This is a genomic window from Mycobacterium sp. NGS61, assembly GCF_059812325.1.
Map to the genome: position 1 here is coordinate 1 of NZ_JCALCL010000006.1, position 57,671 is coordinate 57,671.

At 66.3% G+C, this 57,671-nt stretch carries 46 protein-coding genes, 3 tRNA genes and 1 pseudogene (1 of these 50 running past the window's edge); 21 read left to right on the forward strand and 29 right to left on the reverse strand.

The window, feature by feature from the left end:
* The 4 genes from AC5Y3Z_RS14220 to AC5Y3Z_RS14235 form a co-directional block, all read right to left on the reverse strand.
* On the reverse strand, positions 1-3,948 hold a 3,948-nt coding region (locus AC5Y3Z_RS14220; RefSeq protein WP_463825779.1), incomplete at its 3' end, for a DNA-directed RNA polymerase subunit beta'.
* Between the two features lie 38 nt (positions 3,949-3,986).
* Positions 3,987-7,478, reverse strand: coding sequence for a DNA-directed RNA polymerase subunit beta (gene rpoB, locus AC5Y3Z_RS14225; RefSeq protein WP_463825778.1), 3,492 nt, complete (start codon positions 7,476-7,478; stop codon positions 3,987-3,989).
* 503 nt (positions 7,479-7,981) lie between these two features.
* Positions 7,982-8,986, reverse strand: a complete 1,005-nt coding sequence (locus AC5Y3Z_RS14230; RefSeq protein WP_463825777.1) for an ABC transporter ATP-binding protein — start codon at positions 8,984-8,986, stop codon at positions 7,982-7,984.
* A 117-nt stretch (positions 8,987-9,103) separates the two neighbouring features.
* Positions 9,104-10,618, reverse strand: coding sequence for a carotenoid oxygenase family protein (locus tag AC5Y3Z_RS14235; RefSeq protein WP_499917893.1), 1,515 nt, complete (start codon positions 10,616-10,618; stop codon positions 9,104-9,106).
* A gap of 83 nt (positions 10,619-10,701) precedes the next feature.
* On the opposite strand from AC5Y3Z_RS14235, the gene AC5Y3Z_RS14240 reads away from it, so the two are divergent.
* On the forward strand, positions 10,702-11,370 hold the full coding sequence (locus AC5Y3Z_RS14240; RefSeq protein ID WP_463825775.1) for a TetR/AcrR family transcriptional regulator: 669 nt from the start codon (positions 10,702-10,704) through the stop codon (positions 11,368-11,370).
* 59 nt (positions 11,371-11,429) lie between these two features.
* Here AC5Y3Z_RS14240 and rplL read toward each other — a convergent pair whose 3' ends face one another.
* The 5 genes from rplL to AC5Y3Z_RS14265 all read right to left on the reverse strand — a co-directional run bounded on the left by rplL (position 11,430) and on the right by AC5Y3Z_RS14265 (position 18,391).
* On the reverse strand, positions 11,430-11,822 hold the full coding sequence (gene rplL, locus AC5Y3Z_RS14245; protein ID WP_463825774.1) for a 50S ribosomal protein L7/L12: 393 nt from the start codon (positions 11,820-11,822) through the stop codon (positions 11,430-11,432).
* 39 nt (positions 11,823-11,861) lie between these two features.
* Positions 11,862-12,449 (reverse strand): 50S ribosomal protein L10, encoded by a 588-nt coding sequence (rplJ, locus tag AC5Y3Z_RS14250; RefSeq protein WP_463825773.1) that lies wholly within the window; start codon positions 12,447-12,449, stop codon positions 11,862-11,864.
* 280 nt (positions 12,450-12,729) lie between these two features.
* Positions 12,730-13,635: an ROK family protein gene (locus AC5Y3Z_RS14255; protein ID WP_473139346.1), complete on the reverse strand. Its 906-nt coding sequence runs from the start codon at positions 13,633-13,635 to the stop codon at positions 12,730-12,732.
* On the reverse strand, positions 13,635-14,252 hold the full coding sequence (locus AC5Y3Z_RS14260; RefSeq protein ID WP_473139347.1) for a DUF7158 domain-containing protein: 618 nt from the start codon (positions 14,250-14,252) through the stop codon (positions 13,635-13,637). The genes AC5Y3Z_RS14255 and AC5Y3Z_RS14260 overlap by 1 nt, the downstream gene beginning before the upstream one ends.
* Positions 14,249-18,391 carry a glycoside hydrolase family 38 N-terminal domain-containing protein gene (locus AC5Y3Z_RS14265; protein WP_473139348.1) on the reverse strand — a complete coding sequence of 1,381 codons (4,143 nt, stop codon included), beginning with the start codon at positions 18,389-18,391 and terminating at the stop codon, positions 14,249-14,251. The genes AC5Y3Z_RS14260 and AC5Y3Z_RS14265 overlap by 4 nt, the downstream gene beginning before the upstream one ends.
* 52 nt (positions 18,392-18,443) lie before the next feature.
* Between AC5Y3Z_RS14265 and AC5Y3Z_RS14270 the strand changes: the two genes are divergently transcribed.
* The 8 genes from AC5Y3Z_RS14270 (at position 18,444) to mmaA4 (ending at position 25,867) form a co-directional block, all read left to right on the forward strand.
* Positions 18,444-18,959, forward strand: a complete 516-nt coding sequence (locus AC5Y3Z_RS14270; protein WP_473139349.1) for a DinB family protein — start codon at positions 18,444-18,446, stop codon at positions 18,957-18,959.
* A gap of 3 nt (positions 18,960-18,962) precedes the next feature.
* Positions 18,963-19,568 carry a DinB family protein gene (locus AC5Y3Z_RS14275; RefSeq protein WP_473139350.1) on the forward strand — a complete coding sequence of 202 codons (606 nt, stop codon included), beginning with the start codon at positions 18,963-18,965 and terminating at the stop codon, positions 19,566-19,568.
* A gap of 61 nt (positions 19,569-19,629) precedes the next feature.
* Positions 19,630-20,976 carry an ABC1 kinase family protein gene (locus tag AC5Y3Z_RS14280; RefSeq protein WP_463825767.1) on the forward strand — a complete coding sequence of 449 codons (1,347 nt, stop codon included), beginning with the start codon at positions 19,630-19,632 and terminating at the stop codon, positions 20,974-20,976.
* Between the two features lie 4 nt (positions 20,977-20,980).
* On the forward strand, positions 20,981-21,898 hold the full coding sequence (locus AC5Y3Z_RS14285) for an alpha/beta fold hydrolase (RefSeq protein WP_473139351.1): 918 nt from the start codon (positions 20,981-20,983) through the stop codon (positions 21,896-21,898).
* Positions 21,899-21,970: 72 nt separating this feature from the next.
* Positions 21,971-22,831 (forward strand): cyclopropane mycolic acid synthase family methyltransferase, encoded by an 861-nt coding sequence (locus AC5Y3Z_RS14290; protein ID WP_463825765.1) that lies wholly within the window; start codon positions 21,971-21,973, stop codon positions 22,829-22,831.
* Positions 22,832-22,977: 146 nt separating this feature from the next.
* Positions 22,978-23,841, forward strand: coding sequence for a cyclopropane mycolic acid synthase MmaA2 (gene mmaA2, locus AC5Y3Z_RS14295; protein ID WP_473139352.1), 864 nt, complete (start codon positions 22,978-22,980; stop codon positions 23,839-23,841).
* A gap of 153 nt (positions 23,842-23,994) precedes the next feature.
* The gene (locus AC5Y3Z_RS14300; protein WP_463825763.1) at positions 23,995-24,876 is read left to right on the forward strand and encodes a cyclopropane mycolic acid synthase family methyltransferase; all 882 of its coding nucleotides are present in this window, start codon (positions 23,995-23,997) and stop codon (positions 24,874-24,876) included.
* A 91-nt stretch (positions 24,877-24,967) separates the two neighbouring features.
* Positions 24,968-25,867: a hydroxymycolate synthase MmaA4 gene (gene mmaA4, locus AC5Y3Z_RS14305; protein WP_463825762.1), complete on the forward strand. Its 900-nt coding sequence runs from the start codon at positions 24,968-24,970 to the stop codon at positions 25,865-25,867.
* Positions 25,868-25,952: 85 nt separating this feature from the next.
* On the opposite strand, the gene rplA is transcribed toward mmaA4, so the two are convergent.
* From rplA to AC5Y3Z_RS14360, 11 genes are all read right to left on the reverse strand, one after another.
* Positions 25,953-26,663, reverse strand: coding sequence for a 50S ribosomal protein L1 (rplA, locus tag AC5Y3Z_RS14310; RefSeq protein ID WP_473139353.1), 711 nt, complete (start codon positions 26,661-26,663; stop codon positions 25,953-25,955).
* Between the two features lie 73 nt (positions 26,664-26,736).
* On the reverse strand, positions 26,737-27,168 hold the full coding sequence (gene rplK / locus AC5Y3Z_RS14315) for a 50S ribosomal protein L11 (protein ID WP_463825760.1): 432 nt from the start codon (positions 27,166-27,168) through the stop codon (positions 26,737-26,739).
* A 40-nt stretch (positions 27,169-27,208) separates the two neighbouring features.
* Positions 27,209-27,919 (reverse strand): transcription termination/antitermination protein NusG, encoded by a 711-nt coding sequence (nusG, locus tag AC5Y3Z_RS14320; RefSeq protein WP_463825759.1) that lies wholly within the window; start codon positions 27,917-27,919, stop codon positions 27,209-27,211.
* A gap of 25 nt (positions 27,920-27,944) precedes the next feature.
* Complete coding sequence (gene secE, locus AC5Y3Z_RS14325; protein WP_463825758.1) at positions 27,945-28,397, reverse strand: preprotein translocase subunit SecE; 453 nt, start codon at positions 28,395-28,397, stop codon at positions 27,945-27,947.
* Positions 28,398-28,522: 125 nt separating this feature from the next.
* Positions 28,523-28,595, reverse strand: a tRNA-Trp gene (locus AC5Y3Z_RS14330).
* Positions 28,596-28,712: 117 nt separating this feature from the next.
* Positions 28,713-29,213 carry a (3R)-hydroxyacyl-ACP dehydratase subunit HadC gene (gene hadC / locus AC5Y3Z_RS14335; RefSeq protein ID WP_473139354.1) on the reverse strand — a complete coding sequence of 167 codons (501 nt, stop codon included), beginning with the start codon at positions 29,211-29,213 and terminating at the stop codon, positions 28,713-28,715.
* A gap of 3 nt (positions 29,214-29,216) precedes the next feature.
* Positions 29,217-29,645 carry a (3R)-hydroxyacyl-ACP dehydratase subunit HadB gene (gene hadB, locus AC5Y3Z_RS14340; RefSeq protein ID WP_463825756.1) on the reverse strand — a complete coding sequence of 143 codons (429 nt, stop codon included), beginning with the start codon at positions 29,643-29,645 and terminating at the stop codon, positions 29,217-29,219.
* On the reverse strand, positions 29,632-30,111 hold the full coding sequence (hadA, locus tag AC5Y3Z_RS14345; RefSeq protein ID WP_463825755.1) for a (3R)-hydroxyacyl-ACP dehydratase subunit HadA: 480 nt from the start codon (positions 30,109-30,111) through the stop codon (positions 29,632-29,634). Before hadA ends, hadB begins: the two co-directional genes overlap by 14 nt.
* A 54-nt stretch (positions 30,112-30,165) precedes the next feature.
* A complete protein-coding gene (gene rpmG / locus AC5Y3Z_RS14350) occupies positions 30,166-30,333 on the reverse strand; it encodes a 50S ribosomal protein L33 (RefSeq protein WP_036352522.1) in 168 nt (55 codons plus the stop codon).
* Positions 30,334-30,378: 45 nt separating this feature from the next.
* Positions 30,379-30,452 (reverse strand) — tRNA-Met (locus AC5Y3Z_RS14355).
* 37 nt (positions 30,453-30,489) lie between these two features.
* Positions 30,490-30,562, reverse strand: a tRNA-Thr gene (locus tag AC5Y3Z_RS14360).
* 174 nt (positions 30,563-30,736) lie between these two features.
* Between AC5Y3Z_RS14360 and AC5Y3Z_RS14365 the strand changes: the two genes are divergently transcribed.
* The 3 genes and pseudogenes from AC5Y3Z_RS14365 to AC5Y3Z_RS14375 all read left to right on the forward strand — a co-directional run bounded on the left by AC5Y3Z_RS14365 (position 30,737) and on the right by AC5Y3Z_RS14375 (position 33,135).
* Positions 30,737-31,453: an MBL fold metallo-hydrolase gene (locus AC5Y3Z_RS14365; RefSeq protein ID WP_463825754.1), complete on the forward strand. Its 717-nt coding sequence runs from the start codon at positions 30,737-30,739 to the stop codon at positions 31,451-31,453.
* Positions 31,454-31,570: 117 nt separating this feature from the next.
* Positions 31,571-32,403: pseudogene (locus tag AC5Y3Z_RS14370) on the forward strand (DUF8453 domain-containing protein); the annotation flags it as partial.
* Positions 32,404-32,439: 36 nt separating this feature from the next.
* A complete protein-coding gene (locus tag AC5Y3Z_RS14375; RefSeq protein WP_473139500.1) occupies positions 32,440-33,135 on the forward strand; it encodes a crotonase/enoyl-CoA hydratase family protein in 696 nt (231 codons plus the stop codon).
* Positions 33,136-33,143: 8 nt separating this feature from the next.
* Here AC5Y3Z_RS14375 and AC5Y3Z_RS14380 read toward each other — a convergent pair whose 3' ends face one another.
* The 4 genes from AC5Y3Z_RS14380 to AC5Y3Z_RS14395 all read right to left on the reverse strand — a co-directional run bounded on the left by AC5Y3Z_RS14380 (position 33,144) and on the right by AC5Y3Z_RS14395 (position 35,553).
* Positions 33,144-34,193, reverse strand: coding sequence for a patatin-like phospholipase family protein (locus tag AC5Y3Z_RS14380; RefSeq protein ID WP_473139355.1), 1,050 nt, complete (start codon positions 34,191-34,193; stop codon positions 33,144-33,146).
* A gap of 1 nt (position 34,194) precedes the next feature.
* Positions 34,195-34,650: a cyanase gene (cynS, locus tag AC5Y3Z_RS14385; RefSeq protein ID WP_473139356.1), complete on the reverse strand. Its 456-nt coding sequence runs from the start codon at positions 34,648-34,650 to the stop codon at positions 34,195-34,197.
* Between the two features lie 41 nt (positions 34,651-34,691).
* Positions 34,692-34,958, reverse strand: coding sequence for a hypothetical protein (locus AC5Y3Z_RS14390; RefSeq protein WP_463825982.1), 267 nt, complete (start codon positions 34,956-34,958; stop codon positions 34,692-34,694).
* 79 nt (positions 34,959-35,037) lie between these two features.
* Complete coding sequence (locus AC5Y3Z_RS14395) at positions 35,038-35,553, reverse strand: nitroreductase family protein (RefSeq protein WP_473139357.1); 516 nt, start codon at positions 35,551-35,553, stop codon at positions 35,038-35,040.
* A 109-nt stretch (positions 35,554-35,662) separates the two neighbouring features.
* On the opposite strand from AC5Y3Z_RS14395, the gene recC reads away from it, so the two are divergent.
* From recC to AC5Y3Z_RS14415, 4 genes are read left to right on the forward strand one after another with little or no spacing between them, the layout of a single operon-like run.
* Positions 35,663-38,935 (forward strand): exodeoxyribonuclease V subunit gamma, encoded by a 3,273-nt coding sequence (gene recC / locus AC5Y3Z_RS14400; RefSeq protein ID WP_473139358.1) that lies wholly within the window; start codon positions 35,663-35,665, stop codon positions 38,933-38,935.
* Positions 38,935-42,240: an exodeoxyribonuclease V subunit beta gene (gene recB, locus AC5Y3Z_RS14405; protein ID WP_473139501.1), complete on the forward strand. Its 3,306-nt coding sequence runs from the start codon at positions 38,935-38,937 to the stop codon at positions 42,238-42,240. Before recC ends, recB begins: the two co-directional genes overlap by 1 nt.
* The gene (recD, locus tag AC5Y3Z_RS14410; RefSeq protein ID WP_473139359.1) at positions 42,237-43,982 is read left to right on the forward strand and encodes an exodeoxyribonuclease V subunit alpha; all 1,746 of its coding nucleotides are present in this window, start codon (positions 42,237-42,239) and stop codon (positions 43,980-43,982) included. The genes recB and recD overlap by 4 nt, the downstream gene beginning before the upstream one ends.
* Positions 43,983-43,998: 16 nt before the next feature.
* Positions 43,999-44,703, forward strand: coding sequence for a TVP38/TMEM64 family protein (locus AC5Y3Z_RS14415; protein ID WP_473139360.1), 705 nt, complete (start codon positions 43,999-44,001; stop codon positions 44,701-44,703).
* 146 nt (positions 44,704-44,849) lie between these two features.
* Here AC5Y3Z_RS14415 and AC5Y3Z_RS14420 read toward each other — a convergent pair whose 3' ends face one another.
* On the reverse strand, positions 44,850-45,941 hold the full coding sequence (locus AC5Y3Z_RS14420) for a galactokinase (RefSeq protein ID WP_473139361.1): 1,092 nt from the start codon (positions 45,939-45,941) through the stop codon (positions 44,850-44,852).
* Positions 45,938-46,957 carry a galactose-1-phosphate uridylyltransferase gene (gene galT / locus AC5Y3Z_RS14425; protein ID WP_473139502.1) on the reverse strand — a complete coding sequence of 340 codons (1,020 nt, stop codon included), beginning with the start codon at positions 46,955-46,957 and terminating at the stop codon, positions 45,938-45,940. The genes AC5Y3Z_RS14420 and galT overlap by 4 nt, the downstream gene beginning before the upstream one ends.
* A 234-nt stretch (positions 46,958-47,191) precedes the next feature.
* Between galT and AC5Y3Z_RS14430 the strand changes: the two genes are divergently transcribed.
* The 5 genes from AC5Y3Z_RS14430 (at position 47,192) to AC5Y3Z_RS14450 (ending at position 54,455) form a co-directional block, all read left to right on the forward strand.
* Positions 47,192-49,567 (forward strand): lysylphosphatidylglycerol synthase transmembrane domain-containing protein, encoded by a 2,376-nt coding sequence (locus tag AC5Y3Z_RS14430; RefSeq protein ID WP_463825980.1) that lies wholly within the window; start codon positions 47,192-47,194, stop codon positions 49,565-49,567.
* 91 nt (positions 49,568-49,658) lie between these two features.
* On the forward strand, positions 49,659-50,363 hold the full coding sequence (lpqN, locus tag AC5Y3Z_RS14435; protein WP_463825744.1) for an envelope biogenesis lipoprotein LpqN: 705 nt from the start codon (positions 49,659-49,661) through the stop codon (positions 50,361-50,363).
* A 102-nt stretch (positions 50,364-50,465) separates the two neighbouring features.
* A complete protein-coding gene (locus AC5Y3Z_RS14440; protein ID WP_473139362.1) occupies positions 50,466-50,951 on the forward strand; it encodes a PNPOx family protein in 486 nt (161 codons plus the stop codon).
* 10 nt (positions 50,952-50,961) lie between these two features.
* Entirely contained in the window at positions 50,962-53,154 is a 2,193-nt protein-coding gene (locus AC5Y3Z_RS14445; protein WP_473139363.1) for an FUSC family protein, read from the forward strand.
* Between the two features lie 68 nt (positions 53,155-53,222).
* Entirely contained in the window at positions 53,223-54,455 is a 1,233-nt protein-coding gene (locus AC5Y3Z_RS14450) for a cytochrome P450 (RefSeq protein WP_473139364.1), read from the forward strand.
* A 61-nt stretch (positions 54,456-54,516) separates the two neighbouring features.
* Here AC5Y3Z_RS14450 and fadD1 read toward each other — a convergent pair whose 3' ends face one another.
* The 3 genes in view from fadD1 to AC5Y3Z_RS14465 are tightly spaced (at most 1 nt apart) and all read right to left on the reverse strand, a layout consistent with a single transcriptional unit that may run on beyond the window.
* A complete protein-coding gene (gene fadD1, locus AC5Y3Z_RS14455) occupies positions 54,517-56,097 on the reverse strand; it encodes a fatty-acid--CoA ligase FadD1 (RefSeq protein WP_473139365.1) in 1,581 nt (526 codons plus the stop codon).
* A complete protein-coding gene (locus tag AC5Y3Z_RS14460; protein WP_473139366.1) occupies positions 56,090-56,497 on the reverse strand; it encodes a Zn-ribbon domain-containing OB-fold protein in 408 nt (135 codons plus the stop codon). Before AC5Y3Z_RS14460 ends, fadD1 begins: the two co-directional genes overlap by 8 nt.
* Position 56,498: 1 nt before the next feature.
* A protein-coding gene (locus AC5Y3Z_RS14465) for a thiolase family protein (protein WP_473139367.1) crosses the window boundary here: on the reverse strand, positions 56,499-57,671 show its 3' portion. It continues 30 nt past the right edge of the window; only the last 1,173 of its 1,203 coding nucleotides appear in the window; its start codon lies beyond the right edge, outside the window; its stop codon occupies positions 56,499-56,501.

Consider the following 57,671-nt stretch of genomic DNA (forward strand, 5'->3'; position numbering starts at 1 on the left):
CCGGTAATCGGAGTATCCGTAGTCGTCCAGCGGCACCGCGGCGCCGGTGGCCTGGCCGAAGTCCGGGCTGTAGTACTGATCCTCGTAGGACGGGATCGTGTACGCCGCAGCCCGGGCCTCCTCGGTGGGCTGCACCTGGATGTTGCGGTACCGGTTGATGCCGGTACCGGCCGGGATCAGCTTTCCGATGATCACGTTCTCCTTCAGACCCTGCAGCTTGTCGCTGCGGCAGTTGATCGCCGCATCGGTCAGCACGCGGGTGGTCTCCTGGAACGACGCCGCCGACAGCCACGAGTCGGTGGCCAGCGACGCCTTCGTGATACCCATCAGCACCGGACGCCCGGCGGCGGGCTCGCCGCCCTCGGCCACCACCCGGCGGTTGGACGCCTCGAACTCGGCACGATCGATCAGCGAACCCGGCAGGAACTCCGTCGAGCCCGAGTCGATGATGGTGACGCGGCGCAGCATCTGCCGCACGATCACCTCGATGTGCTTGTCGTGGATCGACACACCCTGCGCCCGGTAGACCTCCTGGGTCTCCCGGACGAGGTGGATCTGCACCTCACGCGGGCCCTGCACGCGCAGTACCTCGTGCGGGTCGGCCGAGCCTTCCATCAGCTGCTGGCCGACCTCGACGTGGTCGCCGTCGGACAACACGCGCTCGGAACCGTCCTCGTGCTTGAACACCCGCAGACGTTGCCGCTTGGAGAGCTTGTCGTAGACCACTTCCTCGCCGCCGTCGTCGGGCACGATGGTGATCTTGTAGAAGCGCTCACCCTCCTCGAGGCGCACCCGGCCGGTGACGTCGGCGATGGGCGCCTTACCGCGCGGGATGCGGGCCTCGAACAGCTCCTGGACCCGCGGCAGACCGCCGGTGATGTCCTCACCCACACCACCTTGGTGGAAGGTACGCATGGTCAGCTGCGTGCCCGGCTCACCGATGGACTGCGCAGCCACGATACCGACGGCTTCACCGATGTCGACCAGCTTGCCGGTCGCCATGGACCGTCCGTAGCAGGTCGCGCAGACGCCGGTGCCGGTGGTGCAGGTCAGCACCGAACGCACCTTGATCTGCGTGATCCCCGCGGCCAGCAGCGCGTCGATCGACGGGTCGCCCAGGTCCTCACCGCGCGCGACCACGACGTTGCCGGCCTCGTCCACCGCGTCGGCGCCCAGCGTCCGTGCGTACGCCGAGGTCTCGATGTACGGGTCGCGGATCAGGGTGCCGTCCGGCTGACGCTCGGCCAGCTCGACGAGGATGCCACGCTCGGTCTGGCAGTCGTGTTCGCGGACGATGACGTCCTGGCTCACGTCCACCAGACGACGGGTCAGGTAACCGGAGTCGGCGGTACGCAACGCGGTGTCCGCCAAGCCCTTTCGAGCACCGTGGGTGTTGATGAAGTACTCCAGCACGGTCAGGCCCTCGCGGAACGAGGACTTGATCGGACGCGGGATGAACTCACCCTTCGGGTTGGTCACCAGCCCCTTCATGCCGGCCAGCGTCCGGGTCTGGGTGAAGTTACCGGTGGCGCCGGACTCGACGATGGTGATGATCGGGTTGTCCGGCGGATAGTGCTCGCGGAGCGCCTGACCGACCTCGTCGGTGGCCTCCTTCCAGATCTCCACCAGTGCCTCGTTGCGCTCGTCGTGGTTCAGAGCGCCACGCTGGAACTGCTTTTCGACCTTCTCCGCACGTTCCTCGTAGTTGTCGAGGATCTCCTTCTTCCGCGGCGGCACCAGCACGTCGGCCATCGAGACCGTCACACCGCTGCGGGTCGCCCAGTAGAAACCGGCGTCCTTGAGCTTGTCGACGGTCTGCGCGACCACGATCATCGGGTAACGCTCGGCCAGATCGTTGATGATCGCCGCCTGCACCTTCTTGTGCATCTGCTTGTTCACGAACGAATAGCCCAACGGCAGCAACTCGTTGAACAGCACCCGACCCAGCGTGGTCTCGGCCACCCAGGCGTCGCCGGGGCGCCATCCGTTGGCCCCGAACCGCTCCGCCTCGATGTCGGCCGGCGGCCGCAGCTGGGTCAGCCGCACCTTGATCTTGGCCCGCACCGAGAGCACGCCGCGGTCGGCGGCCATGATCGCCTCGGCGGGCGAGGAGTAGACGCCCGACTCGGGGCTGTCGCCGTTGGCCGGCCGGTACTCGCCCTTGCCGCCCTCGACCTCGGTGGTCAGGTAGTACAACCCGGTCACCATGTCCAGTCGCGGCATCGCCAGCGGGCGGCCGGACGCCGGGGACAGGATGTTGTTCGACGACAGCATCAGGATGCGGGCCTCGGCCTGTGCCTCCGCCGAGAGCGGCAGGTGCACGGCCATCTGGTCACCGTCGAAGTCGGCGTTGAACGCCTCACACACCAACGGGTGCAGCTGAATTGCCTTGCCTTCCACCAACATCGGCTCGAAGGCCTGGATGCCCAACCGGTGCAGGGTGGGTGCGCGGTTCAGCAGCACCGGGTGCTCGGCGATGACCTCTTCCAGGACATCCCACACCTGCGGACGCTGCCGCTCCACCATCCGCTTGGCGCTCTTGATGTTCTGCGCGTGGTTGAGGTCGACCAGTCGCTTCATCACGAACGGCTTGAACAGCTCCAGCGCCATCAGCTTGGGCAGGCCGCACTGGTGCAGCTTGAGCTGCGGACCGACCACGATGACCGAACGGCCCGAGTAGTCGACGCGCTTGCCGAGCAGGTTTTGCCGGAACCGGCCCTGCTTGCCCTTGAGCAGATCGCTCAACGACTTCAGCGGGCGGTTGCCCGGCCCGGTGACCGGACGGCCACGACGGCCGTTGTCGAACAACGCGTCGACGGACTCCTGCAGCATCCGCTTCTCGTTGTTGACGATGATCTCTGGCGCACCCAGGTCGATCAGTCGCTTCAACCGGTTGTTGCGGTTGATCACGCGGCGGTATAGGTCGTTGAGGTCCGACGTGGCGAACCGGCCACCGTCGAGCTGCACCATCGGGCGAAGTTCCGGCGGGATGACCGGGACGGCGTCGAGCACCATGCCCATCGGCGAGTTGCCCGACTGCTGGAAGGCGGCAACCACCTTCAGCCGCTTGAGGGCACGAAGCTTCTTCTGCCCCTTGCCGTTTCGGATCACGTCCCGCAGGATGTCGGCCTCGGCGTCGATGTCGAAGTTCTCGATCAGCTTCTGGATCGACTCCGCGCCCATGGCGCCGGTGAAGTATTCGCCGTAGCGGTCCTGCAGCTCGCGGTAGAGGTTCTCGTCGACGATCAGCTGCTTGGGAGCCAGCTTGGTGAACGTCGACCAGATGTCCTCGAGCCGGTCCAGCTCACGCTGGGCGCGGTCGCGCAGCTGACGCATCTCACGCTCGCCGCCGTCCCGGACCTTGCGCTTGGCGTCGGCTTTGGCGCCCTCGGCCTCCAGTTCGGCCAGGTCGGCCTCGAGCTTCTGCGCCCGGGCCTCGAGGTCGGCGTCGCGCTGGTCCTCGACGGCCTTGCGCTCCACCACCATCTCGGCTTCGAGCGTGGACAGCTCGTTGTGCCGCATCTCGTCGTCGACCGCGGTGATCACGTAGGCCGCGAAGTAGATGATCTTCTCGAGATCCTTGGGCGCCAGGTCCAGCAGGTACCCCAGGCGCGAGGGCACGCCCTTGAAGTACCAGATGTGGGTGACCGGCGCGGCCAGCTCGATGTGGCCCATCCGCTCCCGGCGCACCTTGGCACGGGTCACCTCGACGCCGCAGCGCTCACAGATGATGCCCTTGAAGCGCACCCGCTTGTACTTGCCGCAGTAGCACTCCCAGTCGCGAGTCGGTCCGAAGATCTTCTCGCAGAACAGGCCGTCCTTCTCCGGCTTGAGCGTGCGGTAGTTGATGGTCTCCGGCTTCTTGACCTCGCCGTAGGACCACTGACGGATGTCTTCCGCGGTGGCCAGGCCGATGCGGAGTTCATCGAAGAAGTTGACGTCTAACACGTAACTCCCTTTCCCCTTGCGGGTGTTGAAACTGATAGTTAGGCGAGGTCCTCGACGGAGGCAGATTCGTTGCGCGACAAGTTGATTCCCAGGTTGGCCGCAGCCCGCTCGAGATCTTCGTCCTCGCCTTCGCGCAGCTCGATGGCCGCACCGTCCGACGACAGCACCTCGACATTGAGGCACAGCGACTGCAGTTCCTTGAGCAGCACCTTGAACGACTCGGGAATGCCCGGCTCGGGGATGTTCTCGCCCTTGACGATCGCCTCGTAGACCTTGACCCGGCCGACGGTGTCGTCGGACTTGATGGTCAACAGCTCCTGCAGCGTGTACGCCGCGCCGTAGGCCTGCATGGCCCAGCACTCCATCTCACCGAACCGCTGACCACCGAACTGCGCCTTACCACCCAGCGGCTGCTGGGTGATCATCGAGTACGGACCGGTGGAGCGGGCGTGGATCTTGTCGTCCACCAGGTGGTGCAGCTTCATGATGTACATGTAGCCGACGGTCACCGGGTACGGGAACGGCTCACCGCTGCGCCCGTCGAAGAGCACCGCCTTGCCGTCCTCGTTGACCAGCACCTCGCCGTCGCGGTTGGGCAGCGTCGCCGAGAGCAAGCCCTGCAGCTCCTCTTCCTTGGCGCCGTCGAACACCGGGGTGGACACGATCTGGTTCGGTTGGGCGTGCCGCAGCTCCTCGGGCAGATTCGCCGCCCAGTCCGGGGCACCCTCGATGTTCCAGCCGGCCTTGGCCACCCACCCCAGGTGAGTCTCCAGAATCTGGCCGATGTTCATCCGTCGCGGCACACCGTGCGTGTTCAGGATGATGTCGACCGGAGTGCCGTCCGGCAGGAACGGCATGTCTTCCACCGGCAGGATCTTGCCGATGACGCCCTTGTTGCCGTGCCGTCCGGCCAGCTTGTCGCCGTCGGAGATCTTGCGCTTCTGAGCCACATACACCCGGACCAGCTCGTTGACGCCGGCGGGCAGTTCGTCGTCGTCCTCGCGGGAGAACACCCGGATGCCGATGACCTTGCCGGACTCACCGTGCGGCACCTTCAGGGAGGTGTCGCGAACCTCGCGGGCCTTCTCGCCGAAGATCGCGCGCAGCAGCCGCTCTTCCGGGGTCAGCTCGGTCTCACCCTTGGGCGTGACCTTGCCGACCAGGATGTCGCCGTCGCGCACCTCGGCACCGATACGCACGATGCCGCGCTCGTCCAGGTCGGCCAGCACCTCGTCGGAGACGTTCGGGATGTCCCGGGTGATCTCCTCGGCGCCCAGCTTGGTGTCGCGGGCGTCGATCTCGTGCTCTTCGATGTGGATCGAGGTCAGCACGTCCTCTTCGACGAGGCGGTTAGACAGGATGATGGCGTCCTCGTAGTTGTGACCCTCCCACGGCATGACCGCCACCAGCAGGTTCTTGCCCAGAGCCATCTCACCGTTCTCGGTGCAGGGCCCGTCGGCGATCACCTGGCCGGCCTCCACCCGGTCGCCGGCGTCGACGATCGGGGACTGGTTGGCACAGGTGCCGTGGTTGGAGCGGGCGAACTTGCGCATCCGGTAGGTGCGCCGGGTGCCGTCGTCGTGCATGACGGTGATGTAGTCCGCCGAGACCTCCTCGATGGCGCCCGCCTTCTCGGCCACCACGACGTCTCCGGCGTCGATGGCCGCGCGCAACTCCATTCCGGTACCCACCAGGGGCGCCTCGCTGCGCACCAGCGGGACCGCCTGGCGCTGCATGTTGGCGCCCATCAGGGCCCGGTTGGCGTCGTCGTGCTCGAGGAACGGGATCATCGCGGTCGCGACCGACACCATCTGGCGCGGCGAGACGTCCATGTAGTCCACCTCGGAGGACGGCACGTACTCGACCTCGCCGGCCTTTCGACGGACCAGGACGCGCGGCTCGATGAATCGGCCGCCCTCGTCGATCGGCGAGTTGGCCTGCGCCACCACGTGGCGGTCCTCCTCGTCCGCGGTCAGGTAGTGGATCTCGTCGGACACCACACCGTCGACCACCTTGCGATAAGGCGTCTCGATGAACCCGAACGGGTTGACCCGCGCGTACACCGACAGCGACCCGATCAGGCCGATGTTGGGCCCTTCCGGGGTCTCGATCGGGCACATGCGGCCGTAGTGCGACGGGTGCACGTCCCGGACTTCCAGACCGGCCCGTTCCCGCGACAGACCACCCGGCCCCAGCGCCGACAGACGACGCTTGTGGGTCAGACCCGACAACGGGTTGTTCTGGTCCATGAACTGCGAGAGCTGGCTGGTGCCGAAGAACTCCTTGATCGCAGCGACGACCGGACGGATGTTGATCAGGGTCTGCGGCGTGATGGCCTCGACGTCCTGAGTGGTCATCCGCTCGCGCACGACGCGCTCCATGCGGGACATGCCGACCCGGATCTGGTTCTGGATCAGCTCGCCGACCGTACGCAACCGGCGGTTGCCGAAGTGGTCGATGTCGTCGGTTTCCACCGGCACCTCGGTGCCGCCGGGCACCGTCATCTCGTGCTGGCCTTCGTGCAGCCGGACCAGATATTCGATGGTGGCGACGATGTCCTCTTCGGTCAGCGTCGAACTGGTGATCGGCGCACCGACATTCAGCCCGAGCTTCTTGTTGACCTTGTAGCGGCCGACGCGGGCCAGGTCGTAACGCTTCTCCTTGAAGAACAGGTTCTCCAACAGCGTCTGCGCGGACTCCTTGGTCGGCGGTTCGCCCGGGCGCAACTTGCGGTAGATGTCCAGCAGCGCCTCGTCGGTGCCCGCGGTGTTGTCCTTCTCCAGCGTCCCCATCATGATCTCGGAGAAGCCGAACCGCTCGTGGATCTGCTCGTTGGTCCAGCCGAGCGCCTTGAGCAGAACGGTGACCGGCTGACGCCGCTTGCGGTCGATGCGCACGCCGACGGTGTCGCGCTTGTCAACATCGAACTCCAGCCACGCACCGCGGCTCGGGATCACCTTGACGCTGTGCAGCATCTTCTCGGTGGACTTGTCGATGGTCTCGTCGAAGTACACGCCCGGCGAGCGCACCAGCTGGCTCACCACGACACGCTCGGTGCCGTTGATGATGAAGGTGCCCTTCTCGGTCATCATCGGGAAGTCACCCATGAACACCGTCTGGCTCTTGATCTCGCCGGTGTTGTTGTTGATGAACTCGGCGGTGACGAACAGCGGCGCCGCGTACGTCATGTCCTTGTCTTTGCACTCGTCGACCGGTGCCTTGACGTCGTCAAAGCGCGGGTCGGAGAAAGACAGCGACATCGAGCCGGAGAAGTCCTCGATCGGCGAAAGCTCGTAGAGAACCTCTTCGAGACCGCCCATCTGGTTGACGTCGCCGCGCTTGGCGGCGGTCTCACGCCAGCGCTGCGAGCCGATCAGCCACTCGAATGAATCGGTCTGAACGTCGAGCAATCCCGGGACCTCGAGCGGTTCACGCAGCTTGGCGAAAGAAACCCGGTTGGGAGCCCCGGGTACGGAGCTGTTCGAAGAACTCTGTGGGCGACCTGTGTTGCTCTGGCGGAAATCAGCCAAGATGCGTCCTTCCAGCACCTCGTGCGACTATGAGAGCCCTGAGGAGACGCCACCGGGTCTGTTCGCCGCAGATGTTTATCGGTTCGGCTGGCGGACGAACTGTCCGGATCTCACGCACGCAACTGAATAGCTGAGCCGCAGAAAAGGGCTCAGGCTAAGACCACGGTGTCAAGTGGCGGGTGTGAGGTGGGCAGGAAGTAGCCAGCGCAACGTCCAACAATAGCGCAGGACAGTACATTCCTCAAATGCGCACCACTACACACGGTCGCACGCGGTCCGTGGAAGACCGGCGCTGGCTGGCACCTGCGATATCCCGCGTACACATGCTGCCCAACAGATTGACCCGTTTGGGCTGTTCCGTCAAGAGGTGGGCACGGCAAGTTGTGCAGAGGTGTGGAGAAATTTTCCGCGATGCCCGCTGGTGGGGGCATCGCCGACGACCGGCGGGCGCGCGGCGGCACGCCGGAATCCTGCGCAGCAGAACTCGGCAGCGACCGGTCGGATCAGTACTCGTGCGAGGTGTACTTGTGGGTGCCTTCGAGGTCGTCCAGGATCGCTTCCTGAGCGTTCTTCGGCAGGGTGTGCAGCATGGCGCGCACCCGGGCCTGCCGGCGGGCGACGCCTTTGCGCTCCGGCATCCCGGGCGACGCCTGGATCTGCGGCGGCACTCCCTCGATGTCCTCGACACCACCGGCGTGCTGGCCCGCGTCGAGCGCGGCCTGCTCCTCGGCCATGGTGGCCTCGTCCTTTTCCTCCGACATACCGATCGGCCCGATACGCCGACCGTTGAGGAACTGCCGCACCACCGGCTCGTCGCTGGTCAGCAGCACCTCGCGGGGTCCGAACATGACCAGGTGCTTCCGGAACAACATGCCCATGTTGTCCGGCACAGTGCGGGCGATGTTGATGTTGTGGGTCACGATCAGGATGGTGGCGTCGATCTGGGCGTTGATGTCCATGATCAGCTGGCTCAGGTAGGCGGTACGGACCGGGTCCAGACCCGAGTCCGGCTCGTCGCACAGAATGATCTGCGGGTCGAGCACCAGGGCCCGCGCCAGGCCGGCACGCTTGCGCATACCGCCGGAGATCTCACCCGGGAACTTCTTCTCGTCACCGCCGAGACCCACCATCGTCAGTTTCTCCATGACGATGTCGCGGATCTCTTTTTCCTTCTTCTTGGTGTGCTCCCGCAGCGGGAAAGCGGTGTTGTCGAACAGGTTCATCGAGCCGAACAGCGCGCCGTCCTGGAACAGCACCCCGAACAGGGTGCGGATCTCGTAGAGCTCTTTGGCCGAGCACTCGATGATGTCGGTGCCGTCGATGAGGATCGAGCCGCGCTCCGGCTTCAGCAGGCCGATCAATGACTTCAGGAACACCGACTTGCCGGTACCCGACGGGCCCAGCAGCACGCTGACCTCTCCGGCGGGGACGGTGAGCGTGACGTCTTCCCAAATCCTCGAGGATCCGAACGACTTGGTAAGCCCGTTTACCTCGATCGCGACACCCATGGGAGACCCTTCCGTCGACGCGCGGTTCAGCCACCAGCCCCGTGTGGCTTGAGTCACTGTAGCGCACGGCCGGTCTACGCATCAGGGTTGGATCAATAACAATCCGCCCAGCACACCCTATTCAAAAGGTGCCCAATTGCCGTGGAAGCCCATGGGGACCCGCTGCGGAAGTTCCACGGTGGCCCTCGTTTCCAGGGTCTGCGCATCCAGCAGCAACAGCACGCCGGTGTCGGTGTCGCGGCGGCTGCCCAGACCCATCAGGACGCCGTCATCCTCGACCCGGCTTGCCGGGGACGTGGCCGGGTTGGGCACGAAGGACATCTCCCCCATCAACAGGTCCGGATCGAGGGCGGCGACTTCGCGGGCGCCAGTTGCGTAGTCGTGCTTGTACACCGCCGTCGACATGTCGCGGGCGCCGCCGGAGAGATAGCCGCCGTCGACACCGAGGGTGTAGCCGAACCGGTGCTTGGCGCCCAGCAAGGTCTCGTTGATCCGGGGAAACTCCTGCGGGCGGTCGTCGCGGCGCTCGGTGCTGACTGCGCCGGTGGTCAGGTTGATCGTCCAGCGGTCCAGGGTGGGCTTGCTGTCGCCGGGACCGCGCAGGTCGTGATCGAACATCCGCGCATAGCGCACCACGTCCAGGACCAGCACCTCGTTGCCGCCGCGGTCTTCGCTGTAGGCGTTGAGCGGGTGATAGACGTAGCACGGCTCGACGTCGAACCACCGGACGTCTCGGCCGGTGCCCTCGCGGGGCAGAACGCCGATGCGCGCCGGATAGTCGGCGTTCCAGCGGTACGGCATCTTGTGCACGGGCTGCCGGTTCCGGTTGATCATCGCCGCGACGGGGTTGGGTACCCGTACGCGACCCAGCAGCGACTCCGCCACCAGGCGAGCCGGCCTGGTCAGTCTGCGCGGCACCCGCACCGGCAGGACCTGGATCGGGTCGAACGTTACGGGCAGGTCGTAGATCACGACGTACTTCTCGGTCAGCGAGAAGTCGTGCATCATCGGCGACCCGCCCACTCGGACGTCCACCGTGCGACGGGCACGTCCGTTGGTGTCGATCACCGAGTACTGCACGGTGCGTCCGCGGGTGAAGGAGTAGGACAGGGCATGCAATTCCCCGGTCGCCGGATCGCGGTGCGGGTGGGCGGTGTAGCCGCCGAAGAGGGTTCCGTCGAAGTCGCAGGGCGCGACCGTGTCCAGCTCGTCGGTCAACTCGTAGTTGGCGCCGCCACCCTCGACCAGGGCTAGCGTCCGGCCGGCGTGACTCAACGCGTTGGTGTTGGGCCCCACCGACAGCATGCCGGCCCGCGGGTCCAGCCCCGCGGGCTGCGGCTCGCCCAATGCGGCGCACACCGCAGGGGTGCGCACCCAGCGGTTGCGGTACCAGGTGGCCTTGCCGTCGCGCAGCGCGACCCCGTGCACCATCGCGTCCCCGCTGAACCAGTGGTAGGTAGTCGGGTCGACCTCGGCGACCGGGTTGGGACCGTTGCGCAGATAGCGTCCGCTGAGGTGCTCGGGAATGTGGCCGGTGACCTCGAGGTCGGTTGCGGTCAGTTCGGCCCGCACCGGTGCCAGAAAACCGCTCAGGTACGGGTTGCCGGCTTGGGCGGTCTGCGTGGCCGTCATCGCTGAACTCCTATAACGTTGTTATTACGCTGTTATTGGGACGGTACGCCGCCGCCGAGGAGATGGCAATATTGTTTGGCGAGATGACTTCGACCCAGCGCAGCGTTCGCGACCAGATGGTGCAGGCCGCGGTGGACTTGCTCGACGAGCACGGTCCCGATGCGCTGCAGACCCGCAAGGTGGCCGGTGCCGCCGGCACCTCGACGATGGCCGTGTACACCCATTTCGGCGGGATGCGCGAACTCATCGCCGCGGTCGCCGAGGAGGGTCTACGCCAGTTCGACGCCGCCTTGGCGGTGCCGGAGACCGACGACCCGGTGGCCGATCTGATGTCCGTCGGAGCCGCCTACCGGCGGTATGCGATCGAGCGCCCGCACATGTACCGGCTGATGTTCGGCAGCACCAGTGCGCACGGCATCAACGCGCCGACCGGCGACGTCCTGACGCTGTCGCTCGACGAGATCGAGCAGCACGAACCCAGCTTCGCCCACGTGGTGCGCGCGGTGCACCGGTGCATTCTCGCCGGCCGGATCACGGCGTGCCCGGCGGACGACGATGCGTCCGTGGTGGCCACGGCAGCCCAATTCTGGGCGCTCATCCACGGTTACGTGATGCTCGAGCTGGCCGGGTTTTACGGCGCCGACGGCTCGGCACTGGTCCCCGTGCTGGCCGCAATGACCACGAATCTGCTGGTCGCCCTAGGCGATTCAGCTGAGCGGGTACAGCGCTCGCAGCTGGCTGCACTGCGCTGATAAACGCGGAAGCCCCCGGGACCCCGTTGCCGGGATGCCCGAGGGCTGCGCGGATGGAACTACTTGACGGTGACGCTGGCGCCGGCGGCCTCGAGCTTGGCCTTGGCCTCGTCGGCGGCCTCCTTGGCGACCTTCTCCAGCAGCGGCTTGGGCGCGCCGTCGACCAGGTCCTTGGCCTCCTTGAGGCCCAGGCCGGAGACGATCTCGCGGACCACCTTGATGACACCGATCTTCTTCTCACCGGCGGCCTCGAGGATCACGTCGAACTCGGTCTGCTCCTCGGCGGCCTCAGCGGCTGCGCCGCCACCGGCCGGGCCGGCCGCGGCGACGGCGACCGGGGCGGCCGCGGTGACCTCGAAGGTCTCCTCGAACTTCTTGACGAAGTCGGAGAGCTCCAACAGGGTCATTTCCTTGAAGGCGTCGAGCAGGTCGTCGCTGGACAGTTTTGCCATGGTGTGGGTCCTTTCTGAACTTTGTGCGTTTGGTCGGAGTTATTCGGCGGATGCCGCTTCGGCGGGTGCCTCGGCAGCTGCGGGCGTCTCCGCAGCTGCGGCTGCGGGGGCTTCGGAGTCCTTCTTCTCTTGCAGAGCGGCCAGCAGGCGGGCCATCTGCGACGCGGGCGCATTGAACAGCCCGGCAGCCTTGGCGAGGTTGCCCTTCATCGCACCGGCCAGCTTGGCCAGCAGCACCTCGCGGGATTCCAGGTCGGCGATGCGCTCGACCTCGGAGACGGACAGCGCGTGTCCGTCCATGTAGCCGCCCTTGATGACCAGCGCCTTGTGCTCCTTGGCGAAGGTCTTCAGTGCCTTGGCGGCATCCACCGGCTCACCGGTGACGAATGCGATCGCCGTCGGACCGGCGAACAGCTCGTCGAGCCCTTCGATGCCGGCCTCGGAGGCAGCGCGCTTGATGAGGGTGTTCTTGGCCACCGCGTAGGTGGTTCCCTCCCCCAGCGATCGGCGCAGCTCGGCGAGGTTGGCCACCGACAGACCGCGGTACTCGGTGATGACGGTCGCGCTCGAACTCTTGAAGTGCTCGGCGATGTCGGCGACGGCGGTGGCTTTGTCAGCCCTGGCCATGCATGCCTCCTGTACGTGTGTGGACTCGGCGTCTCGTTCCACCGCAGACGACTAACGCCCCGGCGCAGGCTGCGGCCGGGGCGTTGGGATTCACCGGCGCGTAGGCCGGCGGTCTTGCCTCGTCCTCCTGCGTGGGCCGCCGGGATGTTCCCGGACCTTCAACCGATTGCTCGGTGACCGACGGTCTTCGGTGGATCGGCACCCACCATAGCCTGGCCTGGTCCGAACAGCCAATTCGCACCCACGCGCGACCCACGACGCTGCCGCGGCGCGCCGCTCGCTACAGCCCGGCCAGGCGCGCCGCGCCCACCAGCCCGGCATTTCCGCCGAGTTCGGCGGGCAGCACCCGCAGACCGGTCAGGAAGTCCAATCGGGCATATTCGGCCAGCGCCGCACGCAGCGGGTCGAACAGCAGGGGCCCGGAGCGGGCCACTCCCCCGCCGATAACCACCAGGTCCAGGTCGCATACCGCGCCGACGGAGGCGATCATCGCGGCCAGCGCGGCGGCTCCCCGCTGAAATGCCGCAAGCGCCAGCGGATCTCCGGTGGCGGCCGCGTCGGCCAACTCCTTGGCGCTCGCCGCCGGCGGCGCTGACCAGCCGTTTTCCCGAGCCCAACGCACCATCGACGGACCGGACGCGACGGTCTCGACGCAGCCGCGCCCACCGCAGGCACACCCCCGACCGTTCGGGTCGACCACCACATGACCGACGTGACCGGCATTACCGGTGCGGCCGTCATAGGGCAACCCTTCGAGCACCAGGCCCCCGCCCACCCCGGTGGACACCACCATGCCCAGCAGGAAGCCGGCACCGCGTCCCGCGCCCTGCCAGTGCTCACCGAGTGCCATGCACACGCCGTCACCGCCCAGCCGTACCCGCACCCCGGGCACGACGGCTGAAACCCGTTGCTGCAGTGGGAAACCGCGCCAGGCCGGGATATTGATCGGGCTGACCGTGCCGCCGGCCAGGTCCACCGGACCGGCCGACGCGATCCCGACGCCGGCCACCACCCCGCCCGCCGCGTGCAGTCCGTCGCGTATCAGGGCCTCGACCGCGGCCCAGATCTGTTCTTCATCGACACCGGCCGGCGTCGGGCAGGTAGCGGTGTGCACCAGCGCGCCGACGTCGTCAACGAGACCGGCTGCGATCTTGGTGCCGCCGATGTCCAGGCAGAGGGTCAGCATCAGTGTCGGTGGGTGTTGTCAGGCTGGCGGGGATCGCCAGGATGCTCGTAACCGGGGGCCAGCTGCACCAGTTCGGCGCGACGCACGTCCAGCCAGACCCGGAACGCGCGCCGCCGAGCAGCCCCCAGCAGATGCCCGGCGACCGCCTGCCGCACCTGATCGAGCGGCGGGGCGACCAGCGTCGGCGTCCGCCATCCGAGTCCGGCGGGGCGGGCCGGCGCGAACCGCATCGGGTTGCGCCGGTGATAGTCGGCGACATCGTCGTCGCTGACGTCGACACCCGCGGTGACATCGGCGAACAACGCGCGCGCCGGCGGGTCGGCCAGCGCCGCGGCGGCGATGCTGCCGATCTCCAGCCGGGCGGTGACGTCGGGCAGCAGGTCAGCCTCGGGTGGGGCATCGAGGGCGGACAGGCCACGGGCGGTCGCTTCGGCGGCAACCACCCGCTCGGTCACGATCAGCTGCGTGAGCCAGCGCCGCAACTGGCGGCCCTCGCTGGTGCCGACAGCCGGCAACGGGGCAGCACGAGGTCCGTTGCGCAACCGCGCCTCGCGCGCGTCGACTTCGGCTTCCTCGACCTCGGCGCCGCCGACCGTCGCCACCACGTGATGGGTCATGTCACCGTCACCTTGACCGCCGGCGAATAGACCAACCGGCCCGCACAGCCGACCCGGACCAGCGCCCACCACTGCCCGGGATCCTGCCAGCGGGGCGGTGCCACATCGAAGGTCAGCTCGACGGCGCCGCCGGCCGGTAGGACGGCCCCGACCGCGGCCGGCCCGATCCACTCCCACGTCCCCCACGGGCTGATCAGGTGTGCCTCGAGCGCCAGATCGGCCCGGGCCCGGCTGCCGATCGTGACGGTCAGCCGCGTCGCTTGTCCCGCGGAAAGCACGATGTCGGTCGGACCGTCCCGCAGATGGAGGAGTTCGTCGTCGTCGGTTCCCACGGCCAGGACGGTGACGTCCTCGACCACCTGCCGCCACGACGGCACGTCGGAGATCAGGCGCAACTGCGCCCGGACCGGATATAACCCTGCCGGCGCGTGCGCCGGGATGGTGAGCACGATGTCGGTTTCCAGGTGCGCACCGACGCCCAGGGTGAAGGGCAATTCGGCCGGTTGGGCGGACCAACCGTCGGGACACCGCACCTCGACGGTGCCGCCCACTTCGGCATCGGTGCAGTCGCTGGCAGCGGTGAGACGAAGTGTCACCGTGTCGCCCGCCTCGGCGCTGAGCTGCTGCGGATGCAGGTGGGCGACGGCCGGTAGTCCGCCCAGCGGTGCCGGGCCGCGATTGTGCAACCAGTAGCGGGCGTAGAGCGGCTGGGCCACCTCGGCCGGCGGAGCCAGCTCAGTAGGTTCGACAGGTAGGGCAGGCACGTCGAGGTGACCTCGAACAGTTGCGACCTGGTAGCCGTGCAGCCGGATGGCGCTGGTGCGGCGCTGCGCCACTTCCAGCAGATTCGCGTGCCGGATCGCGCTCAGCTCACCGAGTTCCGAGCTGACCTCGACCCGAGTCGCCGCACCGGTCGATTCGACCAGCCGCAGGGCCACGTCACTCGATGTGACGGGTTCGGCGCGGCCGGAGGTCAGCGGGTTCCCGGCGGCCTTGAGCGCCCCCAGCGTTACCGACTCGGGCTCGACCCGCAGCAGCGACCCAACCGGCGGCAACGCCCCGTGCTGGTCGCGGGGAGCCACCGCAATCAGCGGGTTGGTGAACTGGGCGCTGCGGACCGGCACCCCGGCGCGCCGCCAATCACCGCGGCCGCAGACCAGCGCGTAGTCGAAATCATGGGTCCAGTGCTGCAGTTGGAAGTTCGAACCGTCCGGCGCGGTGCGGCGTGGCTCGTCGATCCAGATGCCCGACGGCCAGCCCGTGCAGGACCGCATCAGCGCCGTGTGCAGGGTGCCTTCGGTGTCCACCGCGAAGCTGGGCACCCCGCGGTTCAGTACAGCGACGGTGTAGTCCTCGAACGTCGCGGCGTCGACCGGGCAGCGCTGGCGGACGACGATCTCGGCGTCGGCCAGGTCGCGAATCACCGAGGCGATCGCGGCGGCCAAGCTCTTGTCGTCGCGTCCGGCGATCACCAGCACCGGCAGCGCGCGGCGGGCCCGCAGGTCGGCGTCAGGCACCCAGACCGCGGTCAGGTCCGTCGCCGCCGGCACCCATATCCGCGCCTTGCCGGTCTTGGTGAGTTGCCGTTCGAGTTCGTCGGCATAGGCCGGATCGGCCTCGGCCAGCAGCGCCGCGGTGAATACGTTGCCAGCCGGCCCACCCAGCACGATCCGGGCGTCAGGCAGGTTGGAGTCGACGTCGAGGTGGCCGTAGCGGGGTCGGTCGGCGCCGCTGCAGGTGGCCGTCACACCGGCGCGCACCAGCGCCACCATCAGGTCGCGAGCCAACGGACCCGACACGGTTTCCGACGGCGCGATCACCTCGGCCACCGAGATTGCCCGCGTGGCGCTCCCGATCCGCACGCGAACCACTGACGACAACCCGAACCAGCCGTAGGCCGGATTGTCCAGCGTCCACAGGTGCTGCGCGGTGTCCACCGAACGGTCCCCGTCATGTAACAACGCGAATCCGCGCCCGACGACGGCGTCCCCGACTTCACTGACCGGCGTCGCGCCAGGCACCGGACACGGCCAGCGCAGCCGCAACAACCTGTCCTCGCCGATGAAGTCGTGGATGGTGGTGCGGCAGTCCAGACGGTCGACCTGGTGCCACAGCGTCAGGGTCTGGGTGTACCGCAACAGGGTGCCGATGCCACCCTGGACGACCAGCCGCTGGCCCAGTGGCCCGCGATAGGCCTGCACGGTCGCGGGTTCTCCCGCGGACCCGACCACCGGGCCCATGGGCAGCAGGTGCCAGGGACCTTCGCCCTGGGTCGGGTGCGCGGGGTATTCGTCGTAGACGGCGAGCTCGTTGCCGACTTCGCCGACGGCGATCAGTTCGCGGCCCTGGTGTACCAGCGAGGTCACCGCCCCGCCGCGTTGCGGGTCGACGGTCAGGCGGTAATGCTCGTTGGCGATCTCCCGGCCCGCCTTCGGGACCCAGCCCGCGGCGTCGCCGGGAACCAGCCGGTACGTGCGCCAGCCCAGCGACGGCAGATCCCGGGCGAGCCAGCTGACCGAGCACGCGTCGTCGTCAACCTGCGCGGGCACCTCGATCCCGTCGGAGTCCAGCACCCGCACCCCGGCAGCCGGCGCGTCCAACCGCAGGGTCACGACGTCGCTGCGCTGCTGCGTCAACGGGTTCCACACCACCACCGAGTCGCGCTCGCGGGCCACCGCGCCGGACAGCAGCTGCAGCGAGTTGTCCCGCGCGGTGCCGCCCAGCTCCCAGGCGTCGCGCCAGCCGGTCAGCAGGTCCAGGTAGACCTGGTCGGATTCCGATCCGGTGATCGCGTCGTGGTGGGCGCCGTAGGCCAGCTGCACCCATGCCTTCGACAACGCTGCCTGCGGGTACTCGGCACCGGTCATCAGCCCGGCGAACACCGCGAAGCGCTCAGCGTCCAGGACGATGTTCTCCGCCGCACGGTTGGCTTGTTTGGTGTCGATGTAGGACACGTCCTTGCCGGTGTAGATGGGGTTCATGTCGCGGGTCTGAGGCGAGGCCACTGCGCCCCGCTCGCCGAGTTCGGCGCGCACCGCGGCGAAGAATTCGCGCGGCAGCCCGCACACGAAGCGCGGCCAGGTGTAGCGGGCAGCCCAGTCGCGATGAATCTCGGTGACCCACTTGTTGGGCGGGGTGTAGTCGGTGCCTACCGGCAATAACACGTTGCGGGTCAGCGCGACCTTCTTGAGCCGGTCGAACAGCGCGTAGGTGGCTTCCTCGGCCTCCTGCACCGTGGTCGACGAGTCCATCCACCAGCCCGCCGAATAGTGGGCCGGCATGTAGTGGGTGAGCAGACCGTTGCCCGACGGCGAGATCCACTCGAATTCGCTGGAGAACTGCATGCGCTGCATGCCGTCCTGCCCCGGACCCCACTGATGGTGCGGTCCACGCGCCCACGAGCTCGAGGTCAGCCCGGCGTCGGCAGCCATTCCCGGGAACTGCGGATCGTGGCCGAAGACATCGAGTTGCCAGGCGGTGGCCGGGTCCGCGCCCAGCACATCGCGCTGAAACCCGATGCCGTGCACGAAGTTTCGGATGGTCGTCTCCGGACTGGTGAGGTTGGTGTTCGGCTCGTTGTAGGTGCCGCCCATCACCTCGACCCGGCCGTCGGCGAGGAACCGGCGCAGGTCGGCGCGATCCTGCGGCCGGGTGTCCCAGTACGGCTTGAGGTAGTCGACCTCGGCCAGCACGAACTTGTAGTCAGGATCGCGACGGGCCATCTCCAGATGCGCGTGCACCAACTCGAAACCATTGGTCTGCCGGGCGCGTCCGGGCGGGTCTTCGGTCCATTCGCTGGTGTAGGCACCCTGGGTGTTCCACCACACCGGGTCGTAGTGGAAATGGCTGATCATGAACATCGTCCAACCGGGCTCGGCCACCACGAACTCGAAGGGCATGTCGGCGTCGCCCGCCCGCACGCGTGCCGCCCGTCGCTGTCCGACGACGGGGCGGCGCACCTTGACCGGGATCTCGAGCAAGAGTTGTCCGGGTTCGGCCACCATCGACCCACTCAGGCCGTCGCCGTCGACGTAGACCGTCGTCGGTCCGGTGACGGCAACCCCGACCTGCACGAGCTGCAACGGCGCCTGGGACGGACCGACGAACAGTTCGGTCGAACCGACCGAAATCACCTGCATTCCCGCACCTTACGGCGACCGGCAGCCGTCGTGGATGGAAAACTCGGTGGACATGGCAGACCTGACCGCACAGCTGGCCGATCAACTGGACGTGCACTGGCGCACCCAACTGCGTCCCCGCCTGGCGGGTCTGACCGACGACGAGTACTTCTGGCAGCCGGTACCCGACTGCTGGACCGTCCACGCGGACGGCTCGATCGACTTCGCCTACCCGACACCGGATCCGGTTCCGTTCACCACCATCGCCTGGCGGCTGGCCCACGTGATCGTCGGTGTTTTCGCGATGCGCAACCACAACCATTTCGGCGGGCCGCCGGCCGACTATCACCATTGGACCTATGCCACCGACGCCGGCACCGCGCTGCACCAACTCGACGAGACCTATGCGGGCTGGATCGCCGGCGTGCGTTCGCTGTCCGCAACCGACCTGAACCGCCCCTGCGGCCCCGCCGAAGGTCCCTATGCCGAGTACGCGCTGATCGAACTCGTCCTGCACATCAATCGGGAAGCGATCCATCACGGCGCCGAAATCGCCTGCCTGCGCGACCTCTACCTACACAAGGAGTGATACATGCCTGCACTTGCCGCACCAGTAGCCGACGAACGCAGCGCGCTGCGTGAATACCTCGCCTACCACCAGAGCGCGTACTTCGCCGTCTGCTACGGACTCACCGACGAACAGGCGCGCTCGACGCCGTCGGCCAGCGCGCTGTCAATTGGCGGCCTGGTCAAACACGCCACCGGCATGCAGCGCAGCTGGATGGCGCGGGTCGCCGCCGCACCCGGCGAGCCGGAGCGGGACACCCGACCGTTCGAGGTGCGAGCCGCGCAGTTCCACGCCGAGTACGTGATGGGACCGGACGAGACACTGGCCGGGCTGCTGCGGGCCTTCACCGAGCAGAATGCCCGGACCCTGCGGCTGGCCGAGACCGCCGACCTCGATGCCCGGGTACCGGTGCCGCGGGACGCCCCGTGGTTCCCGACAGACATCGACGCCTGGTCGGTGCGCTGGGTCCTGTTGCACGTGATCAACGAGCTGGCCCGGCACTCCGGGCAAGCCGACATCATCCGGGAATCCATCGACGGCGCCACTATGTACGAACTCATCGCCGGGTTGGAGAATTGGGAACCGAAGCCGTGGATCACGCCGTGGCGCAGACCGGCCAGTCCGGCGTAAAGCACGTGAGCGGGGTCACGCAAATTTAGAGTTGACCATCCAGGTTTGGCACACTGCTCAAATGAGTTCCACCAAGCATCGCGATGTGGCCAAGCTGGACCGGGTGCCCTTGCCGGTCGAAGCGGCCCGGGTAGCTGTCACCGGTTGGCAGGTCACCCGCACCGCTGCGCGCGTGGTCACCAGCCTGCCCGGCAAAGGGTCGTGGCAACAGAAGGTCATCAAGCAGATTCCGCAGACGTTCGCCGACCTGGGTCCGACGTACGTGAAGTTCGGCCAGATCATCGCGTCGAGCCCGGGGGCGTTCGGCGAGTCGCTGTCCCGCGAGTTCCGCAGCCTGCTGGACCGGGTGCCGCCCGCCGACACCGACGAGGTGCACAAACTATTCGTCGAGGAACTCGGCGACGAGCCCGCCAACCTGTTCGCCCACTTCGAAGAAGAACCGTTCGCGTCCGCCTCGATCGCCCAGGTGCACTACGCGACGTTGCAGAGCGGCGAAGAGGTAGTGGTCAAGATCCAGCGGCCGGGCATCCGCCGCCGGGTGGCCGCCGACCTGCAGATCCTGCAGCGCTTCGCCCAAGCCGTCGAACTGGCCAAGCTGGGCCGTCGGCTCTCGGCGCAGGACGTGGTCGCCGACTTCTCCGACAACCTGGCCGAAGAGCTGGACTTTCGGCTGGAAGCCCAGTCCATGGACGCCTGGGTGTCGCATCTGCACGCGTCGCCGCTGGGCAAGAACATCCGGGTGCCGCAGGTGCATTGGAACTTCACCAGCCAACGCGTGTTGACGATGGAACGGGTGCACGGGATCCGCATCGACAACGTCGCGGCGATCCGCAAGGCCGGCTTCGACGGCACCGAGCTGGTCAAAGCCCTGCTGTTCAGCCTGTTCGAGGGCGGGCTGCGGCACGGGTTGTTCCACGGCGACCTGCATGCGGGCAACCTCTACGTCGACGATGAGGGCCGCATCGTGTTCTTCGACTTCGGGATCATGGGCCGCATCGACCCGCGCACCCGCTGGCTGCTGCGCGAACTGGTGTACGCGCTGCTGGTCAAGAAGGACCACGCCGCTGCGGGCAAGATCGTCGTGCTGATGGGCGCCGTCGGCACGGTGAAACCTGAGGCGCAGGCCGCCAAGGACCTGGAGAAGTTCGCCACCCCGCTGACCATGCAGTCACTGGGCGACATGTCCTACGCCGACATCGGCCGCCAACTGTCCGCCCTGGCCGACGCCTACGACGTGAAGTTGCCGCGCGAGCTGGTGTTGATCGGTAAGCAGTTCCTCTACGTCGAGCGGTACATGAAGCTGCTGGCGCCGAGGTGGCAGATGATGTCCGATCCGCAGCTGACCGGGTACTTCGCCAACTTCATGGTCGAGGTCAGCCGCGAGCATTCCGCGGACGTCGAGGTCTAGCGCCGTGGACGTTCGTAGCGGCACCGCCGTCTCCGGGGATGTGAAGCTCTACTACGAGGACATGGGCGAGCTGGACCATCCCCCGGTGCTGCTCATCATGGGCCTGGGCGCCCAAATGTTGTTGTGGCGGACCGGATTCTGCGAACGCCTGGTCAACCAGGGCCTGCGCGTCATCCGCTTCGACAACCGCGACGTCGGCCTGTCCACCAAGTCGGAACGGCAATCCGCCCAGCAGCCCCTGCCGGTGCGGCTGGTCCGGTCGTTTCTCGGTCTGCCCAGCCAGGCGGCCTACCGGCTGGAAGACATGGCCGACGACGCCGCCGCCTTGTTGGACCATCTGGACATCGAGCAGGCGCACATCGTCGGCGCCTCGATGGGCGGGATGATCGCTCAGGTGTTCGCGGCGCGGTACGCGCAGCGCACCAAGACGTTGGGCATCATCTTCTCCAGCAACAACCAGCGGGCGCTGCCGCCGCCGGGGCCGCGGCAGCTGTTGGCACTGCTGAAAGGACCGGACCCGAAGTCTCCGCGCGAGGTCATCATCGACAACACGGTTCGAGTCGGCAAGATCATCGGCAGTCCCAAGTATCCGACGCCCGACGACGAAGCCCGCGCCGATGCCGCAGAAAGCTACGACCGCAATTACCACCCCTGGGGTCTCGCTCAGCAGTTCAGCGCCATCCTGGGCAGCGGCAGCCTGCTGCACTATGACCGGCGCATCACTGCGCCGACCGTGGTGATCCATGGCCGGGCCGACAAGTTGATGCGCCCGGCGGGCGGCCGGGCCATCACGCGGGCGATCAACGGTGCCCGATTGGTGTTAGTCGACGGGATGGGACATGATTTGCCGAAGCAGTTGTGGGATCGAGTGATCGGTGAACTCACGAGCAATTTCGCCGCCGCCGACACGGTCAAGGGTTAGTTCGATGAATTCCTTCTCCGTGTCTTGTGTCGCGTGCGAGGTTGTTACCGTTGGAACAGGAGGTTGTCTGACATGGCCGAACTAAAGCCGTATTACGAAGAGTCCCAAGCGACCTACGACATCTCCGACGACTTCTTCCGGCTTTTCCTCGACCCCAACATGGTCTACACGTGCGCGTACTTCGAGCGTGACGACATGACGCTCGAGGAGGCGCAACTCGCCAAGTTGGACTTGGCATTGGACAAGCTCAACCTCGAACCCGGGATGACGCTGCTGGACGTCGGTTGCGGTTGGGGCGGTGCGGTGGTCCGTGCGGTCGAGAAGTACGACGTCAACGTCATCGGCATCACCTTGAGCCGGCACCACGCCGCGCTGAGCCAGAAAAGGCTGGCCGCGATCCCGACTGAGCGACGCGCCGAGGCACGCCTGCAGGGGTGGGAAGAGTTCCACGAGAAAGTCGATCGAATCGTCAGCTTCGAAGCCTTCGACGCGTTCAAGAAGGAGCGCTGGCCGGCGTTTTTCGATCGCTCTTACGAGATCATGCCCGACGACGGCCGCATGCTGCTGCACAGCATCTTCACCCACGAGCAGACGTACTGGCGTGATCACGGCATCACCGTGACCATGAGCGATCTGCGGTTCTTCCGCTTCCTGGCGACGGAAATCTTCCCCGGCGGCGGAATGTGCGGCGAAGTCGACATCATCGACAATGCCAAGAACAGTGGATTCGCGGTCGACGAGATTCAATACCTGCAGCCGCATTACGCGCGAACGCTTGATATGTGGGCCGCGAATTTGGAAGCCAATCGCGAGCAGGCGATCGCTATCCAGTCGCAAGAGGTCTACGACCGCTTCATGCGTTATCTCACCGGCTGCGCGGGCCTGTTCCGCAAAGGCCTGTCGAATGTAGCTCAATACACCCTGGTCAAATAGCGCCGCCGTTCGCGCTGGTCGGACGCGTCACAATTTAGCGATGCAGCGCTGCATCGGATAGCATGCATTTCGCATGTTCGGGGGTTGCACATTCAATTTCGCATGCAACCGGGGACCCGATGTGGTCCGGAAAGGCACACCAAAACATGGCTCAACAGCTGAAGCCGCACTTCGATGACGTGCAGGCGCATTACGACTTGTCCGACGATTTTTTCCGGCTGTTCCTCGATCCAACCCAGACCTACAGCTGCGCCTACTTCGAGCGCGACGACATGACGCTGGAACAGGCTCAGATCGCCAAGATCGACCTGGCACTGGGCAAGCTGGGCCTGCGGCCCGGAATGACCCTGCTGGACGTCGGTTGCGGCTGGGGCGCCACCATGCGCCGTGCGATCGAAAACTACGACGTCAATGTCGTGGGCCTGACGCTGTCCAAGAACCAGGCGGCGCACGTGCAGCAGTCCTTCGACGCGATGGACACCACCCGCGAGCAGCGGGTGCTGCTGGCGGGCTGGGAACAGTTCGACGAACCCGTCGACCGCATTGTGTCGATCGGTGCATTCGAGCATTTCGGCCACGACCGCTACGACGACTTCTTCGCGCTGGCCCACAAACTGCTCCCCGACGACGGCGTGCTGCTGCTGCACTCGATCACCGCACTGACCGGACCGCAGATGATTGAGCGTGGCATGCCGCTGACGTTCGAGATGGCCCGGTTCAGCAAATTCATCATGACCGAGATCTTCCCGGGCGGACGGTTGCCGTCGATCGAGAAGGTCGAAGACCACTCCTCGCGCGCGGGTTTCACGCTGACCCGCCGCCAGTCGCTGCAACAGCACTACGCAAAGACCCTGGACCTGTGGGCCGCGGCGCTGCAGTCGCGCCGGGACGAAGCGATCGAGATCCAGTCCGAAGAGGTCTACGACCGGTACATGAAATACCTGACCGGTTGCGCCGACTCGTTCCGGGTCGGCTATATCGACGTCAACCAGTTCACGCTGGAAAAGTAGTGACGCGGGCGGCCAGAGCGATGCCTGGCCGCCCCCGATTTCGATGAAAAGGCCCTCGCGGCGACGTCAGATACATAGGATGTGCCCCCGCCCGTGTAGGGTCCGGTGGATGGCCACCTCGTGGGGGGGTGGGCATGTCCTACGGGAGGACATATGGCGGATACGTACACCCGCGCCGGAAGTCTGCGGTCCAATTCTGACGACGTTCAGGCGCATTACGACTTGTCCGACGAGTTTTTCGCACTCTTCGTGGATCCGACACGCACCTACAGCTGTGCGTACTTCGAGCGCGAGGACATGGACCTGCAGGAAGCCCAGCTCGCCAAGATCGACCTGGCGCTGGACAAGCTGGGCCTCGAGCCGGGTATGACGCTGCTGGACGTCGGTTGCGGCTGGGGTCCGGTGCTCAAGCGAGCGCTGGAGAAATACGACGTCAACGTCGTCGGTCTCACGCTCTCCAAGAATCAGCACAACTACTGCCAGCAGCTGCTCGACCAGGTCGACACCAATCGCACACACCGGGTCCTGCTCAGCGACTGGGCCGACTTCGACGAGTCAGTGGACCGGATCGTCACAATCGAGGCGGTGGAACACTTTGGTTTTCACCGCTACGACGACTTCTTCAAGTTCGTCTACCAGGCCCTGCCCACCGACGGCGTCATGCTGCTCCACGTGATCACCGGACTGCATCCCCGGGACATCATCGCGCGTGGCATGCCGTTGACGATGGAGTGGGCGAAGTTCATGAAGTTCATCACCACCGACATCTTCCCGGGCGGCCGGCTGCCGACGATCGAGAAGGTCGAGGAGCACGCGACCAAGGTCGGCTTCAACGTCGCTCAGATCCAGTCGCTGCAGCTGGACTTCGCCCGGACCCTGGACTTCTGGGGTGAGGCCCTGCAGGCCCGCCGGGACGAGGCCATCGAGATCCAGTCCGAAGAGGTCTACGACCGGTACATGAGATATCTGACCGGCTGCGCCAAGGCATTTCGCATTGGCTATATCGACTGCAACCACTTCACCCTGGCGAAGTAGACTTCGTACCACGACGGGCTCGCACGGTTGGCATTTCAGCCCGAGGCCCCGCATGTGCGGCTACCGATGATCCAGGAGAAGAAAGACCAGAATGGCCGAGAACCCGCTTAGCCCGACGAAGACGCGCGAACGCAACTTCCAGGACATCCAGGCGCACTACGACGTCTCCGACGACTTCTTCGGCCTGTTCCAGGACCCGACCCGCACCTACAGTTGCGCCTACTTCGAGCCGCCGGACATCTCGCTCGAGGAAGCCCAGATCGCCAAGATCGATCTGAACCTCGACCAGCTGGACCTGAAGCCCGGCATGACGCTGCTGGACATCGGCTGCGGCTGGGGCACCACGATGAAGCGTGCCGTCGAGAAGTACGACGTCAACGTCGTCGGGCTGACGTTGTCCAAGAATCAGCACGCCCGTTCCCAGCAGGTGCTGGAGGCACTCGATACCGACCGTTCCCGGCGGGTGCTCCTGCAGGGTTGGGAGGACTTCAACGAGCCCGTCGACCGGATCGTGTCCATCGAAGCCTTCGAGCACTTCGGTCACGAGAACTACGACGATTTCTTCAAGCGTTGCTTCGACATCATGCCCGAGGATGGCCGGCTGGTCGTCCAGAGCAGCGTCAGCTACCACCCGTACGACATGGCTGCCCGCGGGAAGCGGATCACCTTCGACACGGTGCGCTTCATCAAGTTCATCGTCACCGAGATCTTCCCAGGCGGCCGGCTGCCGTCCACCGGGATGATGGTCGAGCACGGCGAAAAGGCCGGTTTCATTGTCCCCGAGCCTGTTTCGCTGCGGCCGCACTACATCAAGACGCTGCACATCTGGGGCGACACGTTGGAGTCCAACCGCGAGAAGGCCATCGAGGTGACCTCGGTGGAGGTCTACGAGCGGTACATGAAGTATCTGCGGGGCTGTGAGCACTACTTCGACGACGAGATGCTCGACGTCAGCCTGGTGACCTACCTGAAGCCGGGCGCGGTCGCCTAGAGGGCCGTCGGCCCCGCGCCGACTGTGCATCTCGCGACGAGACACGCCGGTGCGGCGTCGCAGGATGCACAGTCGCGAGGAGGAGCTACGCCTCCGCGGCGAAGTTGCGCGTGATCGACGGGTCCACCGGGATACCGGGTCCGGTCGTCGTCGACAACGTGACCTTCTTCAGGTAGCGCCCCTTGGACGACGACGGCTTGTGCCGCAGCACCTCGTCCAGCGCGGCCCCGTAGTTCTCCGCCAGCTTCTTCTCGTCGAACGACGCCTTGCCGATGACGAAGTGCAGGTTGGCCTGCTTGTCCACCCGGAAGTTGATCTTGCCGCCCTTGATGTCGGCGACGGCCTTGGCGACATCGGGGGTCACAGTGCCGGTCTTGGGGTTCGGCATCAGCCCACGGGGTCCGAGGACCCGGGCGATGCGGCCGACCTTCGCCATCTGGTCGGGCGTCGCGATCGCCGCGTCGAAGTCCAGGAAGCCGCCCTGGATCTTCTCGATCAGGTCGTCGCTGCCGACGATGTCCGCTCCCGCCGCCACCGCCGCGTCGGCCTTCTCCCCGACCGCGAACACCGCGACGCGCGCCGTCTTGCCGGTGCCGTGCGGCAGGTTGACCGTGCCGCGGACCATCTGGTCGGCCTTCCGCGGGTCGACGCCGAGCCGGATCGCCACCTCGACGGTCGCGTCCTGCTTGGTCGAGGACGTCTCCTTGGCGAGCTTGGCCGCCTGCAGCGGGGTGTACAGAGTGTTGCGGTCCACCTTTTCAGCGGCCGCGCGGTATGCCTTGCTGGTCTTGCTCATTGTCAATCCAATCTGTGTTGGGTTCGTGGTTGATCGGGCCGAAGCTGGCCCTCCCACGCGTCCTGATGTGTACCTACTCGACCGTGATACCCATCGACCGGGCGGTGCCGGCGATGATCTTGGCCGCGGCGTCGACGTCGTTGGCGTTGAGGTCGGTCTTCTTGGTCTCGGCGATCTCGCGCACCTGGTCCCAGGTGACCTTGGCGACCTTGGTCTTGTGCGGTTCGGCCGAGCCTTTCTGCACGCCGGCGGCCTTGAGCAGCAGCTTGGCGGCGGGCGGCGTCTTCAACGCGAAGGTGAAACTGCGGTCTTCGTAGACCGTGATCTCCACCGGGATCACGTTGCCGCGTTGATTCTCGGTCGCGGCGTTGTACGCCTTGCAGAACTCCATGATGTTGACGCCGTGCTGACCGAGCGCGGGGCCGACCGGGGGTGCGGGATTCGCCTGACCCGCCGTGATCTGCAGCTTGATCAGCCCGACGACTTTCTTCTTCTTCGGGGCCATGAGTTGTCTTCGTTCCTTCCTGAATTGTCTGCCCAGCGGGCTAGATCTTGGAGACCTGGCTGAAGGTCAGTTCCACCGGCGTTTCCCGGCCGAAGATGGAGACCAGCACCTTGAGCTTCTGCTGTTCGGCGTTGACCTCGTTGATGGTGGCCGGCAGCGTGGCGAACGGGCCGTCCATCACTGTCACCGATTCGCCGACTTCGTAGTCGACCTCGACAACGGGACGTTCCAGCCCACCGGTCTCTGTCGCCGCGGCGGTGCTCGCCGCGCCCTTGGCGGCCTTTTTGGCCGACCCCGGCGGCAACAGGAACTTCACCACGTCGTCCAGCGCGAGCGCCGACGGACGCGACGTCGCGCCGACGAACCCGGTCACGCCCGGGGTGTTGCGCACCGCTGCCCACGAGTCGTCGGTCAGATCCATGCGCACCAGGATGTAGCCGGGCAACACTTTGCGGTTGACCTGCTTGCGCTGGCCATTCTTGATCTCGGTGACCTCTTCGGTGGGCACTTCCACCTGGAAGATGTAGTCGCCGACATCGAGGTTCTGCACCCGGGTCTCGAGATTGGCTTTCACCTTGTTCTCGTAGCCCGCGTACGAGTGGATCACGTACCAGTCGCCGGGCTTGGCGCGCAGCTCTTTCTTGAGCGCGGCAGCCGGATCGACGTCTTCCGCAGGAGTCTCTACAACTTCCGGGGCCTCTTGCACGTCGACCGCTTCACCCGCGGACGTGTCACCGTCGAAGGTAGTCACGGTATTGAGTCCTCTCTATTACTTCTCAGCCGAACACCAGCAGCACGAGCTTGCTCAGACCCAGGTCGGTACCGCCTACCAGCGCAACCATGAAGGCCAGGAAGATCAACACCACCGAGGTGTAGGTGATCATCTGCTTGCGATTGGGCCAGATGACCTTTCGCATCTCGGCCACAACCTGCTTGATGTAGTTGTAGACGAACACGAACGGGTTGACCGATGTGGCGGTCTTCGGCTTCTTGGCCTTGGTCTGCTGAGCCGACTTGCCCTTGGCTGTCTTCGACGAGTCTTTCTTGGCCACGTCTTTCTTGGCCGGCTCTTTGGACAGCTCCACTTTGGTCGAGTCGTCGTCGTCGGCCTCCACCGGGCGCACCCGGGACCGCTTGCCCGTGGGCCGCTGTGGCCGCGCCGCGGCCTTGGTCACCACGGCACCACCGTCGCCTGCGGCGTCGTCGGCAACGTCGCCTTCGTCGCTCACCGCGTGCTCCTTCGTTCGTCAACTATTCCGCGCGCCGTACCTGTTCGACGGGTCACTGTTCCAGTGTCCACCATGGCACGGCACACCTGCGGTCCGGCTCCTCGCTCCAGCCGGGCCGGCCTCAGCAGGGGCGACAGGACTTGAACCTGCAACCTGCGGTTTTGGAGACCGCTGCTCTGCCAGTTGAGCTACGCCCCTTTACGGGCTTACACAACTCGCGCGCTCCCCGTGCGGTACTGCGAACCGACGGACAGCGCGCTTGTGATGGGAAAACCCGAGGTCCGAGTGTACATCGACGCAGGTCCCAGATACTAATTACGCGGTCCGGACGACCTGCCCGGTTTCCTTGTCCCACTTGAGCTGGATGGAGTTGTCCCCCTCGTGCCCCATCAGGGTCGTAAACGCCTCCAGCACCAGGTCGCCGTCCTGGTTGTGGCAGAAGTTCTTCGTGACGACGATGTCGGCACCGAAACGTTCGTTGACGGATTCGACGCGCAGGCTGCCGTACAGCTTGTCGCCGACCTTGATCTGCTTGTGGTAGACGAATCTCTGGTCGACCTGCACGATCTGCATCGTCTCAAAACCCACGTCGACGTTGCGGAAGAAATCGTCCTGGATCAGTTTCGCCAGGATCGATACGAAGGTCAGCGGGGCCAGAATCGCGTCGTAGCCGAGCTCGGCGGCCGCGTCCTCGTCGAAATTGGCCCGGGTGTCGCACTTCGTCGACCGTGCGAACTGCCGAACCTGCTCGCGGCCCACCTCGAAGTAGTCGGGGTACTGGAACGTCATCCCACGAATGTCGGTCTTGAGGGCCATCCGCTACGCCAGCTTCGCCGAGGCGATGGCCCGGCCGAAGATCTTCTTGCCACCGGTGGTGGCCGTCAGCGCGATGGTCACCGACTTGCTCTCGGGGTCGACGGACTTCACCCGGCCGCTGAACACCAGCTCAGCGCCCTTGCCGTCGTTGGGAACCGGGACGATGGCGGTGAACCGCACGTTGTACTCGGTAACCGCGCCGGGATCTCCCACCCACGACGTGACGTAACCGCCGCCGATGCCCATCGTCAGCATGCCGTGCGCGATCGCGGTGTCCAACCCGACCATCTTGGCGATCTCGTCGTCCCAGTGAATCGGGTTGAGGTCACCCGAGACACCGGCATAGTTGACCAGATCCTGGCGGGTCAGCGGGTAGATCCGCTCTGGGAGCTGGTCACCCACCTGCACCGAACTGAACTCACGCAGAGCCATCAGAAAATCCCTCTTCTCCGTCCTGACCGGCGCGGCCGGCCAGGGTTGTGTAGGTCTCTTGCACTGTCTCGCCGGCGTCGTTGGTGATGATGTTCTTGGTCACGATGATCTGAGTGCCGTGCGACTCACGCACCGAATCTACGTACACGTCGCAGTACAGCGTGTCGCCCGCCACAATCGGCTTCTGGAATTTCAGGATCTGGTCGATCTGGACGATCTTCTCGTCCGAAATCGCGATGTTGGCGTGGTCAAAGAATGCCGATTGCGCCTTGTATCCAAACACACAGATGAACGTCAGCGGAGCCGCCAGGCCGGAGTAACCCAACTCGGCCGCCGCGTCTTCACCGAAAAACACCGGGTCGTCGTTTTGGACGGCGCTGGCGTATTCGCGAATCTTCTCCCGCTCGACCACGTAATGGTCGGGGTAGCGATAGTGCATCCCGACGATGTCTGCGCTCAAGGGCACGGCTCTTGAACCTACCTAAATCTTCCGGATCAGTGTGAAAATTCCCCGCACGCGTCAACGCGTCTCGCGGTGCCCCTGATGCTTGCCGCAATTCGGGCAGAACTTCTTCAGCTCCAACCGGTCCGGATCGTTACGGCGGTTCTTCTTGGTGATGTAGTTACGGTGCTTGCACACTTCGCACGCCAAAGTGATCTTGGGCCGGACGTCGGTACTGGAAGCCATGACTTTGTTCTCTCAGGTCTCTCTCGAAGTGCCAATGTTGTCTTGTAGCGATGGCCGGACTCGAACCGGCGACCTAACGATTATGAGTCGTTCGCTCTAACCGACTGAGCTACATCGCCTCTGGTACGTGCCGTCCGCCTTGCTCGGCGTCCGCCGAGCCCCCTAACGGAATCGAACCGTTGACCTTTTCCTTACCATGGAAACGCTCTACCGACTGAGCTAAGGGGGCCGTTCACCCGTAGCGACCAGTCGTGCGGTGCGCTCTCAAGGGCCTAAAAGAGGGTACAACCTGGCCCACAGCGTCTCCAAACCGCCGGGCTGCGACAGCGCCGGCCGCGACCCCCGGCCGGGTGCGACCGCCACCGCACTCAGCGCGCTTGCCCGCTCCCCATACTCTGGTGACGTGCCAGATTCGGACCGTCTTTATTTTCGCCAGTTACTCTCCGGTCGCGACTTTGCCGCCGGCGACCCCATCGCGGCTCAGATGCGAAATTTCGCCTACCTGATCGGCGACCGCCAGACGGGCGACTGCGTGGTGGTGGACCCGGCGTATGCCGCCGGCGACCTGGTCGACGCGCTGGAAGCGGACGGCCTGCAGCTGTCCGGTGTCCTGGTGACGCATCACCACCCGGACCACGTCGGCGGCTCCATGATGGGGTTCGAACTCAAAGGGCTGGCGGAGTTACTGGAGCGGGTGAGCGTGCCGGTGCACGTCAACACCCACGAGGCGGTGTGGGTCTCGCGGATCACCGGAATCCCGATGAGCGATCTGACCACGCACGAGCACCGCGACAAGATCAGCGTCGGCGACATCGACATCGAACTGTTGCACACGCCCGGACACACCCCGGGCAGCCAGTGCTTCCTGCTCGACGGACGGCTGGTCGCCGGCGACACGTTGTTCCTGGACGGGTGCGGTCGCACCGACTTCCCCGGCGGCGATTCCGACGAGATGTATCGCAGCCTGCAGCAACTCGCCGGCCTGCCCGGTGACCCGACGGTGTTTCCCGGGCACTGGTACGCGGCCGACCCCAGCGCATCGCTGTCGACGGTCAAGCGCACCAACTACGTGTACCGGCCCGCCAACCTGGATCAATGGCGCATGTTGATGGGCGGCTGAGCGCCGGGCGGCGAACACGGACAATCTTCTGCGCTCGGTCGATACGTCTGGCAGCAATACACAGCAAGCCCCTCTACGATCATCACAGCTACATCCGGTGAGCGAAGGGCGGGTTCCATGGGTTGGGTCCAAGGAAGCTGGCACGGGTTCGAGAACGTGGAGTCCAGTACCTGGTTGGCGTGGGCTGCCTGGGCGGCCCTGGCGCTCGGCGTCGTCGCGCTGATCTTCACCCACCGGCAACTGCAGCGCAATCGCGCGCTGGCCGCCGAAAAGACCCGGCCCTATGTCGCCATGCTGATGGAGCCGCATGTCGCGGACTGGCATGTCATCGAGTTGGTGGTGCGCAACTTCGGGCGCACCGCCGCGTACGACATCCGGTTCAACTTCCCCAACCCGCCCACCGTCGCGGAATACGAGAATGCCTCCGACGGCTACGCCGACGTGGTGGAGCTCCAACTGCCGCGCGAACTGCCTACCCTGGCTCCCGGCCAGGAGTGGCGGATGGTGTGGGATTCAGCGCTCGACCGCGCCGAGATCGGCCATGGTGTCGAATCCCGCTTCGAAGGAACGGTGGTCTACTACGACCGGCCGGAGCAGCCACGTGGCTGGAAGTTCTGGCAGCGCCCGCGTCGCGCGCTGCAGACCAGGGTGGTGCTGGACTGGGACGCCCTGCCGCCGGTGCAGCGCATCGAATTGATGACCACACACGACTTGGCGAAGCGGGAGAAGCAGAAGCTCGAGCTGCTGCGCACCTTGCTGACGTACTTCCACTACGCGAGCAAGGAAACGCGGCCCGAGGTGTTCCGCGGGGAGATCGATCGGATCAACCGCGCCGTGCAGGAGACCCAGGACAGGTGGCGGACCCGGCAGCTCGATGAGCCGACAGACGTCAGCCTGCGCTGGGGTGACGCAGAGAACGAGCTGGGCAAGCACCGCAGTCAACGCGTGTAACAATCGACTCCGTTGCCCCAGCGAAGGAGTCACCCATGAGCGGTCCGGTCGTCTACACCCATGATGAGAGCATCGGGGTCATCCGGATGGACGACGGCAAGGTCAACGCGCTGGGTCCCACCATGCAGCAGGCGCTCAACGACGCGATCGACCAGGCCGACAGCGACAACGTCAAAGCCCTGGTGATCACCGGCAACGAGCGGGTGTTCAGCGGCGGTTTCGACCTGAAGGTGCTGACCTCCGGCGAGGCGCAGCCAGCGATCGACATGCTGCGCGGCGGCTTCGAATTGTCGTATCGGCTGTTGTCCTATCCCAAGCCGGTGGTGATGGCGTGCACCGGTCCGGCGATCGCGATGGGCGCATTTCTGCTGTGCTCCGGTGACCACCGCATCGCCGCGCACGCGTACAACATTCAGGCCAATGAGGTCGCTATCGGCATGGTGATCCCCTGGGCGGCCCTGGAGGTCCTGCAGCTTCGGTTGACCCGGTCGGCTTACCAGCAGGCCACCGGCCTGGCCAAGACGTTCTTCGGGGAGACGGCCCTGGCCGCCGGGTTCATCGACGAGATCGCGTTGCCGGACATGGTGGTCGCGCGTGCCGAGGAAGCCGCGCACGAGTTCGCCCACTTGCACCAGTCGGCGCACGCCGCGACCAAGTTGCGCGCGCGGGCCGACGCGCTCAAGGCGATCCGGGCCGGCATCGACGGGATCGAGAAGGAATTCGGCCTGTAGGTCGCCCGTTACTGGTACTGCCGGAATTTTTCGAGGTATTCCACCCAGTTCCACGTGGACAGGAACGTCTCGGACGCCTGATATCCCTTGTCGTACAACGCTTCAGCGTCCTGGCGTGAGATGCCTAAGTCCAGGAAGTTGACCGCGGTCGAGTCGACGCGGATCGCGCGGGCGCTGACCCAGGGCTGGTTCAGATAGGTCTGGTCATGACCGACGAACATGGTGGTGATCAACTGCTCGAGCAACACCGACGGTGGTCCCAGTAGACGCAACGCGCTCACGCCCGGAATCATCTGGTCGTTGCCTTCGGGCAGATTGGGCACCACCGTGACGCCGAAGGTGGGCCAGCGCGGGGCCTTGCAGTCGAGCCGGTCGAAAGAGTCGATCGGAAAGTTCGACAGCACACCGCCGTCCACCAGGGTCGAGGTGACTCCGGCAGCGCTCGTCAGCGTGACCGGGCGGAAGTAGAACGGAATCGACATCGACGCACGCACCGCGTCGGCGACCAGTTGCTCGTCGGGATCCAGTCCGTACAGCCGTTCGTAGTCCCAGGGCAGCCGCACCAACTGCCCGGTGGTGATGTCGGTGACGGTCACGACCAGTCGGTAGCGGCGCTCGGCACTGATCTGCCGGTCGGTCAAGGCGAGGTCGCCGAACGTCGTCACACCCAGGTTCTTCAGCTCGCTGCGGATCCACTGATGCGCGAAATCGCCGCGATACAAACCACTTTCGCGTAGCAATCCCCAGGCCTGACCGACCACCGGCAGATGCCCGACCGGCCCGCTGTCGCGGAATTTCTGATACGGCAGAGTGAGTGCGATCTCCTTGAGCTGGTCGGTGGTCAGTGTGTCGCCGACGGACGAAGCGGCCAGGATCGATCCGACCAGCGAACCGGCGGAGACGCCGGAGACCCGTTTGACCGCGTATCCGGCGTCCATCAGGGCGACCACGGCCCCGACCAGTCCGACGCCTTTGACGCCGCCACCGGACAACACCAGGTCGACGGGCTTGCGACGCGCCGCCTTGGGCCGCTGCTCGGCCACCTTCTCGTTGGCCATGTCAGTCGTGGGCCGAAGTCCATTGGTAGGGAAGGAATTTCCCATCGAACGTCACCACCACCCGGTCACCTGACGGGTGCGGCTTCTTCTGCAGGTCGACACTGAAGTTGATCGCGCTCATGATGCCGTCGCCGAACTGCTCGTGAATGATCTCTTTCAGCGCGCCGCCGTAGACCTGAAGCGCTTCGTAGAAGCGGTAGATGGTGGGATCGGTCGGCACGGCGGTGGGCAGTCCGCCGCGCATCGGGGGTGCCGCCAGCACCGGTATGGCCGACGCGTCCAGTCCCAGCAACTCGACCAGGATTTTGCCCAGTTCGGCCGGGACGGGGTGCTGACCGAGCAGCGCCGACGTGGTCCACAGCAGCGGTCTGTCGATGGCGTCGGCCAGCTGCTGCCAGCTCACCCCTTTGGCCAGGCGGGCAATCACGATCTGCTCGGTGATCTCGTTTCGGTCCATGGCCCCAGCATGCCCGTATCGATGTCCGGTCGTGGGACCGGTCAGTGCAAAATTTTCAGCGACATCAGGTAAACGCCGCCCAGCGCCAGCAATCCGAGCAGCGGCCAGACCACCACGATCTTGCCCCGGATCGACTGCACCAGCATGACCACCAGCGTGAGCAGTAGTGCGACGGGAACTCCGATCCACATGGTCAGCATCGCCGGGTACACGTGGTAGCTGGCGTCGCAGGCAGAATCGTGGCAGCCGTCGGTGGCCATAGCGAAGAACAGTGAGATCCAGACGGCTACCAGGCCGGCGGCCACCATCGCGGCGTAGAGCAGATAACCGATGACGTTCCAGACGGTCGTGCTGCGCGACCGAGTCCGCGGCTGCGGGTCCGTCGCCTCACCAGCGGCCACGATGGACAACCTCGTCGAACGGCCGTCGGTCCGGTTTGCGGATGGGCCGCAGCGGCCGGTCGGCGGGGTATCCGATGCCGAGCATGAACGCCACGAGGTGATCGTCCGGAACGCCCAGGATCGCCCGCGCTTTGTCCTGGTCCCCCACCGATGAATGCCCGGTGCCGATACCCAGGTCGGTAGCCGCGAGCATCATCGCCATGGTCGCCTGGCCCACGTCGTACTGGTCGATGACTTTTCTGCGCTCGTCCGGCGGAACCGGCACCACGAGCACGATGGCGGCCGCGGCCGATGCGATGTGACCGGCACCCATCCACACGGTCGAAAGTTCTTGCAGCACAGCGCGTTCGGTGACGATGACGAAGTCCCACGGCTGCCGGTTCTTAGCCGACGGCGCCCGCCACCCGGCCTCGGCGATGCGGTCCAGGTCGGTGTCGGACAACGACTCGTTCGTGTACTGACGAACATTTCGCCGCGCGCAGATGGCGTCCCAGGTCTCCATGACCTCATGCTGCCACGCGAGCCGCCCCCAGCGATCGCAAGCGCGGCGAAGCCGCGCGCAGCGGGTCGCGACCAGGCAGTGTCGCAGCGGCGGTCTATGGTGGCCCGCGATGGCGCTTCATCTTCACCGGGCTGAACGGACCGATCTGCTTGCTGACGGTCTCGGCACCCTGCTGACTGTGCCGCCGCCGGACCCGTTCGCCCAGGACCTGGTGTTGGTACCGGCCCGCGGCGTCGAACGCTGGTTGAGTCAGCGTCTGTCCCACCGGTTGGGCGCGGGGCCGGATCGCGGCGACGGCGTGTGCGCCGGGGTCGCTTTCCGCAGCCCGGCTTCACTGATCGCTGAACTCACCGGCACCACCGACGACGACCCGTGGTCGCCGGAGGCCATGACCTGGCCGCTCCTGCAGGTGATCGACTGCTCGCTGGACCAGCCGTGGTGTCGCACTCTGGCAAAGCATCTGGGTCACTTCGACGTTGGCGACGAGGCCGAGTTGCGCCGGGGGCGCCGGTACGCGGTCGCCCGCCGGCTGGCCGGGCTTTTCGCGTCCTACGCCCGGCAACGTCCCGGTCTGCTCGTCGACTGGCTGGACGGCGATGTGGGTGACCTCGAGAATGATCTGTCCTGGCAGCCCGAACTGTGGCGGGCCCTGGTGGCGATCATTCCCGCCGATCCGCCGCACGTCCGGCACGCCACAACGCTTGCTCGCCTGCACGGCGGTCCCGCCGGTCTACCAGCCCGGTTGTCTCTGTTCGGGCACACCCGGCTGGCGTGCACCGACATCGAACTGTTGGAGGCGGTCGCCACCCATCACGAGCTGCACCTGTGGCTGCCACACCCCAGCGATGAGCTGTGGCGGTCCCTCGCCGGCCGGCACGGTGCGATACCGCGGCGCGCGGACACCAGCCACCGCACGGTCGGCCACCCGTTGCTGGCGACCTTGGGTCGGGATCAGCGCGAGCTGCAACGCGGGCTGCCTGACCACCCCGCCACCGACGAGGCGCTGAGCGGTCCCGACCGGCCGGCCACGCTGCTCGGTTGGCTACAGGCCGATCTGGCCGCCAATGCTGTCCGGCCGGCAGGTCGCACGCTGGCCGACGACGACCGCTCGGTTCAGGTGCACAGCTGCCACGGCCCGGCCCGCCAGATCGACGTGTTGCGCGAGGTGCTGCTCGGGCTGCTCGCTGAGGACCCGACGCTGGAGCCGCGCGACATCCTGGTGATGTGTCCTGACATCGAGACCTACGCGCCGTTGATCGTGGCCGATTTCGGCCTCGGTGACGTGGTCGACAATCTGCATCCCGCGCACCGCCTGCGGGTGCGTCTCGCCGACCGCTCTCTGCTGCAGACGAATCCGCTGCTCGGCGTCGCATCGGAATTGCTGTCGTTGGCCGGGGGCCGGGCCACCGCCAGCGAGGTCCTCAATCTCGCCCAGGCCGCTCCGGTGCGCGCCCGGTTCGGGTTCGGCGACGACGATCTGGAGGACATCACCGGCTGGGTGCGGCAGTCCAACATCCGGTGGGGTTTCGATCAGGAGCATCGCCGACCGTTCGGCGTCGACTTCGTGCACAACACTTGGCGGTTCGGCGTCGACCGGATCCTGGCTGGTGTCGCGATGTCCGAGGCTTCGCGCGCCTGGATCGATTCGACGCTGCCGCTGGACGATGTCGGCAGCAACCGCACCGAACTGGTCGGCAAGTTCGCCGAGTTCATCGATCGGTTGCAGCGCGTGGTCGACTCGCTGACCGGCACCCGGCCACTGCGGGAGTGGTTGGCCGCCCTGTCCGGCGGCATAGCGTTGCTGACCCGCACCGAGGATGCTGACGCCTGGCAGACCAACCAGATGCAGAGCGAATTCGCCGACGTGCTTCGCACCGCGGGCGACCGGTCGGAGACCTCGCTGCAACTCACCGACATCCGCGCACTGCTGCAGCGTCACCTGGCCGGGCGTCCCACCCGCGCCAACTTCCGGACCGGCACCCTGACCGTGTGCACCATGGTGCCGATGCGTTCGGTCCCCCACCGGGTGATCTGCCTGGTCGGTCTGGATGACGGCGTGTTCCCCCGACTCGGTGTCGTAGACGGCGACGACGTCCTGGCTCGCCGCCCGTTGACCGGCGAACGCGACATCCGTTCCGAGGACCGTCAACTGCTGCTCGATGCCATCGGCGCGGCGACCAGCCATCTGGTCATCACCTACACCGGCGCCAACGAACACTCGGGTCAACGCCGACCGCCCGCGGTGCCGCTGGCAGAACTGCTCGACACCCTGGATATGACGACCAGCGCGCAGGTCCGCTCTCGGATAGTGGTCGAACATCCTCTGCAGCCCTTCGATGTCCGCAATGTGCAACCGGGCCGACTGGTGGCCGGGGTGCCGTTCAGCTTCGATCCGACCGTGCTGCGGGCGGCCCGGTCGGCCGCCGGAATACGGGGCCCGCAACCGAAGTTCATCGACGGACCGCTGCCCCAACCCCCACCCGCTGACGTCGTCCTGGCCGATCTGGTCGACTTCTTCAAAGATCCGGTCAAAGGATTTTTCCGCGCGCTCGTGTACACGCTGCCGTGGGACGTCGACGGCGTCCAGGACGCGATGCCGGTCGATATCGACGATCTCGAGGCATGGACGGTCGGCGACCGGATGCTGAACGACATCCTGGGCGGCATGGAACCGGACGAGGCGCGCAATGCGGAGTGGCGTCGCGGCACCCTGCCGCCCGGGCAGCTCGGCTGGCGCAAGGTGACCGAGATCCGCGGCCAGGCGGCATTGCTGGCCGATGCAGCACGCGGCTATCGTCGCGGCGACGCGAGGGCCTACGACATCGACGTCGACCTCGGCTCCCGGCGCCTGACCGGCACGGTGCCGCAGGTGTTCGGCGATCGGCTGGTGCCGGTGAGGTATTCCAAAATCGGTGGCAAGCACCTGATCGAGTCGTGGATCCTGTTGTTGGCCCTGCTCGCTCACGCACCGGACCGGGACTGGTCGGCGGTGTGCATCGGCCGGCCGAAGCGCGGGACGACCCCGCGGGAGGAGGGCTTGGGGCGCCCGCAGGAGGTGGCGCCCGTCGAGGTGCTACGGGAGCTGGTCGCGATCTACGATGCCGGGCGCCGGGAGCCTATTCCGTTGCCGGTCAAGACTTCCTACGCGTGGGCGGCGGCCCGTCTCAGTCGCGAAGACCCGGTGACAGCGGCCCGGTACCGGTGGAAGTACGAGGTGGATGAGCCGGCTCAGGTGCAAGCCTGGGGCAGGAACGCGCCGCTGACCCGGCTGATGCAACCGCTGCGGCCCGGTGAGGAATGCGGTGCCGAGGACAACCGCCTGGGCGCCTTCGCCGCTCGCGTGTGGCTGCCCATGCTGCGCGCGGAAAGGCCGCCGGGGTGATGCAGGCATTCGATCTCTTGGGCCCGCTGCCCGCTGAGCGATCCACCACCGTGCTGGAAGCCAGCGCCGGCACCGGCAAGACGTTCGCGCTGGCCGGCTTGGTCACCCGCTATCTGGCCGAGGGCCGGGCCACCCTCGATGAGATGTTGCTTGTCACGTTCGGCCGGGCGGCCAGCCTGGAACTTCGCGAGCGCGTTCGCTGCCAGATCGTTGATGCGCTGCGCGCCTTCGACGATCCGGCGGCCGGCGACAACGAACTGGTGCAACACCTGGTGCAGGGCAGCGAGGAGGAGCGCCGCGAGCGCCAGCAACGGCTGCGCGACGCGCTGGCCGGCTTCGATGCAGCGACCATCGCCACCATCCATCAGTTCTGCCAGCTGGTACTGAAATCGCTCGGGGTAGCCGGCGATACCGATGCGGGTGTCACGCTGGTCGAAGACCTCGACGAACTGGTCACCGAGATAGTCGACGATCTCTACCTGGCGCATTTCGGCCGGGTGCGCAATGCTCCCGCACTGACCTATTCCGACGCACTGCGCATTGCGCGCAACGTGGTCAACAACCCGTGCACGCAGCTTCGCCCGCTCGACCCGCAGCCGGGCACTCCGGCCGCATCGCGGGTGGATTTCGCGAAAGATGTGCTGGCCGAATTGGAGAAGCGCAAACGGCGGCGCGGCATACTCGGCTACGACGACCTGCTCAGCCGGTTGGCCGAGGCGCTGGACGCCGAGGAGTCGCCGGCCCGCGCCCGCATGCACCAACGCTGGCCCATCGTCATGGTTGACGAGTTCCAGGACACCGATCCGGTGCAGTGGCAGGTACTCGAACGTGCATTCAGCGGGCGGTCCACGCTGATCCTGATCGGCGACCCGAAACAGGCGATCTACGCCTTCCGTGGCGGTGACATCGTCACCTATCTTCGTGCGGCACGGACGGCGGGCGACAGACGGACGCTGGCCACCAACTGGCGCAGCGACCGGGCGCTCGTCGATCGCCTGCAGGCCGTGTTGGGTGGTGCCGAACTCGGTGACCCCGCCATCGTGGTCCACGAGGTGCAGGCGTATCACCAGGGCCACCGTCTGGCCGGGGCCCCCAGGAACGATCCGTTCCGGCTTCGGGTCGTACAACGGAACACGCTGGGCCGCAGCGGTGTTCAGAACCTGCCGATCGACGTCCTGCGGGAACACATCGGCCGCGATTTGGCCGCTGACATCGGCGCGCTGTTGGCGAGCGGGGCGACCTATGACGGTCGGCCGATCGCGGCCCGCGACGTCGCGGTGATTGTCGAGACGCACAAGGACGCCCGCGCCTGTCACCGCGCACTGACCGAGGCAGGCATCCAGGCGGTGTACACCGGTGACTCGGACGTGTTCAGCTCGGCGGCCGCCGACGACTGGTTGTCCCTGTTGGAGGCGTTCGATCAGCCGCACCGGCCCGCCGTGGTCCGCGCTGCCGCTGCGACGATGTTCTTCGGTCACACGGCAGCCGATCTCGCTGCCGGTGGTGATGCGCTGACCGACCGGGTGGCCGACACCCTGCGGGAGTGGACGGACCACGCCCGGGAGCGCGGCGTCGCCGCGATCTTCGAGGCCGCGCAGCGCAACGGCATGAGCGACCGCGTGCTGTCGTGGCATGGTGGTGAGCGGCACATGACCGACCTGGCGCACGTGACCCAACTGTTGCAGGAGATTGCCCACCGCGAGCGCTATTCGCTGCCCGCACTGCGGGACTGGCTGCGCGACCAGCGTGACGAGCGGGGTGGTGCCAGCGAACGCAAACGCCGGATCGACAGCGATGCCGCCGCCGTCCAGATCATGACGGTGTGGGTGAGCAAGGGTCTGCAGTACCCGGTGGTGTATCTGCCGTTCGCGTTCAATCGCAATATCCGAGAACGCGACCTGGTGTTGTTCCACGACCAGGGTGTGCGCTGTCTGCATGTCGGTGGCAGGGACAGCCCGGATTTTCCCGTCGTCGAACAGCTGGGCAGCAAGGAAGCTGCCAACGACGACAGCCGGTTGACCTACGTCGCGATGACCCGAGCCCAATCGCAGGTGGTGGCCTGGTGGTCGCCGGCGTTCGACGAACCCAACGGTGGTCTGTCGCGGCTGTTGCGCGGGCGGCGGCCCGGAGAAACGGTGGTTCCGGACCGTTGCACGCCCGCGAAGATCAGCGACGAGGATGCCTGGGCCCGCCTGCAGGAATGGGAGACCGCGGGCGGGCCGGTCGTGGAGGAATCCGTGATCGCCTCGGTCCCAACGATGTCCGAACCGGCGCCGCCGTCGGATCTTGGGATCCGGCACTTTCATCGCCCGATCGACACCGCGTGGCGGCGTACCTCTTACTCGGGGCTCATCCGGGTCACCGAGAAGACGGCAGCCACGGGTGTGAGCAGTGAACCGGAGACCACCGAGCTCGATGACGAAGCCGGTGACATCCCCCTCGTTGCTGCGGCACCCGCATCGGAGGTGCCCTCACCCATGGGTGCGCTGCCCACCGGTGCCAGGTTCGGCACGCTGGTGCACGCGGTCTTGGAAACCACCGATCCGTTGGCGGTCGACCTCGCCGGTGAGCTCGAGGCACAGATCCAGACGCACTCGGTGTGGTGGCCGGTGGAGGTGCCCACCGGTGAATTGGCTGCGGCCCTGGTCCCGATGCATGACACTGCGCTGGGTCCGCTGGCCGACGGTTTGACGCTGCGGCAGATTGGTCTGCCGGATCGGTTGCGAGAGTTGGACTTCGAGTTCCCGCTGGCCGGTGGCGATGGTCGCGGCACCGCGACTGATATCCGGCTCTCCGATGTCGGACTGCTGCTGCGGTCGCATCTTCCTGCCGACGATCCGCTGGCCTCCTATGCCGACAGGCTCAGCGGTGAAGCGCTGGGCGGGCAGTCACTGCGCGGATATCTGAGTGGTTCGATCGATGCCGTGCTGCGCATCCCCGCCGGCGGGGGGCATCGCTACCTGATCGTCGACTATAAAACCAATTGGTTGGGCGATCCAGACCGACCGCTGACCGCCGCGGACTACACGCCGACGCGCATGGCCGCGGCAATGCTGCATTCCGATTACCCGCTGCAGGCATTGCTGTACAGCGTTGTGCTGCACCGGTTTCTGCGCTGGCGGCAACCGCGATACGATCCGCAGCGGCATCTCGGTGGCGTGCTGTATCTGTTTGTGCGCGGGATGTGTGGCCCCGCCACGCCGGTGATGGACGGCCATCCGGCTGGGGTGTTCAGCTGGGCGCCGCCGGTCGCGCTGGTGACGGCGTTGTCCGATCTGCTCGACGCGCGCCGGGAGATGGCATGACGAATCCGTCGGAAATTCTCGACCCCACCGACCGTCGGCAGGCTGTCAGCGCGACCGGCCTGCTGCGCTCCTTCAACTACGCCGGCGTCATCGAATCCGCGGATGTCCATGTGGCGCAACGGCTCACGACGATGTCGGGGGAAACCAATCCGTCCGTCGCGCTGGCGATCGCGTTGGCGGTCCGGGCGCTGCGCGGTGGCTCGGTGTGTGTCGACCTGACGTCGGTCGAAGCCCAGGTGGGCGTCCCCGACCTGCCTTGGCCCAGTGCAGTCGACATGATCGCGGCCGTGCTGGCCAGCCCGCTGACCCAAAGTCCGACGGCGCTACGGGTTTACGACGACCGTCTGTTGTATCTGGACAGATACTGGCGCGAGGAACAGCAGGTCGCCCAGGACTTCACTGCCCTGCTGGCCGCTCGCAGTTCGCAACATCCGCCCGGCATTGAGCGGTTGTTCCCGTCCGGCTACGAAGAACAGCGGGCGGCCGCACGCATTGCCCTCGGGCAGCGCCTCACGGTCCTCACCGGAGGACCGGGGACGGGAAAGACGACCACGGTGGCCCGGTTGCTGGCGCTGTTCGCCGAACAGGCGGAGCGGGACGGCAGGCCGCGGCTGCGCATCGCTCTGTCGGCACCGACGGGCAAGGCGGCCGCCCGGCTCAACGAGGCGGTGCAACTGGAGATCGACAAGTTGGATGCTGCTGACCGGCAACGCGTCTCGGGCCTGCGGGCAACCACCTTGCACCGCCTGTTGGGTAGCCGTCCGGATACATCGTCGCGTTTCCGGCATCACCGCGGCAACCGGTTGCCCCACGATGTGATCGTCGTCGACGAGACCTCGATGGTGTCGCTGACGATGATGGCGCGCCTGCTGGAGTCGGTGCGCCCGCAGGCGCGGCTGCTGCTGGTGGGTGACCCGGATCAGCTGGCTTCGGTGGAAGCCGGTGCGGTACTGGCCGACCTGGTCGACGGGCTCGGCCCGCGCGACCACGCCCTGGCGGCGTTGCAGACCTCGCACCGGTTCGGTGAATCGATCGGCGAGCTGGCGTCGGCGATCCGGTCGGGTGACGCCGACCTCGCCATCGACGTGCTCCGGGCGGGCGGGGATCACATCGAGTGGCTGGCCACCGACGACGCTCCTGAGCGGCTGCGAAATGTGCTGGTGCCACACGCGGTTCGGTTGCGCCAGGCTGCCGTGCTCGGCGATGCACGAGCCGCGCTGGCCACGCTTGACGAACATCGGTTGTTGTGCGCGCACCGGCGCGGGCCGTTCGGGATCGCGCACTGGAACCGTCAGGTCGAACGGTGGCTGGCCGAGGCGACGGGCGAGTCGATCTGGTCGTCGTGGTATCCCGGCCGGCCGGTGCTCGTCACCGCCAATGACTATGGGCTCGGCGTGTACAACGGCGACATCGGGGTGACGGTGCTGAACAGCGAGGGCCAGCTACGGGCCGTCATCGCCGGCGCCGGCGGTTTGCTCGACTTCGCAAGCAGCAGGCTGTCGGACGTCGAGACTCTGCATGCCATGACCATTCACAAGAGCCAGGGTAGCCAGGCCGACGAGGTGACTGTGCTGATGCCGCAGGAGGATTCGCGGCTGCTCACCCGGGAGCTGTTCTACACCGCGGTCACGCGCGCCAAGAAGAAGGTGCGGGTAGTCGGCGGCGAGGCCACGGTTCGTGCCGCCATCGAGCGGCGCGCAGTGCGGGCCAGTGGGTTGGCGCTTCGGCTACGGGCCACTTAGCGGCTACGCAGACACCATGGTCCACAGTGACGAAGTAGTCCCCAACTCGCGTCGCCGCCACATCGTCAAACTGGTGTTGCTGCTCGGTTTCCTATTCGCGATGTTCTACTTGACAGCCATCGCGCGCGTGATCGATATCGACTCGGTGCGGCGGGCGGTCGCGACAACGGGCCCGTTGGCACCGCTGGTGTACGTGCCGGTGTCGGCAATGCTGGGTGCTTTGTTCGTGCCGGGATCGGTGCTGGCCGCCGGCAGCGGGCTGCTGTTCGGTCCGGTGGTCGGCATCTTCGTGACGCTGGGCGCGTCGGTGGGCACTGCGATCGTCGCGAGCCGGATCGGGCGCCGGGCCGGCCGGGACAGCGCCCGCGGGTTGCTGGGTGCCCGCCGGGCCGACCGCATCGACGCGCTGATCGAGCGGCGCGGACTGTGGGCGGTTGTCGGCCAGCGATTCGTTCCGGGCATCTCCGACGCCCTCGCCTCTTACACGTTCGGTGCATTCGGAGTTCCGTTGTGGCAGATGGCGATCGGCTCATTTATCGGATCGGCGCCCCGCGCCTTCGTCTACACCGCGCTCGGTGCCTCGATCCGCGACCGGTCCTCGACGCTGGCCTACGCGGCGATAGGCGTGTGGTGTGTGACCGCCATCATCGGTGCGTTCGCGGCGCGCCGCGGGTACCGGCACTGGCGCGGGCATACCCGCGCCGCTGAGGATCCGCAATGATCCACTCAGCGGCGCTGCGCGGAGACGAACAGGTTCGCCGGATCCTCATTTACGAACTCCGTGGCCGGACCGATGGGTCAAGACAGACCATGCGCACGTCCGCCCTCAATAGCGGCCCGAGCGGGCCCGCAGTCCGGCGCGCTCACTCATTGACACACGGACGCCCCGTCGGCAGCACTCGTCGAACAGATCGTCGGCTCCTCGTAACCGGCATCAGACGCCGCCCGTCGTACCGCCGATGCGACGGCAGTCGTTCGATCCGCCGGCACCAGGGCGATCACGCTTCCCCCGAACCCGCCTCCGGTCATCCTGGCACCCAGCGCGCCGGCAGCCACTGCGGTGTCGGCGAACAGATCGATGTGCCCGGTGGTGATGCCGAAATCGTCGCGCATGGAGGCGTGTGACGCGGTCATGATTCGACCGGCCGCAACCATATCCGAATCTTGCAGCGCGGCAACGAAATCCAGAACCCGTTGATTTTCGGTCAGGACATGCCGGGCGCGGCGGGCGTCGACCGGATCGGCGATCGCACTCAGTGCCGCCGGCCCGCGGTGCTGCGCGTCACGCAACGAGGCAACGCCCAAAGCGGCAGCCGCCCGCTCACAGGAGGTTCGTCGTGTCGCATACTCCCCGCCGGCATGACTGTGTCGGGCCCGTGAATCCAGCAGCAGCAGAACGACATCGGCAGCGTCCGGATCGAAAGGCACCAACTCGACGGTGGTGGTCTGGAAATCGATCAGCAACGCTTTCTTCGTCTTGCCGAACAACGCCGCCAACTGGTCGAGCAAACCCGTTGGCGCACCGACGTATTCGTTCTCGGCACGCTGCGCCATCCTGGCCAGGAGGGTCCGCTCCAGACCGATACCGGCGGCGGCGTCGATGACACCCGCTGCCGCGCACGCCAGCGCCGCAGAGGATGCCAGACCAGATCCGATCTCGACGTCACTGCTGATCGCCATCGTTCCGCCCGGTACCCGGTGGCCGGCCCGACGCAGCGCCCACACCACCCCGGCTACATAGCCCGCCCACCCAGTCACCTCACCCGGCACGGTGTCGAGCCTGATCCGCACCGATTCGTCGGCGCGATCACTGTGCACGGTGATTGCGTCGCTGCGGTCGGATGAGAAGGTGGCGACGGTGCGCTGCGGCAAAGCTATCGGCAGCGCGAAACCCAAGTTGTAGTCGGTGTGTTCGCCGATCAGGTTGACCCGCCCGGGCGCTGCGTAACGGACGCTCACGAACCCAGCTCGCGCATGCGGGCGGCAACCGTTTCGGGGGTGACATCGCTGATGAACGCATCCATCGCCGACTCGGCGGACGCCAGGTACTTCAACTTGGCGGCGCTGCGCCGGATCGACATGAGCTCGACGTGGAAATAGCCGTCCCGCTGGGCATCGGTGTACTGGTGCAGCGCCGACATGTAGGGCAGCGGTGACGAATACATCCGATCGAACCTGCGCAACACGTCACGATACGTCACCGCGAACTCGTCCAGTTCCGCACCGGTCAGCTCAGTGATGTTGCGCACCAACCGATTCGGATAAATGTGTACCTCCACCGGCCAGCGCGCAGCGAACGGCACGAAAACGGTGAACAACTCCCCGTGCGAGATGACCCGGGCGCCGTCGGCAACCTCACGGGCCAGCAGGTCGGCAAACAGGTTGGAGCCGTGGCGGGCCCGGTGCCGACGAGCCTGCTGCAGCATCAAGGCGGTGCGCGGGGTGACATACGGATACGCGTAGATCTGGCCGTGCGGATGGCTCAGCGTCACACCGATCTCCTCGCCGCGGTTCTCGAAGCAGAACACCTGCGCAACGCCGGGCCGGGTCAGCAGGTCGGCGGTGCGGTGCCGCCATGCCTCGACCACCAGGCGGGCGTGCCCGATGTCCAGACCCGCGAAGGAGCCGGTGTGGTCGGCCGAGAAGCAGATCACTTCGCATCGCCCGGCGGGTGCGGCGGACACGAAGGCGTCGTCGCCGGGGTCGCTGATGATGCCGGTACCGGCCAGGCTGGGAAACCGGTTCTCGAAGACGACGACGTCGTATCCGGGGGCGGGCACCTCACTGGTCATTCCCGTCGGCCCCGGACACAGCGGACACTGCGTGGCCGGCGGCCGGTAGGTCCGATCCTGGCGATGCGCAGCGATGATCACCCATTGCCCGGTGGTCCGGTCATACCGCAGCTCCGAGGGCGCCGGGTCGCGCTCGGGTAGCGGCCGGCGATCCGGAACCGGCGCGGGGACGTGGCCGGGCATCGCGAAGAAGAGCAGCTCACGACCGTCGGCCAGCGCCCACCGCGTCGCTGCGAATTGGCCGCTGAACAGCGGATGCTCGCTCACACTCCAGACTTCCCGCAGTCGATGGACACCACCGCCGACCCTAGAACAAAAGGGGGATCGGAACGGCTGCGGCGCACGGCGCAGGCTAAGTTGTCGTAGAACACGGCAGCCGGAACCGATCCCAAGGACCTCGAAGGACGACCCGTGCACATGCGAGTCGACGGGCGCGACATCACGGTGTCCGGCAGCTTGCTGCAACCACTGACCCGGCGCACCAACGACATCATCCGGCTGGGGTTGGCGACCCTCGCGCTCGTCGGGGTGATCACCAGTTCGCTGATCACCCGCCCCCGCTGGATAGCGCTGGAGAAATCCATCTCCGAGATCGTCGGGGTGCTGACGCAGACCCAATCCGATCTGGTGTACCTCGCGTACGGCATCGCCATCCTGGCGTTGCCGTTCATCATCCTGATCGGGCTGATCGTGTCGCGGCAGTGGAAGTTGCTCGGCGCGTACGGGGCCGCCGCGCTGCTGGCCGTACTGCCGCTGTCGATCAGCAGCAACCGCATCGCCGCGCCGAACTGGCACTTCGACCTCACCGACAAGCTGAGCACGCTGCCGTCGCAGTTCCTCGACGACCCGCGCTGGATCGCAATGCTTGCGGCGGTACTGACCGTGTCCGGGCCGTGGCTGCCCGCCCGTTGGCGGCGCTGGTGGTGGACGCTGCTGCTGGCTTTCGTGCCGATCCACCTCGTCATCAGCGCCATCATCCCCGCGCGTGCAGTGGTCGGGCTGTCGGTCGGCTGGTTCGTCGGCGCGTTCGTGGTCCTGGTCGTCGGGACCCCCGCGCTGGAGGTCCCGCTGGACGGCGCCGTCCGCGCGATGGCCAAACGCGGATTTCTTGCGTCCCGGCTGCTGGTGGTCCGACCCGGCGGTCCGGGGCCGCTGGTGTTGTCGGCCGAAGCCACCGAGCCTGCGGCACGTGCCGCGGTCGAACTGTACGGGCCGCATCAGCGCAGTGGCGGTGCCCTGCGTCAACTGTGGTGGAAATTGCGGCTGCGCGGGTCGGAGACCGCACCACTGCAGACCTCGCTGCGACGCGCTGTCGAGCATCGCGCCCTGATGGCGATCGCCATCAGTGACATCGGCGTGGCGAACACCGCGACGATCGCGCTGGCCGCTCTGGACCGCGGCTGGACGATGTATGCCCACGAGCCCGTTCGGGGGGTGCCGCTCGCGGAATGCGCCGGCCGGACACCGGTCGGCAGCATCTGGGAATCCTTGCGCATCCTCAACGACCATCAGATCTCGCACGGGGACCTGCGCTGCAATGAGATCACGGTCGCCGACGGCAAGGCATTGTTCGGGGGGTTCGGCGCCGCCGAGTACGGCGCGACCGATGCCCAACTGCAGTCCGACATCGCCCACCTGCTGGTGACGACGACGGCGTTGTACGACGCCCGCTCAGCGGTGGCCGCCGCCATCGATACGTTCGGTAACGAGACCATCCTCACCGCGTCCCGGCGCTTGACGAAATCAGCTGTGCCGAAACGTATCCGGCGTTCCGTGGCTAACGCGAAGACGGTCATTGCCGAGGCCCGAGCGGAGGTGCAGCGCCAAACAGGTGCCGATCAGATCAAAGACGAGACGATCACCAGGTTCAGCCGTAGCCAGGTCATTCAACTGGTGCTGATCGGCGCCCTGGTCTATGTGGCGTATCCCTTCATCAGCACGGTGCCGACGTTCTTCTCGGAATTGAGACACGCGAACTGGTCGTGGGCGCTGCTCGGCCTGGCGGTCTCGGCGTTGACCTACGTGGGCGCGGCCGGTGCGTTGTGGGCTTGCGCGGACGGTGCCGTCAGCTTCCGGAATTTGTCAATCATGCAGGTGGCCAACACTTTCGCGGCTACCACCACCCCGGCCGGTGTCGGTGGCCTGGCGCTGAGCACCCGATTCCTGCAGAAGGGCGGCCTGACTGCATTGCGGGCCACCGCGGCGGTGGCGCTGCAGCAGTCGGTGCAGGTCATCGTCCACGTCGCGCTGCTGATCTTGTTCAGCGCCGTTGCCGGAACATCGACCGACCTCTCGCATTTCGTTCCGACCGCCACGGTGCTCTACCTGATCGCCGGGGTCGCGCTGGGTATCCTCGGCACCTTCCTGCTGGTGCCCAACTTGCGGCGGTGGTTGTCCACCGAACTGCGTCCGAAACTCACGGAAGTGACCGGTGACCTCGTCGAGCTGGCCAAGGAGCCGAAGCGGCTGTCGCTGATCGTCTTAGGCAGTGCCGGAACAACTCTCGGCGCTGCGCTGGCGCTGTGGGCGAGCGTCGAGGCGTTCGGCGGCGGCACCACGTTCGTCACCGTCACGGTGGTGACGATGGTCGGGGGCACCCTGGCGTCAGCAGCTCCCACCCCGGGCGGCGTCGGCGCCGTCGAGGCGGCGCTGATCGGAGGCTTGGCCGCCTTCGGCGTGCCTGCCGCTATCGGGGTGCCGTCGGTGTTGCTGTACCGGGTGCTGACCTGTTGGTTGCCGGTTTTCGTGGGGTGGCCGGTAATGCGCTGGCTCACCAAGAATGAAATGGTCTGACGCCGGGTGCTGCGAGTCGCGGCCATACAGATAATCTCAGGCAACGTCACCGGGCACAGACACCGGGGCCCAACTCTGGGAGAACACGTAGATGAAGGATCTCACCGCGGTCGTGGCAACAGTGGCCCTGAGCCTGACGCTGGTCGGCTGCCACTCTGAAACGAAAACGGAAGTCAAGACGTCGACGTCGACAAGCACGTCGACCTCCACCACCACCGTGTCAGCCCCGACCACCAGCCCCACGGCCGGTTCGCAGGCGAATAAGACCATCGCCGACTACATCCGGGAAAAGAACATCAAGGAGACCCCCGTTCACCACGGCGACCCGGGATCCCCGACCATCAACCTGCCGGTCCCCAACGGCTGGCACACGCTGCCGGAGGGCCCCAACGCACCGTACGGCGGGATCGTCTTCGACGCGCCCGCGGACCCCAACGATGCGCCCACCATCGTGGCGATCGTCTCCAGGCTCGACGGTGACGTCGACCCGGCCAAGATCCTCGAATACGCCCCGGGTGAGCTGAAGAACCTGCCGCAATTCGAGGGTGGCAGCGCCAACGGGCGCGAGGGCACACTGGGCGTCGCGCCGGGCGAGACCTTCAAGGCCTGGCAGTTCGGCGGCACGTACGTCAAGAACGACAAGAAGCGGACGGTCGCGCAGAAGACCGTGGTGATCACCGGACCCAACGGGGTGTTCGTGCTGCAACTCGATGCCGACGCGCTGGACTCCGAGCAAGCCCCGTTGATGGCGGCCACCAACGTCATCGATGAGCAGACGACGATCACGACGAGCTGACCAGGCAACTGACGGTACGCCGCGGAGCCAGCCCGCTCCGCGGCGTTTCCGTCGGTCGGGGTATTTCGGTGCCCGACCCCGATTGGACTTACGGTTGGTGACATGACAGATCAGTCGTACGCGGTCGACGTCGGCCATCCACCGTCGGCATTACTCAAAGCCATCAACCCGGTCCTGCGTTTCCTGTTGGGCACACCGTTCGCGGGACCGATAGGCAGACAGCTGATGGTGCTGAAGTTCACCGGCCGCAAGTCGGGCAAACAGTTCTCTGTTCCGGTGAGCGCCCACGTCATCGACAACGAGCTCTATGCGCTGGCCAATGCGAACTGGAAGTACAACTTCAAAGGCGGCGGACCCGCGCAAGTGGTCTACGACGGCAGGACGCGGACGATGCGCGGCGAAGTCGTCGAAGACCCCGCGACGACGTATGACCTGTATCTGCGTTGCGCCCAGTCCTACGGAGTCAAACGAGCCCAGCGGATGATGGGCCTGAAATTCCGCGATGAGCGCATACCGGCCCGGGAGGACTTCGCCGAGGCGATCGACCGGTTGAAGTTGGTAGCGATCAAGTTCACCCCGGACGCGTAACCGTTTTCCTTTGCAGTCGGTCGACGTGATCCCCGCGTTTCTCCAGCGCGCCCGCACCTGGACGGCCGGCACCGATCCCGGGCTGCTGCGGCTGCGGTTGGCCATTCGCGCCACGATCGCGCTGGCGTGTTCGCTGGTGGTGATGTACGTGCTCACCACGGCGACGCGGCAACCGTTGACGGTCGCACTGTTCGGTGCAGTCATCACGATGGTCGCGTCGCGGTCGGTCAACGAACCCGACCCGCGTACGCAACGGATCACCATGGCGCTGTTGCCGATACCGGCCGGCCTGTCGATCACCGCTGCCGCCCTGCTGTCACCCCACCCACTGGTGACCGACGCCGTGTTCGTCGTCGTGGTCTTCGTCGCGGTCTATATCCGCCGATTCGGTGCACGCGGGCAGGCTTTGGGCATGGTGGCGTTCATGGCCTATTTCTTCGCGCTGTATCTGCGGGCCGGTCTGCACGAGTTGCCGTACATGCTCTGCGCGGTTGCGGTGGGCACGCTGAGCACTTTCTTGATGACGACCTATGTACTGCCGGATCGCCCAGAACGCGTGCTGCGGGCCACTATTCGCTCGTTGCGGGCGCGGATGGCGCTCGTGGTCGACACTGCCGCCGAGTTGCTGCGGGCGGACCGTCTCGATGAGCGGCGTCGGCGCCGCATGCGCGCCCGTATCGCGCGACTCAACGACACCGCGCTGATGGTGCAGGATCGCATCGAAGACAAGTCGAACCCGGCCGCCCCGTCCCTCGGGGAACGGTTGGCGCCGTGGCTGTTCGACGCCGAACTGGCGGTCGAATGGGCGGCGATCGCCGCCCAGCGCGCGGCCCTGTCGGCCCAACAGGGATCCCCGTTCCCCGCTGCGCAACGCGACGAACTGATCGGCGCGCTCACCGAACTCAGCCGGGCGATCAGGAACCCCAGTCCGGACGGACTCCGCCGCGCCGCCGACCGCGCACAGCACGTCCTGGACGCTCAGCCCGCCGGTGACATCGCCGTGCGGCGACTGGCCATGGCGATAATCGGCGCTGCCACCGCCACTTCGGAGGTGCGGACACTGATCGACAGCGTCGTCGGCGGCGACTTCGAACCATCGATGCCGGAGGACGATGCCGCGGAACCCGACGGCGACACCGATGCCGAGCAGTCGCCCGCCGGCCTGCTGCCGACGACCCGGCAGGCGATCCAGGCGAGCGTGGCGGCCGCGCTGGCCATCGTCGTCGGCGACCGGGTATCGCCGGATCGCTGGTATTGGGCGGTGATCGCGGCGTTCGTGGTCTTCGCCGGCACCAACACCTGGGGTGACACCCTCACCAAGGGCTGGCAGCGACTGTTGGGTACGGCGCTGGGCGTCCCGTGCGGCATGCTGGTCGCCACCCTGTTCGCCGGAAACACGGTCGGCTCGGTGGCGATGGTCTTTGCGTGCCTGTTCTGCACCTTCTATTTCATGCAGGTCACCCAGAGCCTGATGGCGTTCTGGATCACTACGATGCTGGCCCTGTTGTACGGACTGATGGGCCAGTTCAGTGTCGATGTTCTGGTGGTGCGGATCGAGGAGACAGCGGTCGGTGCGGTGATCGGTGTCGCCGTCGCAATTCTGGTGCTACCCACCAATATCGGCACCACTATCCGCAACGACACCCGCGAGTTCTTGACGGCGCTGTGCACCCTGATCGAAACCTCGGTCGCGACGATGTTCGACGACGACGCCGCAGTGAGCCCGACCGAACAGGCGCGACAACTCGATCGCAAGTTGCAGCAGTACCGGGCCACTGCCAAACCGCTGGTCGCCGGGGTTACCGGCCTGGCCGGTCGCCGCAACATGCAGCGCGAACTCAGGTTGTTCGCTGCCTGCGACCGGTATGCCCGCGTCCTGGCCCGCCGCAGCGAGCGGTACGAAAGCCCTGACTCCTCCGGTGAACTCGCGGCAGCGGTGTCCGACGCCGCCGCGCAGGTCCAGCGGAACATCGCCGCGCTGGTCGAGACCCTCGACGGTACACAGCCGGCGGCCATCGTCTCGGCGGCAGATGCGCTGGACGCGGCCGAGGAACTGGCCCGCCGCCATGACAGCCGACCCATATCGGATCTACAGCTTTCGGTGCTACATCCGCTACGCCAGATAGACCGGGTGATCATCGCCGCGGCAACCCACCTCGATGCGGATGCAGTACTCGGTCCGATTGGTCCAAAGGCGGCATAACTCTTGCGTTCCCCGGCCGGCGCCTGGCTACGATCATCTCGATCACACCTCGCCGAGGAGGATGTCGGATGGCCGCTCCCAACCTGCCGCCGGGCTTCGACTTCACCGACCCCGACATCTACGCGCACCGGCTGCCGGTGGCCGAGTTCGCCGAACTGCGCGCGACAGCCCCGGTCTGGTGGAATGAGCAGCCGCCCGACACAGGCGGTTTCGGCGACGGCGGCTACTGGGTGGTGAGCAAGCACCGCGACGTTCGTGACGTTTCGTTGCGCAGCGACGTGTTCTCGTCGGCCGAGAAGTCGATCGTGCCGCGCTACCGGGATGACTTGGCGCAGGGCCAGATTGAGGCCGGACGGACATCGATGATCATGATGGACGACCCGGAACACACCCGATTACGTAAGATTGTGGCGCGCGGTTTCACGCCCCGCGCCATCGAGCGGCTGCGAGCCGACCTTTCCGAACGGGCGGGGAAGATCGCCGCCCGGGCCGCGGCCGAAGGTAGCGGAGACTTCGTCCGACAGGTGGCCGCCGAATTGCCGTTGCAGGCGATCGCCGGGCTGCTCGGAGTGCCGGTGGCGGATCGTGAAAAGCTTTTCGACTGGTCCAACCAGATGATCGGCAGCGACGATCCCGAGTTCGCCGACCATGACGCGCTGACCTCGGCGGGCGAAATGATGTGGTACGCCATGCAATTGGCAGCCCGCAAGGCCGACAATCCCGGACCGGACATCGTGTCGACGCTGGTGCGTGCTGACAACGACGGCAGCTTGTCCGACGCCGAGTTCGGCATGTTCGTGGTGACCCTGGCCATCGCGGGCAACGAGACCACCCGCAATTCGATCACGCACGGCATGATGGCCTTCGCCGACTGTCCCGAGCAATGGGAGCTGTTCAAGTCGCAACGCCCGAAGACCGCGGCCGACGAGATCATCCGCTGGGCCACACCGATCACCGCCTTCCAGCGCACCGCACTGATCGACACCGAACTCGGCGGCGTTGCGATCAGGAAGGGCCAGCGGGTGGTCATGTTCTACCGGTCAGCCAATTTCGACGAGGACGTCTTCGACGACGCGTACTCCTTCAACATCTTGCGCAGCCCCAATCCGCACGTCGGATTCGGCGGCACCGGAGCGCATTACTGCATCGGCGCCAATCTGGCCCGCATGACGATCGACCTGATGTTCAACGCGATTGCCGACACCATGCCCGACCTGCAGTCGCTGGGCGAACCCGAGCGACTGCGATCGCCGTTCATCACCGGGATCAAACACTGGCAGGTCGATTACGGGAGTAAGTAAAGTGTGCCGTCGGTTTCGGTGCGGGTGTTGCGGCCGGGCAGGGACACCCACCGACAAGTGCTCAGTTCTTCACGCGGACAACGTAATCCCGTCCACGCTCCGCCCGTTCCCACAACGTGCCGTCCCCGGCGGAAACACCCGCCTCGATCAGTTTCCGCTTGAGGATCTTGTTGGTCGCGGTCCGGGGCAGGGCCGCATTGATCCGGACGTAACGCGGCCACGCCTTCGGCGACAGGTCGGGTTGGCCGGCGAGAAAGTCACCGAACTGCTTGGGCGTCAATGTCGCTGCATTGTTCAGCACCAGTGCCGCCATCACCTGATCGCCGACGTGCGCGTCGGGAACCGCGTACACCGCGACATGGTTGACTTCGGGAATCCGCTGCAGGATGCGCTCAATCGGACCGGCCGCAAGGTTCTCCCCGTCTACCCGCATCCAGTCCGCAGTGCGCCCGGCCAGGTAAATCCACCCGTCGGCGTCGCGGTAGGCGAGGTCACCTGACCAGTACATCCCGTCGCGCATCCGTTCGTCGGTCGCCGCGGAATCGTTGTAGTAGCCGGTGAATCCACCCGCCCCGTAGGTGTTGACCAATTCGCCGACCGCTTCGTCGACGTTGACGAGTGCGCCGTACTGATCGAATACGGCAGGCGCACATTCGGTGCGGGTCTCCGAGTGGTACACACTGACACCGGGATATCCCCTGCCGATCGAACCCGGCGGCGTACCGTCTTCACGCATCACGACCACGGCGAATTCGCTGGAGCCGAAGCTGTCCACCACTCGACACCCGAATCGCCTTGCGAAATCCGCGATATCGCGTTCGGTGGCCTCGTTGCCGAACGCTGCGCGCAGCGGGTTGTCGGCGTCGTCGGGCTGTTCCGGTGTGGCCAGTACCAGCGCCAGCGGCTTACCCACGTAATTCAGGTACGTGACCCCGTACCGCCGGACATCGGTGAGGAACCGTGCCGGGGAGAACTTGGCCGGAACCATGGCGGCACCGGCGCTCACCGCAACCGACCAGCCTGCGGCCACACCGTTGGAATGGAACAGGGGCATTGCCAGGTAACACACATCGGTGCCGGTGAGCGCGAACCGCTCGACCAGACTCGCCCCGCACATGACCGCCATCGCGTGAGCGAACCGCACCGCCTTAGGGTCACCACTGGTGCCGGAGGTGAAGATCATCATCACCGGATCCGCACCGCCGACTTCACGGGCCAGCAACGGAGCCGCACCCGTCACTGCGTCGCGGTACTCGGCGCCGTTGACGTTCAGAACAACCACACCCGGTAGGTCCAGCCCGTCGAGCAGCGACAGATGATCGTCGTCGACGAGCACCAGCTGGCAGTCCGACCTTGTGATGTCCGCCACCAAGCCGGCTCCGCGGCGGGTGGTGTTGATCCCGCACAGCACATACCCACCGAGTGCGGCCGCAGCCATCGACCGCAGCATCGCCGGCGAATTGCCCAGCAGCGCAGCGACATGACTGGGACGCCCCGCGGCGAGGCGGGCCAGGACGACAGAGGCTTCGGCGGACGCCTCGGCGAGATGCTCACGCCAGGTCCAGGTTCGCTCGCCATGGCGCACCGCGACGGAGTCGTCGTCGATCCGGGAACGCAGCAGCTGCTGCATCGTCTCAAACATCGGCAGGCCGGTACCGCAATAACGTGATGCCGTCACCGTCACAGAACACCGGCACCACCCGCATGCCGATGCGGATATCGTCCGGTTCGACGTCGACGAGTTCGGTGCTGACCCGCGGCCCGACATCCCATTCGACGACAGCGAGCAACTGCGGCAGACGTTCCGCCCACGGCGGGCCGGTGGGGCGCCGCGCCACGGTGTAGGTGTACAGCGTTCCGGCACCGTCGATTTCACGCCATTCCAGGTCGTCGGTCAGCGTGCCGGGCGCCAACGTACGCGGGTAGAACACATACCTTTCCGCCGACGGTGAGTATTGGATCAGAATCCTGTGCTCGCGCAACGCATCCCAGAACGGTGCGGAAACGGGCGTCGGCTCGGGCAGCGGCAGCGCACCGGTCATGTCAGTCGCCGCCCAGCACGAGGGCCACCTGCTCGCTCATGATGCCGCCGTTGCCGGTGACGAATGCGGTGTTGCAGTCAGGCACCTGCGCCGCACCGGAACGGCCCATCAGCTGACGCGCGCCGTCGACCACATGATGCATCCCACCCGCCATGCCGGCCTGACCGAACGACAACTGGCCCCCGGCGGTGTTGACCGGGAAATCACCGCGGTAAGTGAGGTCGTGCTCGGTCAGCCACAGCATCCCCTCGCCCTTGCCGCAGAACCCGGCGTCCTCCAGCGTCATCAGCACGGTGATCGTGTAGCAGTCATAGATCGAGGCGACGTCGATGTCATCGCGGCCCAATCCGGCCATGGCGAAGGCCTTGTCGGCGGCACGGGCAATCGGCGTGTGCATCAGGTCGTCGGCGTAGGTGGGTGTCTTGAACCTGATGTGTTCGCCGAAACCCTTGATCCAGACCGGCCGGTGCCGGCTGCTGCGCGCGACATCGGCGTTGGCCACCAGTACGCCGGCGCCGCCTTGGACCCGCATCACGGTCTCCAGCATGTGAATCGGGTCGGCGATCACCGGACTGTTCAGCACGTCATCGACTGTGAGTGGTTTGCCGTGGAACACCGCGCCGGGGTGTGCACAGGCATTGGTCCGCTGGTGCACCGCGATCCTCGCCAAAGCCGGTGCATCGTAACCGTATTCGGCTGCATACCGCTGGGCGATCTGTGCGTAGGGTCCGTTCTGGCCGACATTGCCGTACGGAATTTCGAACTCGGCCTGCGGCGAGCCGTAGTTGTTGCTCGACGCCCCGTACCAGCCCAGCGTCCGGGCAGGCCGACGCTCGGACCGCGGCATCTCCAGCGACCCGGGCACCACCGCCAGCACCGCATCGCACACCCCCAGTTCGACCGCCGCCGCCGCCCGCCACACCATTGCCGCCGCGGTTGCGCCACCCAGGTCCACCCGATCACCGAAATCCAGGGGGATGCCGAGATACTCCGACAGGGTCGCGGGCGCGAACATGTCCGACTCGGCGATGCCGTGACACGACAGACCGTTCACCACACCGGGATCGACGCCGGCATCCTCGATGACCCTCTTGGCCAGCACCGCGTACTGGTCCAAAGTGAACAGTGCCGGCCGGGTCTGGCGCCGCTCGGCCGGCAATTCGGCGATCCCGAC

What these genes read in the sequence shown, in the direction of transcription:
- AC5Y3Z_RS14270 (WP_473139349.1), top strand. Translation starts at nt 18,444, where the DNA reads ATGGCAGACCTGACCGCACAGCTGGCCGATCAACTGGACGTGCACTGG.
- hadB (WP_463825756.1), bottom strand. Translation starts at nt 29,645, where the DNA reads ATGGCTCTGCGTGAGTTCAGTTCGGTGCAGGTGGGTGACCAGCTCCCA.
- AC5Y3Z_RS14440 (WP_473139362.1), top strand. Translation starts at nt 50,466, where the DNA reads ATGACAGATCAGTCGTACGCGGTCGACGTCGGCCATCCACCGTCGGCA.
- AC5Y3Z_RS14280 (WP_463825767.1), top strand. Translation starts at nt 19,630, where the DNA reads ATGAGTTCCACCAAGCATCGCGATGTGGCCAAGCTGGACCGGGTGCCC.
- AC5Y3Z_RS14300 (WP_463825763.1), top strand. Translation starts at nt 23,995, where the DNA reads ATGGCGGATACGTACACCCGCGCCGGAAGTCTGCGGTCCAATTCTGAC.
- AC5Y3Z_RS14375 (WP_473139500.1), top strand. Translation starts at nt 32,440, where the DNA reads ATGAGCGGTCCGGTCGTCTACACCCATGATGAGAGCATCGGGGTCATC.
- AC5Y3Z_RS14395 (WP_473139357.1), bottom strand. Translation starts at nt 35,553, where the DNA reads ATGGAGACCTGGGACGCCATCTGCGCGCGGCGAAATGTTCGTCAGTAC.
- rplK (WP_463825760.1), bottom strand. Translation starts at nt 27,168, where the DNA reads ATGGCCCCGAAGAAGAAGAAAGTCGTCGGGCTGATCAAGCTGCAGATC.
- AC5Y3Z_RS14460 (WP_473139366.1), bottom strand. Translation starts at nt 56,497, where the DNA reads ATGACCGGTGCGCTGCCGCTGCCCGAGCCGACGCCCGTTTCCGCACCG.
- lpqN (WP_463825744.1), top strand. Translation starts at nt 49,659, where the DNA reads ATGAAGGATCTCACCGCGGTCGTGGCAACAGTGGCCCTGAGCCTGACG.
- mmaA4 (WP_463825762.1), top strand. Translation starts at nt 24,968, where the DNA reads ATGGCCGAGAACCCGCTTAGCCCGACGAAGACGCGCGAACGCAACTTC.
- AC5Y3Z_RS14265 (WP_473139348.1), bottom strand. Translation starts at nt 18,391, where the DNA reads ATGCAGGTGATTTCGGTCGGTTCGACCGAACTGTTCGTCGGTCCGTCC.
- AC5Y3Z_RS14240 (WP_463825775.1), top strand. Translation starts at nt 10,702, where the DNA reads ATGACTTCGACCCAGCGCAGCGTTCGCGACCAGATGGTGCAGGCCGCG.
- AC5Y3Z_RS14380 (WP_473139355.1), bottom strand. Translation starts at nt 34,193, where the DNA reads ATGGCCAACGAGAAGGTGGCCGAGCAGCGGCCCAAGGCGGCGCGTCGC.
- rpmG (WP_036352522.1), bottom strand. Translation starts at nt 30,333, where the DNA reads ATGGCTTCCAGTACCGACGTCCGGCCCAAGATCACTTTGGCGTGCGAA.
- AC5Y3Z_RS14235 (WP_499917893.1), bottom strand. Translation starts at nt 10,618, where the DNA reads ATGACGGCCACGCAGACCGCCCAAGCCGGCAACCCGTACCTGAGCGGT.
- rplJ (WP_463825773.1), bottom strand. Translation starts at nt 12,449, where the DNA reads ATGGCCAGGGCTGACAAAGCCACCGCCGTCGCCGACATCGCCGAGCAC.
- recB (WP_473139501.1), top strand. Translation starts at nt 38,935, where the DNA reads ATGCAGGCATTCGATCTCTTGGGCCCGCTGCCCGCTGAGCGATCCACC.
- AC5Y3Z_RS14290 (WP_463825765.1), top strand. Translation starts at nt 21,971, where the DNA reads ATGGCCGAACTAAAGCCGTATTACGAAGAGTCCCAAGCGACCTACGAC.
- rplA (WP_473139353.1), bottom strand. Translation starts at nt 26,663, where the DNA reads ATGAGCAAGACCAGCAAGGCATACCGCGCGGCCGCTGAAAAGGTGGAC.
- AC5Y3Z_RS14260 (WP_473139347.1), bottom strand. Translation starts at nt 14,252, where the DNA reads ATGACCCATCACGTGGTGGCGACGGTCGGCGGCGCCGAGGTCGAGGAA.
- recC (WP_473139358.1), top strand. Translation starts at nt 35,663, where the DNA reads ATGGCGCTTCATCTTCACCGGGCTGAACGGACCGATCTGCTTGCTGAC.
- AC5Y3Z_RS14390 (WP_463825982.1), bottom strand. Translation starts at nt 34,958, where the DNA reads ATGGTGGCCGCCGGCCTGGTAGCCGTCTGGATCTCACTGTTCTTCGCT.
- hadC (WP_473139354.1), bottom strand. Translation starts at nt 29,213, where the DNA reads ATGGCCCTCAAGACCGACATTCGTGGGATGACGTTCCAGTACCCCGAC.
- AC5Y3Z_RS14255 (WP_473139346.1), bottom strand. Translation starts at nt 13,635, where the DNA reads ATGCTGACCCTCTGCCTGGACATCGGCGGCACCAAGATCGCAGCCGGT.
- AC5Y3Z_RS14415 (WP_473139360.1), top strand. Translation starts at nt 43,999, where the DNA reads ATGGTCCACAGTGACGAAGTAGTCCCCAACTCGCGTCGCCGCCACATC.
- AC5Y3Z_RS14275 (WP_473139350.1), top strand. Translation starts at nt 18,963, where the DNA reads ATGCCTGCACTTGCCGCACCAGTAGCCGACGAACGCAGCGCGCTGCGT.
- cynS (WP_473139356.1), bottom strand. Translation starts at nt 34,650, where the DNA reads ATGGACCGAAACGAGATCACCGAGCAGATCGTGATTGCCCGCCTGGCC.
- galT (WP_473139502.1), bottom strand. Translation starts at nt 46,957, where the DNA reads ATGCCCGGCCACGTCCCCGCGCCGGTTCCGGATCGCCGGCCGCTACCC.
- rplL (WP_463825774.1), bottom strand. Translation starts at nt 11,822, where the DNA reads ATGGCAAAACTGTCCAGCGACGACCTGCTCGACGCCTTCAAGGAAATG.
- recD (WP_473139359.1), top strand. Translation starts at nt 42,237, where the DNA reads ATGACGAATCCGTCGGAAATTCTCGACCCCACCGACCGTCGGCAGGCT.
- AC5Y3Z_RS14230 (WP_463825777.1), bottom strand. Translation starts at nt 8,986, where the DNA reads ATGGGTGTCGCGATCGAGGTAAACGGGCTTACCAAGTCGTTCGGATCC.
- AC5Y3Z_RS14430 (WP_463825980.1), top strand. Translation starts at nt 47,192, where the DNA reads ATGCGAGTCGACGGGCGCGACATCACGGTGTCCGGCAGCTTGCTGCAA.
- mmaA2 (WP_473139352.1), top strand. Translation starts at nt 22,978, where the DNA reads ATGGCTCAACAGCTGAAGCCGCACTTCGATGACGTGCAGGCGCATTAC.
- AC5Y3Z_RS14450 (WP_473139364.1), top strand. Translation starts at nt 53,223, where the DNA reads ATGGCCGCTCCCAACCTGCCGCCGGGCTTCGACTTCACCGACCCCGAC.
- fadD1 (WP_473139365.1), bottom strand. Translation starts at nt 56,097, where the DNA reads ATGTTTGAGACGATGCAGCAGCTGCTGCGTTCCCGGATCGACGACGAC.